39 protein-coding genes (2 of these 39 running past the window's edge) are annotated in these 57,671 nt (G+C 58.3%); 19 read left to right on the forward strand and 20 right to left on the reverse strand.

Annotated features, from left to right (window positions below):
• From HFP54_RS02995 to sucC, 3 genes are all read right to left on the reverse strand, one after another.
• Window positions 1-1,119, reverse strand: the 5' portion of a protein-coding gene (locus HFP54_RS02995; protein ID WP_168563991.1) for a GNAT family N-acetyltransferase. It extends 162 nt beyond the left edge of the window; the window shows 1,119 of its 1,281 coding nt (coding positions 1-1,119); the start codon lies at window positions 1,117-1,119; its stop codon lies off the left edge, out of view.
• A gap of 240 nt (window positions 1,120-1,359) precedes the next feature.
• A complete protein-coding gene (gene sucD, locus HFP54_RS03000) occupies window positions 1,360-2,241 on the reverse strand; it encodes a succinate--CoA ligase subunit alpha (protein WP_145300848.1) in 882 nt (293 codons plus the stop codon).
• 76 nt (window positions 2,242-2,317) lie between these two features.
• Window positions 2,318-3,502 carry an ADP-forming succinate--CoA ligase subunit beta gene (gene sucC / locus HFP54_RS03005; protein ID WP_146412435.1) on the reverse strand — a complete coding sequence of 395 codons (1,185 nt, stop codon included), beginning with the start codon at window positions 3,500-3,502 and terminating at the stop codon, window positions 2,318-2,320.
• Between the two features lie 129 nt (window positions 3,503-3,631).
• Between sucC and HFP54_RS03010 the strand changes: the two genes are divergently transcribed.
• From HFP54_RS03010 to flgK, 4 genes are all read left to right on the forward strand, one after another.
• On the forward strand, window positions 3,632-5,266 hold the full coding sequence (locus tag HFP54_RS03010) for a UxaA family hydrolase (protein WP_168563992.1): 1,635 nt from the start codon (window positions 3,632-3,634) through the stop codon (window positions 5,264-5,266).
• 354 nt (window positions 5,267-5,620) lie between these two features.
• Window positions 5,621-7,282 (forward strand): tetratricopeptide repeat protein, encoded by a 1,662-nt coding sequence (locus HFP54_RS03015; RefSeq protein WP_168563993.1) that lies wholly within the window; start codon window positions 5,621-5,623, stop codon window positions 7,280-7,282.
• Window positions 7,283-7,527: 245 nt separating this feature from the next.
• Window positions 7,528-8,553, forward strand: coding sequence for a polysaccharide biosynthesis/export family protein (locus HFP54_RS03020; protein ID WP_231604571.1), 1,026 nt, complete (start codon window positions 7,528-7,530; stop codon window positions 8,551-8,553).
• 78 nt (window positions 8,554-8,631) lie between these two features.
• Window positions 8,632-10,320 (forward strand): flagellar hook-associated protein FlgK, encoded by a 1,689-nt coding sequence (gene flgK / locus HFP54_RS03025; protein ID WP_146412444.1) that lies wholly within the window; start codon window positions 8,632-8,634, stop codon window positions 10,318-10,320.
• A 66-nt stretch (window positions 10,321-10,386) separates the two neighbouring features.
• On the opposite strand, the gene HFP54_RS03030 is transcribed toward flgK, so the two are convergent.
• Complete coding sequence (locus HFP54_RS03030; protein WP_145300832.1) at window positions 10,387-11,508, reverse strand: type IV pilus twitching motility protein PilT; 1,122 nt, start codon at window positions 11,506-11,508, stop codon at window positions 10,387-10,389.
• A gap of 404 nt (window positions 11,509-11,912) precedes the next feature.
• On the opposite strand from HFP54_RS03030, the gene HFP54_RS03035 reads away from it, so the two are divergent.
• The 8 genes from HFP54_RS03035 (at window position 11,913) to HFP54_RS03070 (ending at window position 25,331) form a co-directional block, all read left to right on the forward strand.
• On the forward strand, window positions 11,913-12,941 hold the full coding sequence (locus tag HFP54_RS03035; RefSeq protein WP_168563995.1) for an SAM-dependent methyltransferase: 1,029 nt from the start codon (window positions 11,913-11,915) through the stop codon (window positions 12,939-12,941).
• Window positions 12,942-13,154: 213 nt separating this feature from the next.
• On the forward strand, window positions 13,155-14,573 hold the full coding sequence (locus tag HFP54_RS03040) for a sulfatase family protein (protein WP_168563996.1): 1,419 nt from the start codon (window positions 13,155-13,157) through the stop codon (window positions 14,571-14,573).
• 408 nt (window positions 14,574-14,981) lie between these two features.
• On the forward strand, window positions 14,982-16,283 hold the full coding sequence (locus HFP54_RS03045) for a DUF1501 domain-containing protein (protein WP_146414249.1): 1,302 nt from the start codon (window positions 14,982-14,984) through the stop codon (window positions 16,281-16,283).
• Between the two features lie 29 nt (window positions 16,284-16,312).
• A complete protein-coding gene (locus HFP54_RS03050; protein WP_235951209.1) occupies window positions 16,313-18,802 on the forward strand; it encodes a PPC domain-containing protein in 2,490 nt (829 codons plus the stop codon).
• Window positions 18,799-21,321 carry a DUF1549 domain-containing protein gene (locus tag HFP54_RS03055; protein WP_168563997.1) on the forward strand — a complete coding sequence of 841 codons (2,523 nt, stop codon included), beginning with the start codon at window positions 18,799-18,801 and terminating at the stop codon, window positions 21,319-21,321. Before HFP54_RS03050 ends, HFP54_RS03055 begins: the two co-directional genes overlap by 4 nt.
• A 13-nt stretch (window positions 21,322-21,334) precedes the next feature.
• Window positions 21,335-23,365 (forward strand): c-type cytochrome domain-containing protein, encoded by a 2,031-nt coding sequence (locus HFP54_RS03060; protein ID WP_315853836.1) that lies wholly within the window; start codon window positions 21,335-21,337, stop codon window positions 23,363-23,365.
• 159 nt (window positions 23,366-23,524) lie between these two features.
• The gene (purE, locus tag HFP54_RS03065) at window positions 23,525-24,076 is read left to right on the forward strand and encodes a 5-(carboxyamino)imidazole ribonucleotide mutase (RefSeq protein WP_168563998.1); all 552 of its coding nucleotides are present in this window, start codon (window positions 23,525-23,527) and stop codon (window positions 24,074-24,076) included.
• A 100-nt stretch (window positions 24,077-24,176) separates the two neighbouring features.
• A complete protein-coding gene (locus HFP54_RS03070; RefSeq protein WP_235951210.1) occupies window positions 24,177-25,331 on the forward strand; it encodes a 5-(carboxyamino)imidazole ribonucleotide synthase in 1,155 nt (384 codons plus the stop codon).
• Window positions 25,332-25,368: 37 nt separating this feature from the next.
• Here HFP54_RS03070 and HFP54_RS03075 read toward each other — a convergent pair whose 3' ends face one another.
• Complete coding sequence (locus HFP54_RS03075; protein ID WP_146412452.1) at window positions 25,369-25,884, reverse strand: VanZ family protein; 516 nt, start codon at window positions 25,882-25,884, stop codon at window positions 25,369-25,371.
• Window positions 25,885-26,005: 121 nt separating this feature from the next.
• On the opposite strand from HFP54_RS03075, the gene HFP54_RS03080 reads away from it, so the two are divergent.
• The 3 genes from HFP54_RS03080 to HFP54_RS03090 all read left to right on the forward strand — a co-directional run bounded on the left by HFP54_RS03080 (window position 26,006) and on the right by HFP54_RS03090 (window position 28,923).
• Window positions 26,006-26,755 carry a 3-keto-alpha-glucoside-1,2-lyase-like domain-containing protein gene (locus tag HFP54_RS03080; protein ID WP_168563999.1) on the forward strand — a complete coding sequence of 250 codons (750 nt, stop codon included), beginning with the start codon at window positions 26,006-26,008 and terminating at the stop codon, window positions 26,753-26,755.
• A gap of 5 nt (window positions 26,756-26,760) precedes the next feature.
• Complete coding sequence (gene tadA / locus HFP54_RS03085; RefSeq protein ID WP_235951211.1) at window positions 26,761-27,297, forward strand: tRNA adenosine(34) deaminase TadA; 537 nt, start codon at window positions 26,761-26,763, stop codon at window positions 27,295-27,297.
• A 417-nt stretch (window positions 27,298-27,714) separates the two neighbouring features.
• Window positions 27,715-28,923: a hypothetical protein gene (locus HFP54_RS03090; RefSeq protein ID WP_146412456.1), complete on the forward strand. Its 1,209-nt coding sequence runs from the start codon at window positions 27,715-27,717 to the stop codon at window positions 28,921-28,923.
• 179 nt (window positions 28,924-29,102) lie between these two features.
• On the opposite strand, the gene HFP54_RS03095 is transcribed toward HFP54_RS03090, so the two are convergent.
• Together HFP54_RS03095 and HFP54_RS03100 are read right to left on the reverse strand one after the other, a co-directional pair.
• The gene (locus tag HFP54_RS03095; RefSeq protein ID WP_145305025.1) at window positions 29,103-29,288 is read right to left on the reverse strand and encodes a hypothetical protein; all 186 of its coding nucleotides are present in this window, start codon (window positions 29,286-29,288) and stop codon (window positions 29,103-29,105) included.
• A 180-nt stretch (window positions 29,289-29,468) separates the two neighbouring features.
• The gene (locus HFP54_RS03100; protein ID WP_315853837.1) at window positions 29,469-32,879 is read right to left on the reverse strand and encodes an aminotransferase class I/II-fold pyridoxal phosphate-dependent enzyme; all 3,411 of its coding nucleotides are present in this window, start codon (window positions 32,877-32,879) and stop codon (window positions 29,469-29,471) included.
• A 495-nt stretch (window positions 32,880-33,374) separates the two neighbouring features.
• On the opposite strand from HFP54_RS03100, the gene HFP54_RS03105 reads away from it, so the two are divergent.
• Window positions 33,375-34,754 carry an asparagine synthase C-terminal domain-containing protein gene (locus HFP54_RS03105; RefSeq protein ID WP_146412461.1) on the forward strand — a complete coding sequence of 460 codons (1,380 nt, stop codon included), beginning with the start codon at window positions 33,375-33,377 and terminating at the stop codon, window positions 34,752-34,754.
• A 125-nt stretch (window positions 34,755-34,879) separates the two neighbouring features.
• On the opposite strand, the gene HFP54_RS03110 is transcribed toward HFP54_RS03105, so the two are convergent.
• From HFP54_RS03110 to HFP54_RS03130, 5 genes are all read right to left on the reverse strand, one after another.
• Window positions 34,880-35,737 carry a M3 family oligoendopeptidase gene (locus tag HFP54_RS03110; RefSeq protein WP_168564001.1) on the reverse strand — a complete coding sequence of 286 codons (858 nt, stop codon included), beginning with the start codon at window positions 35,735-35,737 and terminating at the stop codon, window positions 34,880-34,882.
• A gap of 415 nt (window positions 35,738-36,152) precedes the next feature.
• Window positions 36,153-37,421, reverse strand: coding sequence for a bifunctional diaminohydroxyphosphoribosylaminopyrimidine deaminase/5-amino-6-(5-phosphoribosylamino)uracil reductase RibD (ribD, locus tag HFP54_RS03115; RefSeq protein ID WP_168564002.1), 1,269 nt, complete (start codon window positions 37,419-37,421; stop codon window positions 36,153-36,155).
• 9 nt (window positions 37,422-37,430) lie between these two features.
• A complete protein-coding gene (locus tag HFP54_RS03120) occupies window positions 37,431-39,611 on the reverse strand; it encodes a tetratricopeptide repeat protein (protein WP_168564003.1) in 2,181 nt (726 codons plus the stop codon).
• A 198-nt stretch (window positions 39,612-39,809) separates the two neighbouring features.
• The gene (locus HFP54_RS03125) at window positions 39,810-40,598 is read right to left on the reverse strand and encodes a hypothetical protein (protein WP_168564004.1); all 789 of its coding nucleotides are present in this window, start codon (window positions 40,596-40,598) and stop codon (window positions 39,810-39,812) included.
• A 1-nt stretch (window position 40,599) separates the two neighbouring features.
• Window positions 40,600-42,183, reverse strand: a complete 1,584-nt coding sequence (locus HFP54_RS03130; RefSeq protein WP_168564005.1) for an arylsulfatase — start codon at window positions 42,181-42,183, stop codon at window positions 40,600-40,602.
• A 258-nt stretch (window positions 42,184-42,441) separates the two neighbouring features.
• Between HFP54_RS03130 and HFP54_RS03135 the strand changes: the two genes are divergently transcribed.
• Both HFP54_RS03135 and HFP54_RS03140 read left to right on the forward strand, forming a co-directional pair.
• Window positions 42,442-42,801, forward strand: coding sequence for a hypothetical protein (locus HFP54_RS03135; RefSeq protein WP_168564006.1), 360 nt, complete (start codon window positions 42,442-42,444; stop codon window positions 42,799-42,801).
• A 109-nt stretch (window positions 42,802-42,910) separates the two neighbouring features.
• Window positions 42,911-45,238 carry an alkaline phosphatase D family protein gene (locus HFP54_RS03140; protein ID WP_168564007.1) on the forward strand — a complete coding sequence of 776 codons (2,328 nt, stop codon included), beginning with the start codon at window positions 42,911-42,913 and terminating at the stop codon, window positions 45,236-45,238.
• Between the two features lie 106 nt (window positions 45,239-45,344).
• Here HFP54_RS03140 and HFP54_RS26085 read toward each other — a convergent pair whose 3' ends face one another.
• The 5 genes from HFP54_RS26085 to arfB form a co-directional block, all read right to left on the reverse strand.
• Window positions 45,345-46,526 carry a DUF2786 domain-containing protein gene (locus HFP54_RS26085; protein ID WP_206035964.1) on the reverse strand — a complete coding sequence of 394 codons (1,182 nt, stop codon included), beginning with the start codon at window positions 46,524-46,526 and terminating at the stop codon, window positions 45,345-45,347.
• A gap of 114 nt (window positions 46,527-46,640) precedes the next feature.
• The gene (locus tag HFP54_RS03150) at window positions 46,641-47,297 is read right to left on the reverse strand and encodes a response regulator transcription factor (RefSeq protein WP_145300786.1); all 657 of its coding nucleotides are present in this window, start codon (window positions 47,295-47,297) and stop codon (window positions 46,641-46,643) included.
• Between the two features lie 133 nt (window positions 47,298-47,430).
• Window positions 47,431-48,843: a sensor histidine kinase gene (locus HFP54_RS03155; protein WP_146412477.1), complete on the reverse strand. Its 1,413-nt coding sequence runs from the start codon at window positions 48,841-48,843 to the stop codon at window positions 47,431-47,433.
• A gap of 154 nt (window positions 48,844-48,997) precedes the next feature.
• Window positions 48,998-49,732, reverse strand: a complete 735-nt coding sequence (locus HFP54_RS03160; RefSeq protein ID WP_146412479.1) for a UvrB/UvrC motif-containing protein — start codon at window positions 49,730-49,732, stop codon at window positions 48,998-49,000.
• A 126-nt stretch (window positions 49,733-49,858) separates the two neighbouring features.
• Entirely contained in the window at window positions 49,859-50,287 is a 429-nt protein-coding gene (gene arfB / locus HFP54_RS03165; protein ID WP_146412481.1) for an alternative ribosome rescue aminoacyl-tRNA hydrolase ArfB, read from the reverse strand.
• Between the two features lie 177 nt (window positions 50,288-50,464).
• Here arfB and HFP54_RS03170 point away from each other — a divergent pair, with 177 nt between their 5' ends.
• Window positions 50,465-52,003 (forward strand): BamB-related PQQ repeat family beta-propellar protein, encoded by a 1,539-nt coding sequence (locus HFP54_RS03170; protein WP_315853838.1) that lies wholly within the window; start codon window positions 50,465-50,467, stop codon window positions 52,001-52,003.
• A gap of 50 nt (window positions 52,004-52,053) precedes the next feature.
• On the opposite strand, the gene HFP54_RS03175 is transcribed toward HFP54_RS03170, so the two are convergent.
• From HFP54_RS03175 to secY, 3 genes are all read right to left on the reverse strand, one after another.
• A complete protein-coding gene (locus tag HFP54_RS03175) occupies window positions 52,054-56,706 on the reverse strand; it encodes a BamB-related PQQ repeat family beta-propellar protein (protein ID WP_168564009.1) in 4,653 nt (1,550 codons plus the stop codon).
• A gap of 284 nt (window positions 56,707-56,990) precedes the next feature.
• Window positions 56,991-57,596 (reverse strand): adenylate kinase, encoded by a 606-nt coding sequence (locus tag HFP54_RS03180; RefSeq protein WP_196784269.1) that lies wholly within the window; start codon window positions 57,594-57,596, stop codon window positions 56,991-56,993.
• A gap of 49 nt (window positions 57,597-57,645) precedes the next feature.
• A protein-coding gene (gene secY / locus HFP54_RS03185) for a preprotein translocase subunit SecY (RefSeq protein WP_168564193.1) crosses the window boundary here: on the reverse strand, window positions 57,646-57,671 show its end. It continues 1,372 nt past the right edge of the window; only the last 26 of its 1,398 coding nucleotides appear in the window; its start codon lies off the right edge, out of view — the gene reads right to left on this strand; it ends in the stop codon at window positions 57,646-57,648.

Raw genomic sequence — 57,671 nt, forward strand, 5'->3', positions numbered from 1 at the left:
GGTCACCGTATCCGTTTGTTTGCGTTTGTAAGGCTGTTCGCCATAGCCCATGTCGATCATCGTGATTCCGTGATCCGATGCCGCTTCGATGATGCCGCGGAACAGTGCGGTCCCCGGTGAATATCGGCCCAGTGCCGGATCGTAGGCGGGAAACCAATAGTGAAGTCGTCCGGATTCGATCATCCCGAAGTGCCCGGCTGCCGGTCGTCCGTCGACCCACAACACGCTCAACAAGCCTCGCGATGAACAGCGCCCAAGGTCTGCGGCATCCGAACCCAGGTTGCTGTGCAAGTCGCCGATCATGCGGCGGGTCCAGTCGGGTTTGAACAGGTCCAAGATATGAGTCCGCCGGTACTGGTCACGTTTCCAGGCGATGACTTGGTCCAGCACGGCGGGTTCGCGACAGTCCAATTCCCAACGCACCGTCCCGACCTCACGCTGCATCTTGCGTGTTTTTTGAGGCTGGCGTCCGATCGTTTTGTGATCGCGACCCAATCGATTCAGGTAGCCACGCGAATCGTCGCCTAGTTCGCAAGCAAACGATCGCACCGTCCGCATTCGAAAACGATCGCGGTCGCGATCGTTGACGCCCGTCATGGCGTGGGCATCAAAGGATCGCAATGACAGTTGACGCAGTAGATCGATCCAATCGACGGTTATGTCACTGGCCGTGATCAGTTGGTGTGCGTCATTGAAGAAACGACCGACCGGATAGGCGACACGGCCGCGTCGGTGAAACGGCAGTACACCGACGATTCGATTTCGTTGGCTGGCGACCGCGACCTGCACGTCGCCTCGGGCACGTTGGACGGCTTGGGCGAAACGATGGGAAAAGAACGGCGATTGAAATTCCGATCGGCCTTCCCGGAGCTGCGACCACGACTCGACGGCTTGTGAATCCAGTTCATCCAGCGACAAGCAGCGGACCGCGGTTGGCTTCGTCGTGGCCGCGGCGATCAAAGAGGTCTGGCCGTTGTCGACCGACGGTGCAGTCCAGCGACCGGCCGGCACTGTGGGTTGGTGGTTGCCGGATGGATCGCGTGATTCACCCTGTCCGCTGGGAAGGGCGTGCGATGCGGCGAAGCGCGTCGTGGAAATTTCCGAAACTGTATCGGGCATGAACGCCGTGCCGAGATCGTTGGAATCGAACCCGTGGGTGGCAGGACGGCCGTCCACGGAAACAGCATTCTAAAATAATCCAACTTTGCGGCAGCACCTGCGACAACCGGCGTCCGGCGGTATGTCGGTCGCGACGATGGTGGATCGTAGCGATCGGGCCGGTCATGCCGACCACCGCCAGTGGACCACGCCAGGGCGTGTCCGCTTGATGGACCAGGCCGGCAGCGGGGCCATGGACGATCAGCTGTGCTTTTTGATCGCTTCGGTGACCGCTTCGCCCATCGTGGCGGGGGTCGGTGCGACGACAATCCCGGCGTCTTCCAATGCCGCGACCTTTTCGGTGGCCGTTCCCTTGCCGCCGGAAATGATGGCACCGGCGTGTCCCATGCGTTTGCCGGGCGGTGCGGTTCGTCCGGCGATGAAGGCGGCGACCGGTTTGGTGACGTGTTCCTTGACGAACGCGGCCGCTTCTTCCTCCGCGGTGCCGCCGATTTCACCGATCATTAGAATGGCTTCGGTCTGGTCGTCTTCTTGGTACAGCTTGAACAGATCGATGTAATTGGTGCCGACGATCGGGTCACCACCCAGCCCGACGCAGGTGCTCTGGCCAAGCCCCAGGTTGCTGGTTTGCCAAACGGCCTCGTAAGTCAGCGTCCCACTGCGGCTCATCACCCCGACCTTGCCACGCTGGTGAATGTAGCCGGGCATGATGCCGATCTTGCATTCCTCCGGCGTGATCAAACCGGGACAGTTGGGACCGATCAGGATCGAATCACTGGCTTTAACTTTTTCATAGACTCGGACCATGTCCAGCACCGGAACGCCTTCGGTGATAGCGGCGATGACCCGGATGCCGGCGTCGACCGCTTCCAAGATGGCATCGGCGGTGAACGGTGGCGGGACAAAAATCATTGTCGCGTCGGCGCCGGTCTGGGCGACGGCTTCTTCGACGGTGTCAAAGACCGGCAGACCTTCGACGGTTTGTCCGCCTTTGCCCGGAGTGACGCCACCGACCATTTGGGTGCCGGCGTATTCTTTGCAGCCCTTGGTGTGGAAGCTGCCCGCACTGCCGGTGATGCCTTGGCAGATGACCTTGGTGTTCTTGTCGATCAGGATGGACATGAGAGAGAGCTTTGAGCGGTAATCGGTTGGCGATGAACGAGGTTGGGATTCAGGGGCGAAAGCGGCGAATGGCCGCTCAGGCGACCGCGGCAACGATTTTCTTTGCCGCGTCTGTCAGGTCCGTCGCGGTGATGACGTCGATGTCGGATTCTTCCAGCAACTTGCGGCCTTCTTCGACCTCGGTGCCTTCCAAACGAACGACCAACGGGACGCTGAACCCGACTTCTTTGCCGGCTTCGATCAACGCGCTGGCGATCGTTGTACAGCGTGCGATGCCGCCGAAGATATTGACCAAGACGCCTTTGCAATTCGGATCGCTCAACAGAATCCGGAACGCTTCGGTGACCTGTTGGGCGTTGGCCCCGCCGCCGACGTCTAAAAAGTTGGCCGGCTGGCCGCCGTGGTACTTGATGATGTCCATCGTCGACATCGCCAAACCGGCACCGTTGACCAGGCAGGCGATGTTGCCTTCCAACTTGACATAGCTCAGTCCCGCGTTGGCCGCACGGACTTCACTTTCCTCTTCTTCACTCAAGTCGCGAAGTTCCAACAGATCCTTGTGGCGGAACAAAGCGTTTTCATCGAAGGTGACTTTGGCATCCAAGGCGATCATTTCGCCGTCGCCGGTGATGACCAGCGGATTGATTTCGGCAAGCGAGCAATCGAAATCGACAAAGAACCGACAGATCGCGGTCATGAACTTGTGGGCCGCCTTGGCCGCGGCACCCTCGATCTTCAGTTTCTTGCACAGCTTGCGGACTTGGTAAGCATCCAGTCCGACGGCGGGGTCAAAGTGTTCTTTAAAGATCAGTTCCGGCGTTTCCTCCGCGACGGTTTCGATCTCCACACCGCCTTCGGTGCTGGCCATCAAGACCGGACGTGATGCGGCACGATCCAGAACGATGCCCAAGTACAATTCGCGGGCGATGTCGCAACCGGCTTCGACAAACACGCGGTTGACCGTCTGGCCCTCGGGCCCCGTTTGGATGGTCACCAGTTTGTTGCCCAGCAGGCCCGCCGCCGCTGCTTTGGCTTCGTCGGCCGACTTGACCAAGACGACGCCTTTTTGATCGGGATTGTCGATGACGTTGCCTTTGCCACGCCCGCCGGCATGGATTTGGGCTTTGACCACCGCAATCTTTCCGCCCAGCTTGTCATACGCCGCCGCAGCCTCCTCGGGCGTCGTTACCATTTGGCCTTCCAGCACCGGCACGCCGGCCTGGCGAAACAATTCTTTGCCTTGGTATTCGTGGATCTTCATGTTCGGTAGTCGGCTCGGAACCCTGGCGACGCGGAAACGAATCATTGCATACGGGTCGAAGAATATAGGCGGACCCCCGTCGCGACGGAACCACAAGATGCCCCAAGGAACCCAGCGGAATCCGAAGCCATGACGTTTGTGCCATCAAATGGCGACGCCGATCACCCATCGGGCGACTCAACCAAGCAGGCCCAAGCCCGCCTGGTTCTCTTGCACGAGGACGACAACGTGGGGATCGCAACGGAATTGCTGATGCCCGGACAGGGCGTGGCGATACCACGTCCAGCCGATCCGTCGTCTTCGACCGGGGATACGATCGTCGTTTGTCAACGTGTTCCGCCGGGACACAAGGTTGCGATCGTTCCGATCGATGCCGATGCCGATGTCCGGAAGTATGGCCAGCGGATCGGAAAAGCGACGCAGCCGATCCGCGTCGGTGATCACGTTCATGATCACAATCTGGCCGATGACCATCGCATTGCGGTCCGTGTCGACAATCGACATCCACCACAGCCCCCGCCGCCGATCCAGGCGAAGTTTCAGGGTTACCATCGACCCGGCGGCAAGGTCGGCACGCGGAACTACGTCGGACTTATTGCGACGGTCAATTGCAGCGCCAGCGTTTGCCACGCGGTGCTCGAACGTTTTGACGATGATCGACTGGCACGCTGGCCGAACGTCGATGGCGTCTTTGTTGCGACGCACACCACCGGCTGTGCCCTACGCTACGGCGGCCAGAAACACGAGATGCTGGGCCGCGTCCTGTCCGGATACGCCCGGCATCCCAACGTCGCCGGGTGCTTGATGATCGGCTTGGGTTGTGAACAAACGACCGCCGGGTACTTGGCGGAACACCATCAAATGGTGTCGTTGTACGGGCCCGATGGACGACAATTGACTCGCGACGACGGCGTGCCGATGATCGTCATGCAAACCGAAGGCGGCACTCGGGCGACGATCGAAAAAGCCGACGCATTGCTGGAACAAGTCCTGGATCGGGCCGACGCTTGCCGACGCGCTCCGGCCGACGCATCACATCTGTCGGTCGCCCTGGAATGTGGCGGCAGCGACGCCTATTCCGGCTGGACCGCTAACCCGGCCGTCGGTGCCGCGGCCGACCGCTTTGTGGCTTGCGGCGGTTCGGCGGTCATCTCGGAAACCACTGAGCTGTACGGGGCGGAGCATTTATTGGTCGACCGCAGCCGCAGCGATGACGTGGCCAAAGCACTGCTGGACAAAATCCGTTGGTGGAAAGAGCACGTGGCAATGTTCGGCGGCCAGATCGACAACAACCCTTCGGTGGGAAACAAGGCCGGGGGACTGACCACGATCACCGAAAAATCGTTGGGGGCCGTTTGCAAGAGCGGATCCACGACGCTGCAAGCGGTCTATGACTATGCCCAGCGAATCGACCGAGCCGGGTTGAGTGTCATGGATAGTCCCGGATTCGATCCAGCCAGCGTGACCGGCAAAGTCGCCGGAGGCTGCAATTTGGTGCTGTTCACCACCGGCCGAGGAAGCTGCTTTGGTTGTAAGCCGGTGCCGGTGATCAAAATCGCCAGCAACAGCGATCTGTTCCACCGCATGCGCGAAGACATGGACGTCAACGCGGGAGAGATCGCCGATGGCCACAGTGTCGACCAGGTCGGTCAGCGAATCTTTGAGTTCTCGCTGGACGTTGCCAGCGGCCGGAAAACGTGCAGCGAAGAACTGGGCATCGGCGACCACGAATTCATTCCGTGGACGGTCGGGCCCACATTGTGACGACATCCGGCGATCGACTTTGTCGGTTATTCGACCTGGTCGATGGATCACAGCGTCCGAAAAGTCGGCTGGTCGGTTTGGCCCGAAGCATTGGACGGATTCTTCCGATGGGAACCATGACGCAGAGGCAGTGTCTTGTGCGCACGCCGGTGCCCCACGGGCAACGGGGCGGTACGGCGGCGCTCGATCGAGGGGACGGCATGGAAGCCGATCATTGCCTGATTCGTCGCGTTTCACGGATGAAACCGAGCACCGATGACGTACCCAAATCGTTCCAACCGACCCACCGCGCAGAACGCTGCGGACCGACCGTCGGCTGTCCGTCGGTCACGTCGACGGCTGCGGTGGTGCTTGATGTCGGCCGTCATCCTTCCGTCGACCCTGACGGCCGCGGAAACGCCGCAAGTCAATCCTTTCGTGCAACAGATTGCTGCACCGGAGCAATCCGTCCCATCGGCCGCCGGTTCGCTGCAGGGATGGCGGTGCATACCACGCCCTGCTAAACGCGTCGAAACGACCGATGCGTCCGGCACTTTGACTGATGTACCGGCCGATGGGCCGGAAGGTCGGGGCGTTCGATCCTCGACGGCGGTTCCAACGCCGATTCCGATGGGTCTGCCGTTCAAAACGCAGTCATCGACGAACTCACTAAGCCCCGCAAAGCCGTCCGCACCGATGAAGGCCGCGCGGTTGCCCGCGGCGCAAACGAATGCGTCGGGTGCTGTTCCGCCGGCACCACCGTCGCTGTCGGAATCCGTACCGAATGCCAGGATTCAGCCAACCGATTCCTTCGCAAGCGTTGCCCAGCAAGTGGGGGCATTCGCCAGCAACGCATCGGGCAAATGGACGGTGTCGGGCTCCGGTGCAACGTCTGGTCGCATGGTGGTCGCGGCAGTGCAAGACCCGGACGTCTCCGAAACTCTACCCGCAACGTTGCCACGCCCGTGGCTGGCCAGCGGAACGTCGATTTCGCTGGACCGTGACGCATCGACGGCTTTGGCCGATGCAACCGCAGACTACGGTGTCGGGGCATGGGCCAGCGCCGAAGACAACGCCTGGTTGGCCATCCGCAAGGCGGCCCAAAGTTTGGATTGCCAGACCTCTTCTTCGCGTGACGTCCAGCAGTTGAACCAGGCGATCGACGCCATCCGCGAAGCCAAAGACTTCGTCGGACCGTACGCGGCCGACGATCCGGTTGTGTTGCGACGACTGATTCGTTCGCACCGCACCAGCGTGGCCGCACCTTGGCTGGACGCTTCGCAGGCGGCCGTGCCGTCATGTCGTCAACTAGCCGACGTCTATTTGAACCATGCGCGACGCATGCTTGGTGATTTGGCGTCGCGTCATCTGGTTGCGGCACGGTCGTTGGATCTGTTGGCCGCCGTGACACTTTCACGCAAAGATGAAACGACGTTGGCGGGGCCGGTCGCCCTTTGTCTGCGTCGTGCCGCGCTGCAGGGGCAACCGCAGAATGCCAGCTTGGCGTTGAACCTTGGCCGTCAGTTGATCGACGTCGGTCTGTATCGCGAAGCTCATTGGGCATTGCAGCAGTCGTATCAGCACCAGCCATCGGCCGAATCGGCGGAGCTGATCGCACGCCTGATGCACCAAGCCGGCGAAGTGGATGCGGCGGGTCGGTGGATGATCGCTGCACGTCAAAGCTTGCAGAATGCGGGTGCGGTGGCGACCGGATCTCCGGTTCCCGAGGTCGTCCACGTCAGCCCGGCGGAATTCGCTTCCCTGTCCGCTCGGCCCCCGGTGGTCCCCGGCACGCCGGCGATGATCGGAAACCTGACCGCCACGCCGAGCCAAGCAACCACGATGAACCCGCGTGTTGCCATGCGGCCCAGTTCCGTCGTGCAACCCTACGCCGTTTCGGGGAACGTCAACGCCTCGGCCAACCGGCAAGCCAAGCCCGGCCAACCGGTCGCGTCCGGCGTCACGCCCCCAGCACCCACCGCCCCCGAACCCGGGCCGGCAAAGCGGATGTTCAACGCGATCGGAAAGTGGTGGTGATCCTTATGGCGAATCAATCACCGAATCGTGGCTTTCGCCCGTCCGGGCGATGTTACCCCCGCGCGATTGGCGTCGTCGGTATGGCAATGATGTTGTCGATATCGATGGCGACAACGTTGTGTGCCCAGTCGTCGACGCCTTGGACACCGCCACAGACCGACAACACTGCCATTCAAAATCGTCCGTGTGCAAATGGTGGCGGCGGCGCGTGCGGTATCCAGCCCGGCAGCGGATGCCCCAACTGCATGATGGGTGTTGATTGCCAAAACTGCTGCGGCAGCGAGTCACGCTGGCAAGACATGCGGCCCATGCAATTCGCGCCCTACGGACCGGGCGGGTATGCCGGACCACCGCGGACGGCGCATTTGGCACAGTACCGTCTTCGCCCCGGCGACCAAGTCCGCTTGCTGTATCTGGTGACTCGTCGACAAGGCGGCGGATCGTATCGATTGACACCCGGCGATGAAGTGTTGATCGAGTCGCTACAAGATCCCGATTTGGTCCGCGGGACTCTGGACCGAGGTCTACAGATTCAGCCTGATGGTACGTTGACGCTTCGGTTGTTGGGCGAAGTCCAGGCCGCCGGTCTGACCGTTCGCCAATTGCGCGAGCAGCTGGAAGAGTTGTACAGGGAATACTACGAAGAACCGTCGATCGACGTCACGCCGGTCCGCACCAATACTCTGGCCGAAGACATCCGATCGGCGGTCGCCGGCCAGGGCGGATTCAATCAACAGAATCTGGATTTGGTCGTCATGCCCGACGGCAATCTTCGTTTGCCCGGCTTGGGGGCCGTCTGCGTTCAGGGATTCACGCTAAGCCAGCTGAAACGCGAAATCAATCTTCGATACAGCCGCATCGTGGTCGGTCTGGAAGTCGAGCCGATTTTGACCGGCCAGGCCCCCCATGTCGTGCACGTCTTAGGGCAAGTCGCCAATCCGTCGCGGATCCAAATCGACACGCCCACGACCGTGCTGGGGATGATTGCCGCGGCGGGCGGTCACCTGCCCGGCGGAAACATGCGACAAGTGGTGATTTTCCGCCGGGCACAGGACTGGCGTCTGATCTCCACGATGTTGGACCTCCGCGGGGCCGTGTTGGGTAAACGCCCCACACCGGCCGACGAAATCTGGGTCCAAGACGGCGACGTCATCATCGTTCCCGAAAAACCGATCCAGGTGTTCGACAACTGGGTCCAGCAAGTCTTCACCGACGGTCTGTACGGCATCATCCCTGTTGATCTGGTCACCGACGCGATCATCAACAATTGATTCGGGGCCGGTTGTAGGGATTGGATAAAGTTCGACGGCGTGCGCGTCCGAAAACCGATCAGGGGAGAAACCTGATCGATGAGCCTATTCGGAACGATCCAACAGTCCAACGGTGCACTGCAGGCGGCGCAGATCGGCCTGCAAGTGGTCGGCAATAACATTGCCAATTCCAACACCGAAGGCTACATCCGCCAGCGTCTGGAACAGACGCCCGCCGGTGCGTTTCGCCAGGGCGGGTTGATTAAGGGCCAGGGCGTTCGGCCGACCGGCATCACGCAGGTGGTCGACAAGGCGTTGGCCGAACAGATGTTCAACGCCGGCACGGCGCTGGCCGGCGCCGAATCATTGGGCCAGGCGTATTCACAGCTGGAAGAAATCGCCAGCGAACTGGACAACAACGGAATCAATTTCCAGTTGTCCGAATTCAACAACGCGTTGCATGAATTGACGACCCAGCCGGCCGATTCGGCGCTGCGGGAATTCGTCATTCTGCAAGGGCAATCCTTGGCGTCCAAGCTGAACAACACACGCGAAAAAGTGCTCGATCGCCAAGCCGGTGTGAACACCGAACTGGACGACATCAGCAACCAGATCAACCGGTTGACCAACCGCATCGCCGAGCTGAATGTCGAAATCGCCACGATCGAAGGCGGCGGTTTGATCGGCAGCGATGCAACGGGGCTGCGTGACGAACGCTACCAAGCACTCGAAGAATTGGCGACATACGTCAACATCAACTTCCAAGAACAAACCAGCGGCAACGTCAACGTTTTCGTCGGCGGCGATTACTTGGTCACCAACGGCATCGCACGCGATGTGTACACCGCCTACAGCGAAAACGAAAGTCGTCCCGAGGTTCGCATCATCGAAACCGATGCACCGCTGCAAGCGACCGGCGGAAAGTTGGGGGCCGCGCTGCAAGCCCGCGACAGTATCTTTGGCGAATTCGTCGGAGACTTGGATTCGATGGCGTCCGGTTTGATCCGGACGATCAACCAGATTCACACCCAGGGACAAGGTCGCAAAGGCTACACCGATCTGACGTCTGATTCGGCCAGCGAACCCGGCGTGCCATTGGAATCGGCCGGCCTGCCGTTCACGCCCGAAAACGGAACCTTTGACATGGCGTTGGTCGACGCCGACGGCAAAGTCATTTCCAACCACCGCATCACCGTTCGTGTGTTGGGCCAAGTCGGTGATTCGACGATGCAATCGGTGGCCCAGCAGATCGATGACATCGACGGACTTTCCGCCACGATCACCAATGAAGGTCGACTGAAGATCCGTTCCGACAATCCGCCGACCGAATTCACCTTTGGCGAAGACACCAGCGGGTTCTTGGCGGCCGCCGGTCTGAATACCTTCTTCACCGGGACTCACGCCGGTGACATCGCCGTCAACGACGTGTTGGCACAGGACGCGGACCTGTTGGCGGTCAGTTTCGGCGGCATCGGCGAAGACACCGAAGCCCTTTACGAAATGACCGATTTAGTCGACCGGCCATTGGACGTGTTGGACGGCCGCACCGTGCGCGGCGTCTATGAACACTCCATCGCGTCGTTGGGGCAAGAGGTCAGTTTGCACCAAAGCAGCACGCAAGGTCTGAGCGACTTTCACGCCACGCTGCAAAGCAAACACTTGGCGATCACCGGTGTGAACATCGATGAAGAATCAATCAAGATGATCATGTACCAACGAGCATTCCAAGCCAGTTCGCGAGTGATCTCGACCGCCAGCGAAATGTTGGACCTGTTGGTCAATCTGTAACAGATCCACCTTTTCGCCGCCCGTTTGCAGGCAGTTGGCAGCGGTGCCAGCGTGAAGCGTGGATGATCAAACCCGCGAAACCAACCCGTCGGCCGCGGTGTCGATGCCCTTCAGCAGTGACGCCAACGATTCGCGGTGCGGCGCATAGTCCATGCCGGTTTCCATCGAAATCTTTCCGCCTTGGACCAGTTCGCAAAGTGAATGCGTAAAGTCACGCATGCCTTCGTCTTTGCAAACGTTCAAGATCGCCGGGATGTCTTCGTCTTGTTCGTTCAAGATCCGCTCGCGCACGATCGGGTTGTTCAACAAGACTTCGGTGGCCGGGTATCGTTCGCCTTCGACCGCACCGGGGATCAACCGCTGGCACATGATCGCACGCAAGCTGTTCGCCAACGATGAACGAATGAAGGCGTGTTCTTCTTTGGGAAAGAATTCCAGGATGCGGCTGAATGATTGCTCCGCGTCGCTGCAGTGCATCGACGCCATCACCAAGTGACCGGTCTCGGCCGCCTGAACCGCTGCCAAAATGGTTTCTTTGTCACGCAGTTCCCCGATCAAGATGCAATCGGGGTCTTGCCGGACGACGTACCGCAAGGCATGGGAATAACTGGGGACATCGATACCGATTTCACGCTGCGAAACGATCGACTTGTTGGACGCGAATCGATATTCGATGGGGTCTTCGATCGTGATCACGTGCATGCTGCGGTGGTGATTGATCCAGTCCATCATGGCGGCCAATGTGCTGCTTTTGCCGCTGCCCGTCACACCGGTGACCAAGATCAGCCCGTCGAAACTTCGCGAGATCGTTTGTTGATACACCGGCGGCAGGTGCAGCTTTTCGAAATCCGGGATCACGCTGTTGACCCGGCGCAATGCCGCATGCATTTGGCGATCGGATCGATAAGCATTGACGCGAAACCGGTCGCCGGATTCTGACAGAAACGCAAAATCGATCCCGCCATACTTCTGGTACTCCTCTTCACGTCCCGGCGGCATCAACGCCACCATCATCGCCGTGATGTAAGTACTGTCGGGCAGCGGCGGCATGTCCAGCGGTTTCAGATGACCGCCGATTCGGACGTAGGGAGGCAAGCCGACCTTCAGATGCAAATCCGACGCCTCGGCGCGACTGACGAAGGCCAACAGTTTCAGGATTTCCTGGTCCGGCGTGTGAAGCTGACTCATGACGGGCCTCCCCGAGTCGTCTGTCGTGGTGCGGAACCATCGCCCGGCGGATCATTCGGCCAGGCGAACACCCCATCATAGACATCGGCGCACCACAAATGAGGTGCTTCCAGCCCCTCGGTCTGAATTTCAACGCCCCTGCGACACTGTGCCCATCGGTGCCGACACTGTGCCCTTCAGTGCCGACGGTTTGACCATCAAAGCCCAGCACCGAACTACTTCGACGATCCGGTCCGCCGCCGGGACCTCGACTTGCCAAGTTGCATTCGCCACGATGCGTGGTTTGACCACAGTCGACGTTTGCCCGCCGTTGACGGTCGGACGCTTGCCCCCTGCCAGCTTGGATTCATCGACACGTGCCCGAGAAACCTGACCAACCTTCGGATGTCCAAGCCGGATTCGCGATGTCGACTTGCGCGAACGGCGCTGAAGCGTGGGTCAAGGCGGACGCGACACGACAGGGCTGGCGGCTGGCGTTTTCACGGCCGGGATTTGTGACGTTGAAGCACGATGATCCCGCCGCCGATCTGCCATCGGGAATCTTCATTCGCCGTAGCTGCCATTCGATTGGTTCGGAGCGCGGGAGCGATTCCAACGCATTGATCGCCAAGCTGGCGGACGATTTTCAGACCAAGTTTTCCGATCCGGTCCCCTTTCGCACCCTGCACGTCTGGTCGCGTGACCGTTTGCCGATCGGCAAGTTCGGATTTGAACCCGAACTGGATGCGCTCAGCGATGCCGTGGGCGGACAGATCCTTGCGCACCTGCCGAAGACCTTATTGGACGCGGATAAGGTCAACGGGATTGCTGATGCCGGGGCGACCGTGATGGACGTTGTGTTAGTGGAGCCGAACCAATGGTTTTGGGGATGGCACGTTGCCCGTGATTGGCATGATCGGTGGCCCGGAGGGATTCAACCGATCCGTCCCCAGGTCGAACCCGTTTCGCGGGCCTATTTCAAAGCCGCCGAGTCGATTGCCTGGTCTGGATTTGAGTTGCGCCCCGGTGATCTGGCCGTCGACGTCGGCAGTTCGCCCGGAGGTGCCAGCGGGCTGTTGCTGGAAATGGGACTTCGCGTCCTGGGCATCGATCCAGCGGAAATGGATCCGTCGATCAACGAACATCCGAATTTTCAGCACGTTCGAGCTCGGGCGGGCGACTTGAAGCGATCGGTGTTCAGTGATGCCAAATGGATGATGGTTGATTCCAACGTCAAACCCGACCAAACCCTTTCGACCGTCGAAAATATCGTCACGCACCCGCGAGTGCCGATCGAAGGTGTTTTGCTGACCTTGAAGCTTGGCAACTACGCGATGGCCGAAAATCTTGACCGGTGGCTGGATCGCATCCGAAGCTGGGGGCCCAAAGACGTCCAAGTCCGGCAATTGACTCGCAACCGATGCGAAGTCTGCTGTGCTATTCGCATGCGGTAAACTTTCTCGTACACACCATCAATTCCGTTGGTCCTGTTCGCCGGTTCTGCTGCACAGGATGCGACAGGTTGTCTGTGCCGTGGATGCCCCGCTGCACCGCATGACGTGTTATGGTCACCGGGACAATGCCACCGGCCTGGTCATCGCCCGGGCGCGATGCCTGGTTTGGATGGCAGTGGCGACGTTTCGGTCCCTCAGCGATAGAACGAAGACATGCCCAGTGATCTCCGGTGCAATGCGTTGTTGTTTGCTTTCTCGGTGATGGGTGTGCTGGCGATTGTCTCCGGCTCATCGAAACTGACGAACGCTTCGGAACCACCCAACATCGTTTTCATTTTCGCCGATGATCTGGGTTGGGGAGATCTTAGTTGCTACGGGCAACGCCGTATCAAGACGCCGAATCTGGATCGTTTGGCCCGTCAAGGCACACTGTTCACCCAATTCTACGTTGCTGGTTCGGTGTGTTCGCCCAGTCGGACCGGCATCATGACGGGACAAAGCCCGGCGCGGCATCGCATTTTCGGTCATTTGGCCAACCGGGAAAGCAACCAGCGTCGTGGCATGCCCGATGCGCTGGATCCCGATGTGCCCACATTGACCGACGTGCTGAAAGACGCCGGCTATGTCACCGCCCATTTCGGAAAGTGGCACCTCGGCAATGTTTCGCCGGATCAGTATGGCGTTGATGCTTTCCGGACCGACAAGTTTTGCAACGTCGCGGGTAAACAGGCGATCGACATTTGGAGCGCCGAGGCGCGACCGGTCTGCACGGCCAATATCCTGGACGCAACGCTGGATTTCATTGGCGAACAGGCGGATGCACCGGAGCCTTTTTATGTCAACGCATGGTTTTCCGATCCGCATGCGACGTTGAATCCTTCGCCTGACCAATTGGATCGAGTGAAAAATCTGGCGCCGCAAGGCGTGCCGTTTCCCGGCGTTGCGCAGGTCTATTATGCCTGTGTGTTGGAGATGGATCGTCAGGTCGGGCGCTTCATGGATCGCCTGGAACAATTGGGGGTGGCGGATCGAACGTTGGTTTTGTTTTCCAGTGACAACGGTCCCGAAGATTTTCAGATCCGTAATTCGGCCCACAGCGGCGTCGGAAGTAGCGGTCCGTTTCGTGGTCGCAAACGCAGTATCTACGAAGGCGGTATTCGCACACCGTTGATCGTCCGCTGGCCGGGGCATGTTCCGGCCGGAAAGGTCAATCGGACATCAGTGATCAGCGGTTTGGATTTCTTACCTTCGCTGGCCGCAATTGCCGGTGCGTCAGCCGACGCGATCAGCGATGGGGATGGGGAAGCGATGGACGATGTTTGGCTGGGAGCGGACCGTGAACGTCGCACGCCGTGTTTTTGGGAATGGCGGTACCGTGTCTTCGGGCACCCCGCCAACAAGCCGCCGCAATTGGCTGTTCGCGACGGAGATTTCAAGCTGTTGGTCAATCCCGATGGCGGGCGAGTCGAACTGTACGACTTGGCCAGCGATCCCGGCGAACGGGACAACGTCGCGGCAAATCACCCAGTTGTCGTTCAGCGTTTGACCCGAATGGCTCTGCAGTGGAACAAAACGTTGCCCGATTCTCCGCGAGACCCCGGGGCGGGGCTGGAATCCTGGCGGTGGCCCTGAGTGGGTCTTGGCCGCCCGCATTTCCTGACATTGGTGGAGACGCCAAGTCTTGTCTGCCACCCCACTTGCGGAGCGGATGCCGAAAGCCGGTGGCCGACCGATTGTCAGGAAATTCCTGGCGTTTGGCCGTTCGGCCGAGGGAGATCGGAGTATTGCAGCATCGGACGGATGCGATGGTTTCCGAATAGGAAAGATTTGACGCACGCTTGGCGGACCAGTATCGTTGGACGGAATGTCGCATCCATTCGTGTGGCCCAGTAGGCCCGTGAAGGATGTCGCCCCACCCCCCGCCCGCGTCGCGTTTGCTTCGTGGGTCCCGCCTTTTTGCCGTCACCGTTGATCTTGCCGATGGTTTGGCGAGACCGAATCGACGGTTCATCCTTGACGACTACGCCGGAGATGACTCGCATGCGTTGTGTCGGAAACCCTTTCAGCCGCCGTGGATTTCTAGCGGTCGGATCGATCGCCGGATTCGGGTTGTCGCTTCCTGACTTGCTAATGCGTCAGGCCGCTGCGGAGATGAAGCATTACGACTTCATCAAACCCAAAGCGAAAAGCGTCATTCACGTTTTCTTGCCGGGCGGGATGGCCCAGCAGGAATCCTTTGACCCCAAGCCCTACAGTCCGCTGGAATATCGCGGGGAAATGGGCACGCTGAAGACAAATACCGGCGAAGTCTTTTCGAACACGATTCCCAAGCTGGCCAAGCGTGCTGACAAATTCAGTGTGATTCGGTCCATGACGCACGGGGAAGCCGCCCACGAACGCGGCACCCACAACATGTTCACCGGGTACAAACCCAGTCCGGCGTTGCAGTACCCCAGTTTTGGCGCCGTTGTCAGTCACGAATACGGGCCGCGAAACAACCTGCCCCCGTATATCTGTATTCCCAATGTTCCCAACGAATTCGCCGGAACGGGATATTTGCCCAGCAGTTACGGCGGATTCGCGTTGGGCAGTGATCCGGCCCGCGGCGATTTCCGGGTCCGCGATTTGAACTTGTCCGGTGGCGTGGACGAAAGCCGGTTCGTCAAACGCAAAGAAGCGTTGGAAGTCGTCAATCGTCGCTTCACGTCGATGACGTCGGCGGACAACGTTGCCGCGATGAGCACGTTTTACGAGAGAGCCTACGACCTGCTGGACACACCGGCGGCCAAAGAAGCATTCGACATCAACAAGGAAGACGACAAGCTTCGTGACCGCTACGGACGCAACCAAGCCGGTCAGCGTTTGTTGATGGCACGACGTCTGGTCGAAGCCGGTTCACGTCTGGTGACGCTGACCTACGGCGGCTGGGACATGCACCAGAGTATTACCAGCGGTTTCAATCGAACGATGCCCGCACTGGATCAGGGCTTGTCGGCCTTGATCGATGATTTGGATTCGCGCGGTTTATTGGACGAAACGCTGGTCATGGTCACCAGTGAATTCGGCCGCACACCCAAGATCAACGCGGACGCCGGACGCGATCACTGGCCAAAGGTCTTCAGCGTGATGCTGGCCGGCGGAGGCGTCAAAGGCGGCATGGTCTATGGTGCGTCCGACAGCACGGCGGCCGAACCCGATCACAGCCCCGTGTCCCCGGCGGACTTGGCCACCACGATGTATCACTTGTTGGGCATTGTGGCCGACAAGGAATTGATGGCCCCCGGAGACCGTCCGATCGAAATCGTCGATGGCGGCAACGTCATCAGCGACATTCTGGTCTGATCCATTTGCCCAGGATGAAAGCCATGAAGATGAATGCTTTTTCTGTCGGTCGCCCGAACGGTGTGACCGGCATCGGTGTCGCACGCAATCGGGCTGTGCGGACCGTCGTTGCCTGTGTCGTGTTCGTTTGCCTTCAAACGGTTGCCTCCGTCCGGGCATCTTATCCGGTCGTCGAACGGTTACAGCCAATGGGCGTCCGTGCGGGAACCGAAACCAAGCTGACCTTTCACGGTCAACGTTTGGGTGACACCTATGACGTGGTGTCCGATGACCCACGAATTGAAATCATCGACGTCAAAGCGGTCGATGGCAAGAAAGCCGACGTCACCCTGAAGGTCGCCGAGAGCGTGTCGCCGGGGCTTTACCCGTTGCGTTTGGTCACCAAAACGGGCGTCGCGAATCTGCGTTTGCTGTCGGTCGGTCATCTGCCGGTTGTCACGGAAGCAGAACCCAACAGCCGACCGGACCAAGCACAGTCGGTTCCCATCAATCACACCATCGAAGGTGTCGTTGACACCGAAGACGTCGATTTGTTCAACGTCGATGTCGCGGCCGGACAGCGTTTGACGGTGGAGGTCGAGGGCATTCGATTGGCGTTTTCGCTTCGCAACCAGAACATTTTGGATCCGTACGTCGCGATCCTGGACAGTGAAGGTATCGAAGTGGCATCCAGCGATGATTCGGCTCTGCTACAGCAAGACGGTTTGTGCACGTACACGCCTGACCAGGCGGGCACCTACACCGTCATGATCCGCGACAGTTCATTCCGCGGCAGCCGAGTTTCGGGCTACCGTTTGCACATCGGTGATTTTCCACGTCCGATGGCAATCTTTCCGGCCGGTGGGCAACCGGGCTCCGTCCTACAGGCCCAATGGATTGACGTCGATGGATCCGTTCACGAAGACCAGTTTCAGTTGCCCAGCTTGACGGACGATCACCACCGTTTGTGGGTCAAGACGGACAAGGGCATCAGCCCGTCGCCCAACACCGTTCGGGTGAACGACTTGCCGGTTCATGTCGAAACGGAACCGAACGATGATATTCGCAAAGCACCCGAGTTCACTTTGCCCGCGGCTTTCTGCGGCATTGTCGATAAAGAAAATGACTTCGATTGCTTCAGCTTCCAGTGCAAAAAGGGCCGGCGGTATCGTGTGGAGGTGTTCGCCCGCCATGCATTGCGAAGCAGCCTAGACGCCGTGCTGAACGTCTTCGGGCCCGACAACCGAACGATCCAGTCGTCCGATGATGTGGCCGGTCGCATGGACCCTTCGTTGGAATTTGCCGCCAAAGAAGATGGCAAGCACACGATTCGGATCTATGACCATCTGCGATTGGGAACTCCCACGCACCAATACCGTGTCGAGGTGGTGGAAGCGACAGCGGAGGTCAACCTGACGCTGAAGGAGCTTCGACGTGACGAAGCCACACCCGCGTTGGTTCCCGCCGGTGGGCACGGGGCCATCATGGTGACCGCTGCGCGTACCAATTACGGCGGTCCCATCGGTATCGACATTCCCTCGTTGCCCGACGGTGTCACGGCAACCACGTTTGACGTCCCCGCCGGACGCGGCGAAATACCTGTTCTGCTTTCGGCGAAGGCCGGTACCGATCCGATTTGCCAGCCGATATCGCTGACCGGCATCGCCAAAGATCCGAAAGCCTTGAACGTCGGCAGCCGATTCGTTCAAACGCACAAACTGGTGTTGGGACAGAACCGACGTCACATGTGGGCCACCGACACGCCACATGCGTTGAGTGCCGTCGTCGAACCGACCCCCTTTGAGATCGAGTTGGTCCAACCGAAAACGCCGATCGTTCGCCAAGGCAGTGCGAATTTGGTCGTCCGGGTCAAACGAAACGACGGCTTCAAGGAACAGATTGCCCTGCGAACGCTTTACAACCCACCAGGCGTCGGCGTGAACAACAGCCGCCGGATTGCCGGGGATAAGTCCGAAGCGTTGATTCCGATCACCGCCAACAGCCGCGCCGCGACCGGCCAGTGGCCGATGATCTTGATGGCAACCTTCACCGCACCGGGCGGCAGCCAAGTGACCGCCACCAACGCGATCGATTTGCAGGTTGAAAACGAATACTTCAAGTACGCGTTTCCCAAAGCGGCAACCGAACAAGGCAAATCGATGACATATGCGGTGAACGTCGAAGTGTTGCGTGAGTTCGATGATGAAGCCGAAATCGAATTGGTCGGCTTGCCAAACGGTGTCACCAGTCCCAAAGCGGTTCAGCCGCTGACCAAAGACAGCACCGTGGTCAACTTTCCGTTGGAAATCGCTGCCGATGCGAAAGTCGGCAAGCACCGGACGTTGGTCTGTGTCGCACGGCTTAAACGCAGCGGCGAAGTGATCACGCAGACCACCGGGACGGGCGAACTGCGGATCGACAAGCCGATGGTGGCCGCACCCGCGAAGAAACCAGAAAAACCGGCGGCCAAAAAAGCCGCCGAGCCCAAACCGCTCAGCCGCCTGGAACAATTGCGTCAAAAACGCCAGGAGATGAAATGAGTTCTAGAACTTTTCTAGGCCAACCGATTCGCACTTGGGCCAATCGATGTGTCGCAATGGCCGCATTGATCGTCACCTGGGCTTCGGTTGCCGCTTATGCCGTGACGCCGGACCCGGATCCCAGCGCCAGTCGCCCAGCCAAACCGCCACGCCCTGCCCTGGAGGTTTATCCGCCGAACGTGCAACTGGATTCGGCGCGTGACTATCAATCCTTCGTCGCCGTGCTTCGGCGCCCCGATGGAATCACCGTTGATGTGACCGATCAAGTCCGATGGTCCGTCGGTGACGATGCGGTGGCCCGCGTCGACGGCGTGCGCGTTGTTCCGATCGCCGATGGCAAGACGGAACTGGTCGGGCGTTTCAGCGGGCACAACTTTAAGGTTCCGGTGAATGTGAAGGATGCCACCGTCAAGCCGGCGATCAGCTTTGCCAAAGACGTCATGCCCGTCCTGACGCGGTCGGGATGCAACACCGGGTCCTGCCACGGGGCTGCACGTGGTAAAGACGGTTTCCGGCTAAGCCTGTTCGGTTTCGATCCCGACGGCGACTATCACCGCATCACCCGCGAAATGGGAGTCCGGCGTGTCAACTTGGCGGTTCCCGATGAAAGCCTGATGTTGCGAAAAGCCATCGGCGCCGTGCCGCACACCGGTGGCAAGCTGTTCGATGTCGACAGCCCGTACTACGCGACCATGTTGGAATGGTTGCAAGATGGTGCACCGGAGGATCCGTCCGATGCGAAACCACCGGCGGTTGAATCTTTGGCCGTTTATCCGCAACAAGCGGTGATCGAAGGCACCGGCACCAAGCAACGATTCGTTGCCGTCGCGACCTACGAAGACGGAACGACTCGTGATGTCACGAATCTTTCGGCGTTCAGCAGCAATAATTCGGGCAGCGCCGACATCGATGGCACCGGGACGGTCACCGCCGGGTCCCGTGGCGAAGCATTCGTCATGGCACGATTCGACACCAAGACCGTTGGTAGCCAAGTGCTAACGCTGCCCGAGGGTCTGGTCTATGAAACGCCACAGCAGCCGGCACGCGGCGAAGACCAGTACATCGATCAGTTGGTCGATAAGAAACTGCATCAACTGCGGATCACACCCAGCGGACAATGCAGCGATGAAGAATTCATTCGCCGCGTGACGATCGACGTGATCGGTTTGTTACCGACCGAAGACGAATTCCATCAATTCGTGAATGACCCGTCGGAAAACAAAAGAGCCGAGTTGATCGACCGCCTGTTGGCACGCAAAGAGTTCAGCGAAATCTGGGCGATGAAGTTCGCTCAATTGCTGATGATCAAAAGCACCAACCAGGTCAGCTACAAGTCCGCGTTCCTGTATTCCAAATGGCTGACCGAGCAGTTCCAAAACAGGGTTCCGGTGGACCAAATGGTCCACGAACTGTTGACCAGCACCGGCGGCACGTTTTCACAGCCGGCGACGAATTTCTACGAGATCGAACGCGATCGCCTGAAGACATCGGAAAACGTGGCTCAGGTCTTCCTGGGGATTCGGACGCAGTGTGCCCAGTGTCACAACCATCCGTTCGACCGCTGGACGATGGATGATTACTACGGGTTTGCGGCGTTCTTTTCGCAAATCGGTCGCAAACAGGCCGAAGACTATCGCGAAAAGATCATCTACAACCGTGGCTCGGGGACAACCAAGCATCCGGTGTCCGGTGCGACGGTTGAACCCAAGTTCCTTGGCGGCGAAGCCCCCGAAACACGCGGCAAGGACCGACGCAAAGTCTTGGCCGATTGGTTGACGGCACCGGAAAACCCGTACTTCGCCAAGTCCATCGCCAATCGCGTGTGGGCCCACTTCATGGGCGTCGGCTTGGTCGACGAAGTGGACGATATCCGGGTCAGTAACCCACCCAGCAATCCGGAATTGTTTGACACACTGGGCGAAAAACTGGTCGCCTACGATTTCGATTTCCGCGCGTTGGTGCGTGATATCTGCAACAGCGACGCTTATCAACGAAGCTGTCAAACCAATGATTCCAATCAGCACGACAACCGCAACTATGCCCACGCGGTGATCCGTCGGATTCCTGCCGAAAGCATGTTGGATTGTCTCAGCCAGGTGACCGACAGCCCGGACAAATTCCGTGGTCTGCCGCTGGGGGCACGCGCGGTCCAAATCGCCGATGGGACAACATCGAACTATTTCTTGACGACGTTCGGTCGGTCGCCACGAGCGACTGTTTGCGAATGCGAAGCGTCCACCGACCCATCGCTTTCACAGGCCTTGCACTTACTGAACGGCAATTCCGTTCAAGGCAAGATCGCCAGTGGAAAGTTGATTCGGACGTGGTTGAAAGAGGAGAAGCTTTCGCCCGAGCAAATCTTGGATCGCTTGTATGTTCGCTCGCTCAGTCGGATGCCGACGAAAGAAGAGCGTGACGATTTGTTGGCCATGGTCAACGAACAAAGTAATGCCGAAGCGGTGCTGCAGGATGTTGCTTGGGCGATTTTGAACAGCCGTGAATTTGCCTTTAACCACTGATTGAGACGACACCGTGCTGAGACGACAAAGGGCATTCCGTTCGACCATTGCACTGGCCGCATCGCTGACATCCGTCGCGATTTCCAGTTTGGCACTCGCCGAACAATCAACGCCGGACTCTGCTGCAAAAAAGGTGACGTTTGAAGAACACGTCAAACCAATTTTTCGACAGCATTGTTTGACCTGTCACAACTTGGGCGAAAAGAAGGGCGGCTTGGCTCTGGATTCGTACCAAGCGGTGTTGGAAGGCGGCGGCAGCGGTGAAGTCGTTTATGACGATGGGGATTACGACGGCAGCCGACTGTGGCAATTGGTGTCGCACGAAGACACGCCGATCATGCCGCCGGGCCAAGACAAGATTCCGGCCGAGCAATTGGCGGTTCTTCAGGCTTGGATCGAAGGCGGCATCCTGGAAAACAGTGGTTCCAAAGCCAAAGCGAAAAAGAAGAACCCACTGGAGTTCGTCGCCGCCAGTCGCGGCAAGCCTGATGGGCCGGCTGCCATGCCGGAAACAGTGCCGATGGGCGTCCCCGTAGTGACGGAGCGGCCGGCGGCGGTCACCGCGATCGCCTGCAGCCCCTGGGCGCCCCTGGTCGCCGTCGGTGGTCAGCGTCAGGTCGTCCTGTATCACGGCGACAGCGGTGAATTGCTGGGCGTATTGCCATTCGCCGAAGGCGTCCCGCAGTCGATCCGGTTCAGTTCCGACGGTGGATATTTGTTTGTCGCCGGCGGCGAACACGCAGTGCTGGGACTGGTGGCCATTTACGATGTTCGGACCGGCGAGCGTATTGCAACGGTTGGTGATGAACTGGACATCGTGTTTGATGGCGACGCCAATTCCGACATGACCCGCGTTGCGATGGGCGGACCGAAGCGGATGTTGCGTATTTACGACGTCACCGACGGGTCGCTGAAGTTTGATCTAAAGAAACACACCGACTGGATTTTGGCGGTCGCTTTCAGCCCTGACGATGTCTTGATTGCTTCGGGCGATCGCTCGGCCGGCCTGGTGGTTTGGGAAGCCGATACCGGACAGCCCTACCTGGACTTGGCCGGTCACAAAGGCGCCGTGACGGCAGTGTCTTGGCGTGACGATGGCAACGTTTTGGCCAGCGGCAGCGAAGACGGTACGGTCAAGCTGTGGGACATGCACACGGGAAACCAAATCAAAAGCATCAACGTCGGTGGTCCTGTCCAAGACGTCGCGTTTGATCATCAGGGTCGATTGATCACCGCATCCGGGAATCGCAAAGCCACCGTCTGGGATGCCGGCGGATCAAAAGTTAGGGATCTTCCCGCGATGAAGGAAGCGGTTTTGGAAGCCGCCCTGTCACACGATGGAAAGCGAGCGGTGTATGGCGATTGGAGTGGGCAAATCTTCAACGTTGCCACCGATGATCCCAAGCAAACCCTGACTTTGGCGTCCAATCCACCGGATGAAAGGGAATTGCTGGCGGCTGCTTCGCAGAAATTGAAAGCGGCTCAGGCGGAACTGAAAAAGGCGACGGATGATCTGCAGCCGATCCAGTCCAAGGTCCAAACGATGAAGGACGCGGTCGATGCCGCAAAGCAGGATTTAGCGTCGAAGCGAGATCGGTTGGAGGAATTGAAGTCGACGCTGGCCGACCTGAACAAAAAGGAACAGTCCGCCGAGGAGACGATTCGGAAAGCCGCCGAGGCCGCCGATGTCAGCCACGACGAAATGATCGCGGCCAAGGTTGGGTTGAAACGTGGCGACATCGACGACCAACAGTTAGCGTTGGCAGAACAGCAAGTCGCCGATGCGTTTGCTGCTTTGGCCGAATCACGACGCGGGTTGTTGGCGACGCGGGAACAGATCGTTTCGCTCACCACGCAACGGAAACAGATCCAGGCAACGATTCCGACTTTGGAAAAGGTGGTTAGCGACGCAGACGGTCGCTTGCAAGCGGCCCAATCCGAACTCGAACCGGTGGATCAAACCCGCCGACAGGCCGATGCGGTGGTCCAGAAATTGTTGGATCGCGTCAGACGCATTGAAGAAGCGATCGAAGCATCAATCTGACTTTCAAAAATCATCCCCGGCCGGTGCCCGTATGTTCGCCGGCCTGGATGTCGCGCTCAGAAAACCGCTGACCCGCTGGGGTGTTGCTTGGACATTCGTTAAAACTGTCACGACGACCTACCACGGTTTGTGGTCCCAGGCTAGCGACAGAGACTGCGAATGACTTCGGAAAGCGAATCCACCGCCAGCAGCCCTTCATCGAACGAGTTCCCCGACACCGGGGCTCGTGTCGGCATCATCATGGGCAGCCGAAACGACTGGGAAACAATGCAACCGGCCGCGGCAATGTTGAAGCAGTTGGGCGTGCCGCATGAGTGTTTTGTGGTCAGTGCCCACCGGACGCCACAACGTATGTTTGCCTACGCACAATCGGCCGCCGGTCGTGGCGTTCAGGTCATTATTGCGGGTGCCGGTGGCGCGGCCCATTTGCCGGGAATGGTCGCATCGGAAACCCATTTGCCGGTCATCGGTGTCCCCGTCCAAAGTCGCGCGCTGCAGGGACTGGATTCGCTGTTGTCGATCGTCCAGATGCCCGGCGGCATTCCGGTGGCCACCATGTCGATTGGAAAGTCCGGTGCAAAGAACGCGGGCATTTTTGCGGCACGCGTCTTGGCATTGTCCGACAGCGAACTGCGCGAAAGGCTTTGCGACTTCGTTCGTCAACAAAAGGACGATGTGCTGAAGTCGGCCGACCTGAACGATGTCTCTTGATTCGATTGACGCGAAAGTTTCGACCACGATGCGTCCCCAGTCCCCCGACGCACTGCCGAGCACTGCGGCGGGCCCCCGAACCTCCGAGCCTTTGTCCGCTATGAAGAAGACGCTAATGCCAGGCGCCACCTTGGGGATGGTCGGGGGCGGTCAATTGGGACGCATGTTCGCCATCGCCGCCGCACAGATGGGTTATCGGGTTGTCGTGTTATGCGATTCGGATGATGCGCCCGCGGCACAAGTGGCGACCCAAATCGTTGTCGGCGCGATCGACGATCCGGACGTGGTGAAACGATTCGCCCAGCAATGCGACGTGATCACGCTTGAATTCGAAAACATTCCGGCCGATACGATCGCTGGCTGTGCCGATTTTGCACCGACTTACCCATCAGCCGACGTGTTGCGTGTCGCCCAAGACCGTTGGCTGGAAAAGTCCAGTTTGCGTGATTTGGGATTGCCCGTCACTCCGTTTGATCAAGTCAGCGATGCGGATTCCGTCCGGCGATTTGCGGAACACCATGGCTACCCGGTGATCGTGAAGACGGCACGCAGTGGTTACGACGGCAAAGGCCAATACCGCGTGGAATCATCCCAGCAAGCGGACGATGTCCCCTGGGGTTCGGCCGACCAGTGGATCGCCGAACAATGCATTCGATTTGATAAGGAAGTTTCGATCTTGGTGGCTCGAAACGTTCACGGTCAAACGTCGACATTCCCGCTGTTCGAAAATGATCACGTCAATCACATCTTGGATCAAACGACCTGTCCCGCATCGGTCGATCCGGCCATCGAATCATCGGCGCGTGAAATTGCGATGGCGGTGGCCGATGGATTGGATTTGATCGGATTGATCTGCATCGAGTTTTTTCTGATGGGCGATTCGTTGATGATCAATGAAATCGCACCTCGGCCACACAACTCTGGTCACCTTTCGATCGAAGCGTGTGGTATCAGCCAGTTCGAACAACAGGTCCGTGCCGTCTGTGGGCTTCCGCTTGGAAATACCCGTTTGGTTTCCGGCGGCGCCGCGATGGTGAATCTTCTCGGCGACTTGTGGCAGGATGGCGATCCGGCTTGGGATCGCGTATTTGGATTGGAAGACTCGCTGGCCGCTTCGGGGATTCGCTTGCACCTGTATGGAAAAGCGGGTGCCAAGGTGGGACGCAAAATGGGGCACCTGACCGCGGTGGCGGACGATGTCGTCGCAGCGGCAAACGCGGTTCGCGAAGCTCGGGAACGACTGCGATCGTCTTAGGCGTGGGGACCGTTGCGTCTGTGCAAGGTCCGAGAGTTCAAACCGACGGCGACGTGGATGCGCCGGCCGACTTGGTCATCGGTGTCGACCAATCGGATGACTGACCACGAATCTTTCGTATCAGCCCACGAATCTGGTGTCCGAACAGGAACTTCGCGACCAGGTACATCGCCATCGCGGCCAGCATGCCCGCCGCATCGGCCAGGAAATCGTACCGGTCGGGAGTTCGCCCGGGCACAAAGCCCTGTGACCACTCGTCGAACGCCGCGTAGGCAAGCACAATGGCGGCCACCCGCGAAAACCGAGTGATGACGCGACGGCCGCCGGTCACATAGCACAGTAGAAACGCGAGGCCGAAGAAGCCCACGAAGTGCTTGACCTTGTCGCCGACGTGCAGCTGAACAAAATCGACACGCGGCAAGTGGGTGCCGGTGAACATCGCCAGCCAGTACAGCGCCAGCAACACAATCGCCAACCGGATTCGAAAAATGCGGATCTTGGTGACCGGCTGCATCAACGGGGCTCGCGTCGGATAAGCTTGGAACAGAGTCATACGGAATTGCACCGAGGTGAGCGTTCGGACGAATACTCCTGCCGAACGCTTCCTAAGGAATACGGCCCGGACTGCACTAGGTCAAATTATCGCTCACGTAATTCACAACGAAGCCGGTTTCATGAAATCATCACGAGATAGACAGCTGAAGTTCGCTACGGTTCTTTTTGTCGCGTTATCCGTCGTTTACGCGTCTGCCCCGGTACCCTTCGCGGGGCAGGCGGCGGCCGACGACACGCCCGCCGCAGAGGGGAAGGACGCGACCAAAGACGTCGATAAAACAGCCGATGATGCCGGCTGGACGCCTTTGAAAGGCAAATGGGACTTTTCACGCTACGGCGGCGAAGGACCCGTGGAAATCACCGACGAAGGTATCGAAATGGGGTTCGGGGACCCACTGACCGGGGTCCGCTGGACCGGCGATTATCCCAAAGATAACTACGAAATTCGCTTGGAAGCTCAGCGAACCGACGCCCACGATTTCTTTGTGGCGGTCACGTTTCCGGTGGGCGATCAACACTGCAGCCTTGTCCTGGGGGGCTGGGGCGGTGGTGTCACGGGAATCAGCAACATCGACGGGAACGATGCGTCCAGCAACGACACCACGCTGTACCGCATGTACGAAAACGACCAGTGGTACAAAATTCACATTCGCGTCGTTCCCAAAGAAATCGTTTGCAAGGTCGACGGCGAAATCGTCGTCCAGGTCGAACGCGAAGGTGTCGAATTTGATATCCGTGACGAAATGGACCCCGCATTACCGCTGGGGTTGGCCAACTATCAGTGCGTTTCGGAAATCCGAAACATCGCGATTCGCACGTTGGACAAGGCAAAGCCGGATGCCACTTCGCAGCCGAAAAGCGACAAGTAGCGTTGATGTTCCCACCCGATGAATCGTCGCCGGGGATTCCCCTGCAAGGTCTGGACGAGGTTGATCGCCACTGGATGCGTCGTGCGCTGGAAATGGCGTCTGAGGCGGTGACCGCGGGCGAAGTTCCCGTCGGTGCCATCATTGTGAAGGACCACACGGTGATCGCGGCGGCGCGAAATGAGAAAGAAACGCTACGCGACCCCACCGCCCACGCCGAGATGATCGCGATCACGCAGGCCGCTGCCGCCATGGAAGATTGGCGTTTGGAGGGAACCACGCTGTATGTCACGCTGGAACCCTGCGTGATGTGTGCCGGCGCCATCATCCAGGCTCGTGTGCCGCGTGTCGTGTTCGGGGCGACCGACCCCAAAGCCGGTGCGGTTTGCAGCCTTTACGAAGTCTTGAATGACAGCCGGCTGAATCATCGATGCGATGTGACCGGCGGCGTGATGGCGGAAAATTGCGGGCGGATTCTGACGGATTTTTTTGCCGACAAGCGTGCCGCGGCGCGGCTGCGAAAAACGTTGCCCAACGGCGGATAGGACTGCGACGGATTGGTCGCAGGCGGTTGGGCCAGGCACACCACAGTACGCGTCGTATTCGCAGCGGACATTGGTTATTGGGGGCCACGCCGCCAGTGTCGGCTCCACAGTCCTGGGGCACTGGGGTGAATCGCCATGCTTCGTGAAACACGATGGCGTGGGTCTGTAACGATTGGCAAAGCGTTGTCGTTTGCTACTTTTCTGATGCTTTTGCCGCTTCTGGGGTCAAAGAAACTAAGCCTCTGCGCCGTACCGCGCCGATACTACCGGCACAACCCGAATCGGATGCGCACCGCAATGGTGTGGATGCGATGTCGCGATAGCGAGCCCGGACTTCTCGGGATCGGGGAAGCAGACACGGTCTCGGGCAAACCGGGATCAGCGTCCCTCACTACATGCAAGACGGTGGAACAAGCGATGTCGGTAAGGAAGCTGACGGCAAGAATCATCGCGGTCGTGATCATGATGACCGCGGCGGGAACGACGTACGCCCAGAATCACGATGTGCCGCCGGTCGATCCGCTCGCGTTCGATCCGGACTTTCGATGGTTTGAGCCAATTTACGAAGCAGACCTGTTGGATATGAAGCCCAAGAAGCGGGCCAACACGGGCTGGTTTGCAACGTACGACAAACTGTTGTTGTACGGCACACGTCCAGAGACGTTCATCAACGGCGATGCCGAGACCAAACTGGACAACGGATCGGGGCACCGGTACGAAATCGGTTACATGCTGCCCGACAAAGACACAGGGTGGCTGTTCAATTGGACCGAGAACGATGTGTTCCGGGCCGATGTGGTTCGTCAAGAACGCATCAACCGGTACAGTTTGGACGATCTGGAAGGCACCGCCGACGACAGTCCGGCCGGTCCGCCTTTCGGGTTCATCGTTCCGCAGGAAGACCGCAACAATCTGGGGTACAACACACGTTTTTACGACGTGCAGAATTCTCAGAACATGATCAAGTTTGACAGCTACGAGCTGAACAAGACTTGGCGTCTGGAACCGTATCACTACGGCGGAATTCTGGAGCCAATGGTTGGCGTCCGCTGGATGCGTGCGGAAGACATCAATCTGCGTCAGACGTATCAAAGCACGCAAGACAACATCACCGGGAACGTTTTGCTGCCGTTGCCCAACCCGATCTTGGCAGGCGTTGAATTCAGTGCCGCCGAACAGATCACCAGCATCGCACAGATCACTGACAACGAGATGCTGACCGCACAACTGGGCTTCCGGTACTTCAAGCACAAAGGCCGATTCATGTACAGCAGCGACTTCCGGGTCTTTGCTGGGAACAACTGGCAGTGCAGCGAAGCCTACACTGAAAGCGAACTGACGATCTATGCCTTTGGGCAAACCAACGAACAGCCGACCGTCGGCGAACCTCCGATCACGATCCAGCGTGATCGCACCACGCCGACCTTCATTCGCAACGAAGAGTTCCTGGTCGGGTTTGATGTCCGCGGCGAACTGGGATATCAGCTGACCAAAGCGATCAGTGTTCGAGCCGGTTTTCAAGTCATTGACATCGGTCGTGGCCTGTGGCGATACGGAACCGAAGGCGACTGGGACCAAGACTATCAAATGTTCGGCGGAACTTTGGGTCTGACCTTGAACCGCTAAGGACGACCACACAGGTCTAGAAGGTGAACATCGGGCCGACCATTTTCACCGTCATGGTCTCGGCCCCATCAAAAGACAAAGCCCGCTTGAGAGATTTCTCAGGCGGGCTTTGTCGTTTTGTTTTGTAGGTGTCACCGGCCGGGCGATTCGTTAAAGCGACGGGGCCGATGGCGATGGCATCAAGACTTGGCGTTGTTTGCTTCTCGCAGCTCTTCCAATTCGACGCTTAAGCGGTGGCGAAGCGGGCTTTCGGGGCGAAGCTCCTCTTCCAGAAGCTCCTCCGCCTTGTCGAAGGCGTCTTCGGTTCGGTTTGGATCGCTGACCAAACCGCGAAATTTTTTCTCGACAGTGGCTTCGGTTAGCAAGTGTGTTTCTCCCTTTTTGATTGGCCTGCGTCGCGACCGTCGTTTTGTCCGTGTTGCAGCCGCATCAACACTCCGATCAAGACAGGACGACTTCGCGACAAACTCAGATTTTAAAGCAGCGGTCGCCGTTGGCAAGTCACTGTAGCGGAACGCGGCTTCGGTGCGACGCCGCGGACAAGGTCATCCGGCGACCGAAGCCGTTTGAAATCCCAGTTCCGCCAAATGGTGTGCGGTGCGGTCGACGGTGAACCGAATTTGGTCTTCGCTGTGCTCGCAAGTAATGAAAAACCGCAATCGAGCCGCTGATTCGTCGACGGCCGGGTACAGAATCGGCTGGACATTGATTCCATCCGCCTTCAGCCGGTGTGACAGCCGTAATGCCACCATCGAATTGCCCGTGATGACCGGAACCACCGGTGTTTGACCACTGTCGCCCGTGTCCAGCCCACGATCCCGACACAGCGATAGAAACAATTCGCTGTTCTCACGCAGTTTTTGAACCCGTTCGGGTTCCGCGTCCAGCGTCTGCAACGACGCGATCGCGGCGGCGACCTGGGCCGGCGGCATGCCGACACTGAAAACGAAACCGGGGGCGGTGTAACGCAGCAATTCGATCAATTCCTTGCTGCCGGCGATGTAACCGCCACAGGATGCGGCCGACTTGCTAAGGGTGCCCATCCAGATATCCACGTCGCGGGCGTCCATCGCGAAATGCTCCGCGATCCCGTGCCCCATTTCTCCCATCGTGCCGAAACTGTGGGCTTCGTCCACCATCAGCATCGCTTGGTGCCGTTTCTTGACTTTGACGAACTCCGGCACATCGGCAAAATCGCCATCCATGCTGTAAACGCCCTCGATCACGATCAGCACGCGGCGGTACTGGGATCGGCAATCCGAAAGCACGCGATCAAGCGTCTCGTAATCGTTGTGCGGGAAAGGCCGGCGTTTCGCACCGGACAACAACGCACCCTGGACGATGCTGTTGTGGGCAAGCGCATCGTGAATGATCAGGTCACCGTGACCGACCAAGTGACCAATCGTCGTTTCGTTGGTCGCATGACCACCGACCATGGTGATCGAAGCGTCCACACCCACCCAATCAGCGATCAATTGTTCAAGTTGCCCGTGGATCGGTTTTTCGCCGGAGACCAAACGGCTGGCCGAAACACTGGTCCCGTACTTCTTCACTGCTTCGGCCGCCGCAGCCGTCACCGCCGGATGCCCGCTCATGCCCAAGTAGTTGTAACTGGCAAAACTGATCAGTTCACGACCGTCGATCCGCGTCCGGTCGTTGACAACTTGTTCGTGAACCGTGAAGTAGGGATTGGGGACCCCCGTCATGGCCATTTGCTGCATGGTCGCTTTCAGCCGCCGGTATTCGGCAAACTGGCTGATGTCAAACTCCGGTTCAACAACTTGTCGGGGCGCGGCGGGCGTTTCCGAGTCTGCGTCAACGGGCTGATCTGACGCTTGGTCCAGCAACGTCTTCGCCCTGCCCTCACCGCCGGGCGGAAGGTAGCGTTCGATAGCCGAAGCGGTCTGGGCGACCGTTTCAATTTCATCCAGTACCTGTTCCGGGAATCGTCCGCCGAAGGTGCGTTCCAAATTCTGGGCGATTTCCAGTCGCTCCAGACTGTCCAGCCCCAGGTCCAAGACGATGTTGGTGTCCAGGTGAAGCGATGTGGCGCGATCACCGGCAACCCGGCGAATATGATGCAGCACGGCATCAACAATCGCTGGATTTAAATCACGGTTTGCTGCTTGGTCCGGATCGGAACCGGTCGCCGCGGCGGCACGCATCATGGGAACCGCATCGCCATCGGCCGTCACCGAGGTGCCGTCTTCTTCCCAACGCACCCATTTGGCAATCAGTTTCAAATTGCCATCGCGAACCGCATGTAGACAAGCATGACGCTGGATCTTGCCACTGCTGGTCTTGGGAACGCTGCTGTTGCGAACGATGTAGACCGCATCGGGCGGCAATTCATGTTCTTCGGTTACCGCCCGGCGGATACGCTGCAGTTCCATATCCCAGTCGTGGTCACGACGCCGAACCGCTTCGGCGACGATCACCAATTGTTCGCGGTCGTCGTGGTTCATGGCAAACGCCGCGACGGAACCCGCTTGGATGACATCGCTGGCGCGTTCCACGGTCGCTTCGATGTCTTGCGGGTATCGATTCACGCCCCGCACGATGATCATGTCTTTTAGGCGACCGGAAACGTACAACTGGCCTTCGTACAAAAAGCCCAAGTCGCCGGTTCGCAAGTACGGGCCATCGCCGTCAGCGGTGAACGCGTTGAAGGTCCGTTCGGATTCCTCGGTACGACGCCAGTATCCCTGTCCCACACAATCGCTTTGCACCCAAATTTCACCGATCGCATCGGGCGCATTCACTTGGCAGGTTTCCGGATCGACGACCAATACCGATTCGTCGTCCAGAACGCGGCCACAGGCGACCAATTGCCGCGCGCCTTGCTGATCTTCGCTGGCCGGACGGACGGCCTTTTCATCCAACGCACCGCCGTCAAACCAGCTCATCACGGGACGGGGGTTGGCCGGACCACCGGTCACCAACAGCGTGGTTTCTGCCATTCCATAACAAGGCAGGTGGGACCGATGGTCAAACCCGTACTTTTCAAATCGCCGTGTGAATGCATCCAGTGTTGAAGCCCGGATCGGCTCGGCACCGTTGAACGCGATCTTGAAGGTCGAAAGATCCACGCCTTCCAGTTCGCTGTCGTCGATTTTGTCGACACACAACTGATAGGCAAAGTTGGGGCCGCCGCTGACGGTCACGCCGTACTTTGAAATGCTTTGGAACCAGCGCGACGGACGTTGCAAGAACGTCATCGGGCTCATCAAGACATTCGGGACGCCGACAAACATCGGCATCAAAACCCCACCGACCAAACCCATGTCGTGGTACGTCGGCAGCCAGGTCATCGCCACCGTGTCCGCGGGCGGGTCAAAGGCCTGCTTGATGAACTTCGTGTTGGTGACCAGATTCCGCTGGGTCAGCATCACGCCTTTGGGCGAACCGGTTGAACCCGACGTGTACTGCAGCACTGCCAACGAATCGCCGTCCAGCTTTGGCCGGCGCCAGCGGTCCGGCTTTCGTGTCGACGGATCATCGGTGCCCAGCATTTGGACGCCAAGCAGATCCTCATGAAATTGGTCGCCGGTCAACTGTTCGACGACCGAACGCGTCGACAACGCCCACCGTGCGTCGGCATCGACAACGATCGATCGAATCCGCGATGCTTTGCGGTTGCGACGTGGGGGAAACGCCGGCACGGCGATCGCACCGGCGGCGTGACAGGCGTAAAAGCCGATCACGAAATCCAGGCCCGGCGGATAGATCAACAGGACTCGGTCGCCCGGCCGAATGCCACACCGGCTTTGCAGATACCCCGCCAAGCCGCGGACTTCGTCCCACAGTTCGCGATAGGTCAGCTTTTCTTCCAGGGTCTCGGCGTCGGTAAAGTAATACGCCGGTTGGTCGCCACGCAGCATCGCCCAGTGGCTCAGGATTCCCGGAAAGTTATCCTGGGGAGGTAACTGATCATCACCATAGAAGGACAGGTCCACGGGCGAAGTCGCTGATAATTCGGGAGTGAAATCGGTTTGCCAAAATCGAGCCGCTTCCGTGTCAGTCGCCGAAGGAAGGTTTCGGCACAGGCGAGCGACCCGCACGTCGAAAAAATCGTCGTGTCGGCGGCGTCGGCACGCGTCCATTCTTACTAGGTCGCCCATTGTGTCCGAAATCGGGTTCGATTGCAGCGCCTAGACTGCCTGTCCGGATCAACCGTCATGTTGGTTAAGCCTTCACGCCGAATGTGGTCCACCAGAAAAATCGTTGCAATCGAACCGAACCAGCGGCGACCCCGGACGGACGTCGAACAAGGTCGGATTGCCCTATTCCGCGCCGCGATTGTCGCCGGAAAACGACCGCCACCGCCGGTCAGCCGTATATTGACGGGACGCTTTTGGGACCCGATCTTCGCATTAATGGCCCGGACCACCGCCCCCCCTGAGTGAAACGATGCGAGTTCGTTTCGAAACACCCCATTTGGCAAAGGCTCGATGAATCCATCACGAACTTTTCAAGACCAGCCGTCCGCCCTGATCGACCGCGTCGTCGACCTGATGGATCCTGCCGGAAACATTTTGCTGTCGGGAACCTTTGACCAAGCCGTCGAAGCGGTTGCCAGCGGCGACGCATCTCGAGTGGCACAGATTCAAGGTCAATTTGCGATCTGTGCAAAGTCGGGAAAGACCATCCGCATGGCCCGGTCGATCGGACGCCCCATGCGGTATTTTTTGGCCAAGCGGGCCGAGGGACCGGCGTTGATTATTGCCGAGCGGATTGACGAGATCCGTCAACAACTGATGCGTGAAGGTTTGGGAGATCAATTCCGCGCGGCGTACACACGGATGGTTCCGGCACATCATCTATTGGAATTGCAATTGGTCGGTTGCCCCGACCCGAACCCCGCGCTGACACGTTTCTTTGCGCCGCCGCGAAACCGGTTGCCCGGCAATGTCCAAGCGATCGGCCAAGCCTACATCGGACGCTTGGCGGAAATTTGCGATCAGTGGCTGGAATCCCTCCCCGCCGATGCGCCGATTGGTGTCATGTTCAGCGGCGGTATCGACAGCACGTCGATCGTCGTGTTGATGGACTTTTTACTTCGCCGTCGCGGCCAGTCACCAGCCAGGTTGAAGGCGTTCACGCTGAATGTCGGTGACGAAGATTCAACCGATGCCCGCCAAGCGTTGGCGTGTTTGGAATCGATGAACTTGCAGATGTTGTGGGAGCCCGTGAAAGTCGAACCCAACGCGGTCGACTGGCGCGAAGCGGTGCAAGTCATCGAAGACTACAAGCCCTTGGACGTCCAGGCGGCCGCCATGGGAATCGCCCTGCTGCGCGAAGTCCGACGTCGCTATCCCACTTGGAAATACTTGATCGATGGCGATGGCGGCGATGAAAACTTGAAGGACTATCCGATCGAAGAGAATCCCGAGCTAACCATTCGCAGCGTGCTGGGGAATCGAATGCTTTACCAGGAGGGTTGGGGCGTCGACGCGGTCAAACATTCGCTGACCTACAGCGGCGGCCAAAGTCGTGGTCACGTACGTACCGCGGCACCGGCAAAGAAATTCGATTTCGAAGGATTCAGCCCCTATGCCACCACGGCGGTGATCGAAATGGCCGAAGCGATTCCCTTTGTGGATTTGACCGACTGGGACCATCAGCGCCTTTACGAGTTGAAAGGACAAATCGTGGCGTCAGGTATCCAGCAGATTTGCGGTGTAACGATGCCCGTGTTCCCCAAGAGTCGATTTCAGCACGGTGCGGTGGGGGCGATCGACCAGGGGCCGTTGTTCCCGGAAAACGAACAGGCCTACCGCGATGCGTTCACGTCGATCCAGCATGGGACCGCAGACGTCCAGGTTCACTAGTCAGCAACAAGCCATCGATGATTCCTGGTTCAGTGGCCGTCATTGCTTGTCGTCGCCGCGTCAGGGTTCACTGACGCAGTGCACCAAATCAAATCGTCGGCACCAATAGGTCGATCCGGTTCGATTCACTCCGATGACGTCGCCACATGAACCAAGCTTTCGGTCGAACCGACGATGGGCTCCATGCCCAATGATTCCAGGTGTCGGTTGACGATCAGTTGTTGGTCGATCGGTAAATCACCGGCGATGGTCGCAAAATATTGTCGGTCCATGGCCAAACGGTGGGCCCACGACGCGACGGAATCTTCCATGGTTGGTGTCAAGCGTCGGCGGATCTGTTTGATGCGATACCGTTGTTCCGCATCCAAGTGTTCGCTTGGGATGGAATCCAGCATCTGCAGGACGGGGGTGCCCACACGCAACAGTTGGTTTTGTGCGGTTTGACGTTTACCGATCTGATCGGCCGACAATGCTTCGATCCACTGTTGAATCTGCTCCTGACGCGGCAGCGCCGTGTCGGTGGACGAAACCAAGTGGATCAGCTTGCGGTCGACATTGCGGCTGAACGCGTGCAACGATTGGCCACGCAACAGATGGGCGACAATTTCACCAAACGTCTTATCAAAAGACTGTGGGTTTTGCCTTCTCAGGTGCAACAGGCTGTCGGCTTCGATGACGTCATCGGTGATCCAGCGGACGGGCTTGCCTTCGTATTGTTCCAGCACATCACGACGTTGTGTCTCGGTGACGAACAATTCCATCCGGATCGACTTGGCGTCCTGGACGTTCAATGACAAGTGACACTCGGACGATTGAAACGTGTACTGCAGTGTCGGCAGACCCGCGTGCGATTGGACGGAAATACTTTCAAAGACACCGCCACGATCGCGGGTTTCGCGGCCCTTTCGATGCTGCAGCGGGTGAAGCTGCAATCGGCCGCCGACCAAGATGAAACGGGCCATCCCGTGGTCGTCAAAAGACATGTCGCTTGTCAGCGACGATGGGGTCGGGGAAAGACGCTCAGCCTCCGGGCGACCTTGAGCAAAAGTCGCCACGTCCGTCATGGACAAGCCGAGTATCACGGCAAGCAAACAACGCCATCTCATCCCGGAACCCTCTTCGCCTTTCAGCGTGTATTAAGAGGGCCCGCCAAAGGACCAACACCAAACACCAATCCATTTTGCGGTGCGTATGTAGGCAAGTCAGTCTCTCGGTGGCAAACCCTCTCTGGGAGCGAATCGATATGGACGCATCAGCCGGCCCTCTTGTCGGGGCCAGCCCGACGAGTCCGTTTCCCCGGTTATCGTCAAAATTAGGAGAAGAAATAAAGAGCGCGGTTGCGACGAAATGCCTAGGGTCGGCAGAAAAAGCGTTTCACGCGATCACGGTGCAAGATTCTCACTTCCGCCGATAAATAATTTTGACGTCTTCGCCGATGGCTCTGGATTCGACCAATTCCAAGGCGGGGCTCTCACCGATGGCCGAAATCCCAGCTCCGCCCACCGGACCAGGGGCCGTGTGACCGCCAAAGACCTTCGCGCCGACATAGATGTGAAACTCGTCGGGAAGGTTTTCGGAAAGAAAACTGGCCATTAAACGTCCACCGCATTCCAACAAGACGTTGGTTGCGCCTTCATGGCTCAACGTTCGCATGACCCGGCGAAGTGGCTGTTCCATCTCCGCCGGCCCACAATCGTTCGATCGAGCTACCTGATCACAGGGTGGTTCTGCGGTCGGCCGCAGAAAACGTACGCCCAGGTCGGCCAGACGCTTTTGTGATTCTGGGTTCAGGTCTTCGGGGACGACGCAGGTGGTCGGAATCTGATCCGCCGTCTGCACCAATCGCGATGTCGCGCCGGGCAGCGACGTTCGACAAAATATCAGACGCTGGGCGACCCTGGCCCCCGGCGGTCGAGCGGTTAGCAGCGGATCATCAGCCGACACCGTCCCCATTCCCACAACGATCGCATCGACGCGTCCGCGGGTTTGATGGACATCGGCCCGGCTATCCGAACCGGTGATCCATTGACTCTGGCCCGCAACGGTCGCGATTCTGCCGTCGGCGGTCATCGCCCATTTGGCGATCATCCATGGGATTCCCGTTTTGATGCGTTTCAGATAGGGGGCCAGGATAAACCGTGCCTCCGATTCTAAAACGCCCACGTCGACGCGAATTCCTGCGTCGGTCAATTGCCGAATGCCACCGTGGTCGACTTGCTTGAACGGGTCGGCGACTGCAATGACGACGCGATGAACCTGTGCGTCGATCAGGGCTCCGGTGCAAGGAGGTGTTTTGCCGTGATGGCAGCAAGGCTCCAACGTAACATAGGCCGTGCAGCCGGCCGTCGTCTGACCATTCGCCAAGCAGTCCCGGATCGCTTCGACTTCCGCATGGGGCCCGCCAAATTTTCGATGATACCCTTGGCCGATCAAACGGCCGTCGCGAACCAGCACGCAGCCGACCATAGGGTTCGGTTCAACGTGACCCTGTCCCGCCGTTGCCAAACGCAATGCATCTTGCATCCATCGCTGGTCGGCTTCGGCGGCATCCGCGGGCTTCGCAAATCGGGCGGGGGCCACTTCGCCGCGGCGTGGCGGCGGCGTCGAGATCGGACGGGGCTGGTCGGGGCCCGGCGGTTCGTTGGCGGGCGTGCTGTCGTCAGGCATTCGCTGAAATCAGTCCATGCCGGGGACCCAAAGCTTGCCGCCGCCACCACTTTCTGGGGCCGAAGCGGGCGGACCCGATGCGGCGGGGGGCGCCGCCGCGGGGCTACCAGAATCCGGAGTCCATAAGCCTGATTCCGCCTGCGGGGAAGCCGGTGGGGCGGCAGCCGGACCGGCGTTACGCGGTGATCCGTCCGGGCGAATCAGTCCCCATGACATCAGCATTTGTTGCAGCTGCGCCATGACTTCTGGGTTGTTGCCATAGGTTTCCGACACCTCTCGCAGTGATTGCTGGAAACCTTCGCCGTCGCGTGCTTGCAATCGCAGTTCCAATTCCAGGAACAACATCCGTGGCGTGACCCGATCGTTCGCCTTGGCGTACGCTTTGGCTTCGTCCAGCAGGGCAAGCTTGGACTTGAAGTTCGCCGAACTGCCCACCAAAGCAAAGTAGGCCATGATGGTCACATCCGGGTTTTCGTTGCGGATGTCGGAATCCAGGATGGATTGGGCGACGCGACGCAGCAGTGGCGTCGCGGACACCTGTTGTGCGCGGTTCATCAAGTAGATCCGCGACTCGTTGTTCAGCCCCGCCACATCGATCCGGTTCAGATCAACATTAGCGACGTCTTCGATATCGTCATCGCTGATGGTCAGTGCGGGCAACGCATCCACGTTGGCGGCGGATCGAATCTTGGCGGACAGATCTTCGTCCAACGACGTTAGCAGGTCATAGGACTCCATGATCGTGACGGCGACCGAACAGTCGAACTTCGCATCCGAATCCTGGGCCGCGTCGACCAGCGAGCGATCACCCAACATGGGCAACGCGATCTTTGTCAAACGGTCGGCGACCTCGCTGCGCTGGATCGATACGATGGTTTCGTCCACGGCCAGCGGATCGGCTTCGAACTGGACCAAGGCCAGTTGCGGGCGTGCCGCGACCAAGAAAGGCAACTGACGATCCTGGGTCGACTGCAGTTCAACTCCGGGCAACAGTTCGGACAGTTTGGACTGAACCGTTTCCGCGTCGGCCGATTGCATGTCCAATGCGATCAATTTGGCATCACGATCGGTCTGCTTGCCATACAACAGGACGATGGCAAGGGATCGCGGGAAATTGTCGACGCTTGGGGCGTCGGTCGATTCGGGACGGTCGCGATCCAAAATTTGGAACGCAATCCGAGGGGCAACCTCTTCATCCTCCTGCCGCAGGCTCTGTGCCGCTTCGGCAGGCAACTTCAACACGCGTGAATCGGCCAGGAACGCCATCTCGATCTCATCCAGATCGCCAATGGTTGCTTCCAAGCGAGTCAACGAAACCGAGATTCCCTTCAGGTCGGGATGAACCAGTTCGGCCATCGCCGCGAAACGGACACGTTGCTGCTGGTCCAGCGATTCGCACTGGGACAACTGACGCAACAAGTCGGATTGACGTTCCAAATTGCCACGCCAAATGGCACAGTGCAGCAGGCCCGACAAAATGGCCGGTTCCATCGATGCGACTCGCTGCAATGATTGCAGCTTCGTTTCAGCCAACACGACCTTGTTGCTGCGAAGCAAACCTTGGGCTTCGTCAAAACGCTCGCCCCAATCAACCGACGATGGACGCGAAATCGGTTCGGGCAACGATTTCAACAGCATTGGAATCGTCGGGGCGTGATTCAGTTGCCCCAAGACATCCATGGCCGCGTTTTGGCCTTCAAAGCCCTCGGCCATCACCGCCAGCGTCGCATAGGCGCGGGCGGTCAGGAAAGCGCCGGTTTGCAAAAGCGTGTAGGACAACACCGATGCGACGCTGATGACGAAGCTGTCGACGTCGCGACCGCTTTCGGTCAAAGCGTCCAACATTGATCCGGTGGCCGATTCGACGTCACCGCTGAACAACTTTGCCGCCGCACGCTGGGTCAACGCCAACGGGTTGCTGGGCTGCAATCGCATGAACCGTTCGGCATTTTCGGCCAACGTGTCGTATTCACGCAAATCAATTAACAGTCGGCCGCGGATCGCCAATGCCCATGCGGCGTCGGGGTGTTCGTCCAGGATCGCCGCCAGCCGATCAAGTGCCGGGACCACCTGGCCGCCTTCGACCATTTTGATCACGCGATCCATGTCGTGGATCGAGTCCTTGCACTTGCAGAATTTGATCTTCTTGCCGTTGCCGCAAGGGCAGATCGAATAGGTGTCCACCGACATTTTGGGTCGCCGATTGGGGGAAAAAGCGGGTCTTGGTCTATCAATCGGGCAACTTACCACGCTTCGCGCCATCGTCCCAACCCCTACACACTGATCCCGTCTGAAATGATCGATGCGATGGGGGCCGATTGTCACGCGATCATGATGCCTGCGTTGCCAAAGCCGCCGAATTCCATCCTGAATGCCCGCGACGCCGTTTCAGTCTTCGGTCGATGCCCTGCCCGGTTCACCCAACCATTGTCGAACCTGGCTGTCCGCTGGTATCGGTCGCCGTCCGTGGGCTGTTTGCCGATCCAAATCGTCATAGCGGATCTGGATCAGTTCATTCATTTGATGAAACCGATGCTGGACGTGTTCGCGAACGACTTGGTCCACCCATGCCTGAGTCACACGTTGGCCGGACGGCAATTCCCGCACAATCGGTGATGCGGCTTTCAAGTCATCCGCCAAGTGTTTTGAATTTGCAACGAGCGTAGAGATTCGAACGTGATCGAATTCGTGTTGCACCAAGGCGGAATCCCAAAAATGGTCCTTCGGCGGGATCCGTTTCAAATGAATGTGATGTGCCAAGGTCACACGAAGCCGCGTCAATCGATAGTCGATGCGGATGACTTGCCGGTTCTGTTCTCGCTGCTTTCGCCATCGACATTGGCTGCGAAAATTCAGATCCGTCTTGAAAATGGTCTCACCGTCAAACGAGGTGCCACCACGATAAAAACTCACGTTGCCCGACCGGATCCAAGTACGCAGTGACTCGGGCGGTTCCGGATAATCCGAGATGTCGATCCGAGATGAAGCATCCCGAGCGTCCTTTGCCGGTGATGGTCGACCATCACTGCGGTCGGCCATCGCTTCCTGTGCAGATGCCTTTGGAAGTGCGGCGATCATGGGGGCGTTTGAAACCGCCAGGCAAGCACCGATCAAGATGCCGGCACAGGTCGCAACGATGCGGCGGCATTTGATTCTGGTGGCACCGCTGTGAAGCATCCTAGTTGCTTCCTTTTGCACCGGAGGATTCTTTGGCTGCCGTTTTCGCGTCATACAATGGGTTGGGAAAGTCCGGCTCAATCGTGCGGTTGTCCAAGAACACTTGCTCCATCGCTTGGACTCGTTCGGGGAACTCGGCGGACAAATCGTTCGTTTCCGCCGGATCGCTGGACAGGTCGTACAGTTCCCAAGGTTTAGGATTTTTGCGGACGACATCCCTACGGATCGCTTTCCACCTGCCGTCGCGAACCACGACGTAGCCACCGTAGCCGGTGAATTCCCAAATCATCGGGCTTTGCCGCTGAGCATCTTTGCCGCGCAACGCGTCAATCAGAACCGTCCCGTCGGAAAGTTCTGCGATGCTTTGATCCTGATACCCGTCGGCGCCCGCCAAGGATGACAACGTTGCAAACCAGTCAGGGAAATAGGAAGGAAAGTCACAAACGGTTCCGGCAGGAATCACGCCGGGGTAACGGACCAAGCAGGGCACCCGAATGCCGCCTTCATCTGCACTGCCCTTGTACCCCTTCAGGCCACCGGTCGAGTCAAAGAACTTGCAGGCGGCTCCGCCGATGTGAAAGTTTGGATCGCGGCCTTCGTGCGTTGGGCCATTGTCCGAGGTGAAAACGACGATTGTGTTTTCAGTCAGGCCGAATTCGTCCAACGTTTGCAACACCTGACCGACGTGTTCATCCAAATCGCTGATCATCGCGGCGTATGCTGCTCGAGGACGCGGATGAGGCAGGTATCCGTTTTGGCCACGATAAGCACCGTGGCCTTCGAACGGGTCGCCCGGTTGGTCCCACTGGGATGGGTAGTGATCGATCCAACTTTGCGGCGGCTGCATCGCGACGTGTGGCTCGGTAAACGGCAGATATGCAAAGAACGTCTTGTCTTTGTTCGCTTTGATGAATCCGATCGCTTCCTTCAGGATCAAATCCGGGGCGTAGTTTTCGGCGCGATAGTCATCCGCGTCGACGGTGCCTTCGGGTTTGCGATCGTGACCGGGAATTGGATACTTGTTGATTCGTACTTCGCGTTCATTCGAATCCAAAAAAGCGGGATAGAAACTGTGAGCGTTTCGTTGGCCGTTGTAACCATAAAAGCGGTCAAATCCCTGGCGAATGGGTGAACCGCTGGTTCGCGACGGTCCCAGACCCCACTTTCCAAACGCCCCGGTGACGTATCCCTTGGATTTCAAGACTTCGGCGATCGTGACGGCTTCGTCCGTCAAAGGGAACTGTCCCGGAAAGATGCGGCCGTTGCCGGAATCCCGGTTGTTTCGCACCTCGGCTTTGGCCAAGTGACGGCCGGTCATCAGCACGCATCGCGATGGGGCACACACGGGCGCCCCGCAGTAATGTTGTGTTAACCGGACGCCCTGTTTCGCCAACGCATCCAGGTTGGGCGTCTCGATCTTCTGCTGTCCGTAACAGCCCAGTTCGCCATATCCCAGATCATCCGCCATGATGAACACGATGTTCGGAGGACGATCTTGGGCTTCGGCCAAACACTGATCGTCCTGACTGACGACGAACAGACTGACGACAAACACTGCGAAAAAGGATCGTGCGATCACTGCCATGGCCGGACACTCTTTGGCGGTCAACAAGGAAGGGGCGTGCAGCCAGTCTATCCGAATCATCCCGGAGTATCGAAAGCCTCGGTTGATTGTTGCACGAATGTGAAGCATGAGAGTCGGATCCGCAGCTGGTCCGATCGGCCAGCGGGCGACCCACCTGGTCGGCGATTAGGATGGAGGCCGAGTTCAATGGATGTCGTTTTCCGATCCTCTTTTACAACCGGCTGTCATCACATGAATCGGCGTCATTCTTTTTGTTGCATGTTGATTGCCCTGCTTCTTTGCCTGGGACCTGTGGCGTCAGCCGCATCCCCCACCGGACGCTGGAGTGGTACGTGGCGAAGCGAATCGACGGGGCATCAGGGACCGCTGCGGGCGAAGATCCGGCAAGTGGATTCACAGACCTACCGTGCTTGGTTTGCCGGCCGCTTTGCCAAAGTCGTGCCGTTCGCGTATCCGGCGACGTTGACACGTGTCCCGGGAACATCGTCGATGTACCAATCACAGACTCGGCTGCCGTTGCTGGGAACGTACCGGATGAATGCCGTTGTGACGCCGCATTCGTTCAATGCCAGTTTTACCGGAAGACGCGATGCGGGGATTTTCCAGATGAGTCGATAATCCAAAGCGACATCGCGTTGCGGCGGTCCATCCGTTCTGCGGCGGAACGTTACAATTCGACGAACCATTCGCTTTGTCTCATGTTTTCATCGGATCCAACGCCTCAACCATGTCATCGTTTCAACGTCGTGATGTCCTGAAGATCTTCGGTGCCGGTACCGCCACGGCCGGCGCAACGCGTTCGTTCGCCCAGCAGGCATCCAACACATTGGACCTGCGGGTCACCCACCAGTCCGGCTGGAATGAGTGTTTTGATCGAGTGTTTCTGGGCGGGGACTATTGGGCCAACCCAATGGAAGATTGGCGAATCGTCGATGGCATGGCGGAATGTCAGTCATCGGCCGGCAATCGAAACATCCATTTGCTGACCCATCAATTGACCAAGGCCGACCAGCCCTTTGCCGTGTCAGTGAATGTGCGACGGGTCGAGAGCGGAAAGAGCGATGCCGGCGTCGGGATTCGAATCGGAATCCGCAGCGAATTGAATGATTATCGAAGCAACCTGTTTGCGCGCAGCGGCATCAACGTTGGAATCGTCGGCGATCAATTGCAGATCGGCCGCAAGTCAGTCCCCGTCCAGTCCGATCTGGATGCCGGTAACGTCACGTTGCACCTGAGCGGAGTTCCCGATGACCATCAAGTGCGTTTGACTCTGACCGCAACCGATACCAATGACAAAGTGCTGGCAAAAGTAACGTCGAAGGTGGCTGCCGATGCTGTGCAAGGCAACGTGGCCCTTGTCAATAATTTCAAAGCTCAAGTGAAGTCGGGACAAGGCGGGAGGTATCGATTCGGCGATTGGACCGTCGCCGGCGACGCCTTCACAGTCACCCCCGAAAATCAGTTTGGTCCCATTCTGTGGACGATGTATTCGCTTAGTGATTCTCGCGGCGACGAGGGTTTTGTGTTGAAGCTTTCCGCATTGACCGGACCGCTGGGCAAAGAAGATTCGGATCAAATTCAGTTGCGGGTCCGACGCAACGGCGAAGCCTGGGAATCGATGGGCACGGCCACCTTGGATCACGATGCGTGGACCGCAACCTTCCGGCTTCCCAATTGGGATCAGAAACGGCCGGCCGACTATGAGGTGGTGTATCAGGAAAGACAAAAGAGCGGATCGCCCGTGACGCATCGCTGGAGCGGCAAGATCAAGCAAAATCCAACAGGCCGACCTCTGCGGATGGCGGGCCTGACCTGCCAAAACGACTACGCGTTTCCTTATGCACCGGTCTGTGAAAACCTGATGAGGTTGGACCCGGATTTGCTGTATTTCTCTGGCGATCAGCTCTACGAAGGTCACGGTGGATACGGTTTGATTCGCGAACCTGCCGAGCCTGCCATCTTGAACTACTTGCGTAAGTTCTATCAGCACGGACTGGCATTTCGTCACGCGATGAAAGATCGCCCAACGTTGTGTATCCCGGACGATCACGACGTGTTCCAGGGCAATATCTGGGGCGAAGGTGGCAAACCGATGGACATCGATGCCGGTGGAACGTCGTCCAATGGTGGCTACCGCGAACCGGCTCGGATGGTCAACGTGGTTCATCGAACGAATGCGTCGCATCATCCCGATTTCTATGACCCCACACCCGTCTTGCAAGACATTAGTGTGTATTACGGGGACATGGTTTACGGCGACGTTAGTTTTGCGGTGGTGGCCGACCGGCAATGGAAAAGCGGTCCTCAGAATGTGGATACCGGCAGCGGACGCGCCGATCACTTGGCTGATCGCTCGGTGGATCCGAAAACCTTGGACAAGCCGGGCTTGATCTTCCTGGGACAGCGACAAGAGGACTTTTTGCGGCAGTGGACCAAGGACTGGCGTGGTCATGCGATGAAGGTGTTGCTGACCCAAACCGTGTTTGCCGGTGTGGCAACCCACCACGGTGGATACGACGGATATCTGGTCGCCGACTTGGACTGTGGTGGTTGGCCGCAAACGCCTCGTGACCGTGCAATTGAAATTGCACGCGAAGGCATGCCGTTGCACGTCAACGGTGACCAGCACCTGACGACATTGGTTCAGTACGGTGTTGAAAAGCAACGCGACAGTTTCTGGTCGTTCTGTACGCCGGCGATTGCGGCGAGCTATCCGCGTTGGTGGCGTCCGGATGAAATGGGAATGCCTCACCAAAATCGACCACAACACGGCCGGGAAAACACCGGTGAGTACGTCGATGGTCTGGGCAATAAAGCTTATGTGTATGCCGTCGGAAATCCGGAAGTCGGCACGAAGAAGAATCGCTACGAAAAAGCGCATCAAAAGGGCAGCGGTTTCGGCATGATCACGATCGATACGAAGGCCAAAACCTATACCTTGGAATCGTTTCGGTTCATGGTCGATGCGACCGATGGGAATCCGGATAACCAGTTTCCTGGTTGGCCCGTGACCATCCATCAATCTGAAAATGCCGGGGACAACCGCCTGGGCTGATGGGTGACATCGCGTCTGGATGCCGGCCGTGCCTTTGCCGGCCGGCAATCGCGGCGGTGCTGGTCACGGCGGTGGACCTTGCAAGGGGGTGGCGGCGATCGTGGATTTAGTTACCGATCCGCTTCCGTCCGTTTTCGCCGCGAACATCGTGCTGGGAACCATGCACTTCACCACGACGGGCCGCATCAGGGTCGTGGTCGAATCGGCCGCTGCTGCGTGTCGTGACCAGCCGAATGCCGCATTCGACGTTTAGCCATTCTTCCGCCAAACGCTGGGTGGATAGAACGCGGGCCTGGATCAGCGACCGATCATTCGCCTCGGTCTGATTGGATTTGAAATCGGTCTCTGCGGTCGGCAGGCCCAACACGTAGCCCTCGCAATACGAAGCACCGCTGCCGCGACTGTGGCCGCCGTAGCGAATGCGTGCCGATGTCGCGATGGTCAGCAGCAATTCACGAAACAACTGGATGCAGTGTTCGACGTCATCCAGCGGACCATAAAACCAGAACAGCGTGCGGTGTCCCTTCGTGTTGACGTACCAAAGGACCATGGGAAAGACCTGCTCGGTCAAATAGTGTGCCAAGTCCTTTTCCCACCGACAGGCTCTTCGGCCGTTGACCGGGCACGCCATGCGGGTCAAAGCCAAGTTGTCGGTGTCATCCCGGATGGTCAGGTCTTCGCGAGAAAGGTTGTGACGCAGCATCAAGTTCTGCATCATCCGCAATGCATTGCGTTTTTCACCCTCGGTGCTGGCGTCGTTACTGGCGGTGTTGTCCAACGCTCGGATGCGATTCAGGATTTTGTCAAACTCATCCTGGTGGGCGCGGGCGTGTTGGGTTCGTCGCCGGTTTCGCGACACCGCGGGCATCGTCGCATCATGTGAATCCGACGGTGGCGGCGTCCAGAATGCAAGGATCTGGTATTCGTCGTCGACGGGATTCCAGGTGTCGTAGACGGTGTGGTCGATCACCGTTGTCCAGTGTCTTCCTTTGCCGGTTCTGCGATTCTGAGAGTCCACAATGACCACGCCTTGCGGCAGTTCATCCCACGGGACGTCATGGGCAAGCAGGCGTTTCCAACCGGCTCTTTTCAGATAGGGTTCCGCCAAATAGATCGGGACGCCATCACGCGGCGATGATTGGTTGGCATCGAACAGTTCGCGATAGACGCGGCCATAGGACCAACCGGTCGCGATGGCGATCGACCGCGTGACACAGTCGCCCGCGATTCCGACGAAGCCGCTGGACGCGCGGCCACCGTCGTCCCAGATCCACTGCACGTCATGCATCCTTTTCGAAAGCGAGGCACTGATCGGTTGGAACGACAAATCGCCGATGCGGTTTCGAACGCCCCGGCGATGTTCAGTGGACTGTCAAAGGATTGGTTGGCTGGAAACCGCGGACTATTCCACTGCTTCTTCGCCGGCGATTGCATCGTCGGCGTCCAACATGTCTTCTGCATCGGGGACCGAGGGATCCTCCGGTGCACGCTTGCGCAACTTTCGCTGTAGCGACCGGCGGTGGATTCCCAGACGTCGTGCCGCTTCGCTGATGTTGCCATCGCAGTCGGCCAAGACCCGATGGATGTGTTCCCATTCGTTTCGCGCAAGCGAGGGCGCAGGAAACGCAACGGCACCGTCGGGAACCGTTTGTTCGTCACCACGCAGGAATGCGGCAAGAATGTCGTCGGCGTCCGCGGGCTTGCTAAGGAAATTCACCGCACCGGAGCGAATGGCGTCGATCGATGCCGGAATGCTGCCGAAACCGGACAAGATGATGATCCGCGTGTCTTCCTTGAATTCCAGCAACTTGCGTAGCAATTCCAGACCGTTGCGGCCCGGCATTCGCAAGTCCAAGACCGCAAGGTCAGTGGGACGTTGCTTAAAAACTTCGACGGCCTCGTCGTAGTTCCCGGCCGTTTCGACACGGAAACCACGCTGTTGCATCGCCATTGCCAAGCGGTCCCGCAGCACGAACGTGTCGTCGACCAGCAAAATACTTTCGGCTTGAACGTCGCTGGTGGTGTAGATGGGGCCCGGTTCTGAATCTCGATCGTTCATCGTTCCTTTCCTGGTACTGCGAGACATGCGACCAAGTCTCAAGTGTAACCCGATTGTGACATTTTGTTTGCATCCCGTCGCCCCGTTTCGCCACAGTTGGGCACGATTTAAAGGGCACCTGTGACAATATGGGTCAGTTCGCCGGTGGGCGGATGGGCAAAATGATCCGTGCCGTCGTTCCGACACCGGGCGTCGAGTCCATTTTCAGTTGACCACCTAGCTTTTTCACAACGTTTCGCGTCAAAAAAATGCCCAGTCCGATCCCGCGACCCGGATCTTTGGTGGTGTAGAAAGGATTACCGATCCGTTCTAAAACGTCTTCGCTCATGCCGCATCCGGAATCGGTCACGATCAGTTGCAACACGCCATCGTCGACACGGGTCTCCAAGACAACGTTTTTGTCGCGGTCACTTGCGTCCAAACCGTTGTGGATCAAGTTTCGAATCGCTTGAGCCACCGCTTCCTGAGGCACCCACAGCGGTCGGTCTTCGATTTCCGGTGCGGCGTCGATCACATCCACGCGATGCGGTTGGCGGACGCCATCAAGGGCGACGTCAATCAATTCGCCGACGGTGGTTTCGTCCCAACGACCTGTCGTTGAATCACCCGATGCAGCACGCATTCGCTGCAGAATTTGTCGGCAGTGTTCCAGCTGTCCGTCGATCAGCTGCAAGTCTTCTTCCACTGATGCGGGCTTCTCGATTCCATCCAAGTGGCGGAACAATTCACGAACGATGACATCAATGGTGGATAACGGCGTGGCCAGTTCGTGTGCCGCGCCGGCGGCCAACGTCGTCAAACCTTCCAGTTGTCGATTGGCTGCTTCGGTGGCTTGTGCTTCCAACAACTGCGTTTCACGCATTCGCAGTTCGCCGGAGGTGCGGGTGACGAAGTACGTGATGACGGCCGAACACGCGGTGAAAGCGATCATCTGGCCCAGTCGATGAATGTTGCTTGCCGCGTCGATGTTGGTGTCAAGCAGTTCCGGCAGCGCGGTGGAAAACACCAACAGAAACGCGAAACCGACCACCGCGACGACCGTCAATGTCCATGCGCGATACGGCCGCAGCATCACGCCACCGACCGACAAGTTGACCAAGTAGAAAAAGCAAAACGGATTCTGAGTGCCACCGGTCAGGTGCAACATGGCAGTCAACGTCACGAGGTCCAGCAGCATCAACACCCAAGCGATCCATCCCGCGGACTTGCTGGCATCGTCGTCGATGTCCACAAGTAAAGACGACGGGTCGTCGGTCGAATTCGCCAGCCGGCCGACAGGTCCCTTCATGCCAATGGCTTCGGGGCGACTTAATTCATCCGATGGCTCAACCGTCGCGGCGGGTTTCTTGCGTGTCAGCCACAACGCATAAATGACGTTCGTCGTGGCGGTCAATGCGACCAGGCCCAACAGCGGCAGGTACGCCACATCAAGGTCGGCCAAGACCCAAACGGCAAAGATCGTCACCAGCTGGCCGACCACCGCCGCCGAACGCAACAGCAACAACCATGTGGATGAACCCAAACGGGCACGTTGCATCAACGGCATAGCGGCATTCCCGCGGCTACAAGAGGATCAAACAAGGCTTCGGTGATTCGCGACGAACTGATTCGATCGCCATGGACGACGAACTTGTTCGCGATCGGCCACCGCCAGTCGGTTTCGGCAGGTCGACCAAAGTCACCGAGATGCGGTGATTGAATCAGCGGGATTGGCGTCGTGCAAGCTCATCACGCAGACGGGCCGCCAATTCATACTCTTCCTGTTGAATGGCGGCATCCAGGCGTTCGCTAAGCGTTTGGCCGACTTCGTACTCGTTTCGCAACGATTCGCGTAGTTCGGTCAAGCGGACGACCAGCTCGTCTTCTTCAAAATGTTCTTCGGCATCGTGCTGAATAAAAAACTGACGCATCGTTTCCAAGCCGCGATTGATCGCTTGCACGGCTTCTTCGGCGCTGTTTTCTTCCAATTCACCCAGCGCTTCGGCCTGGGTCCGGTGGAACAAAACGAATGGTCGGTACTGTTCGTGCGATCCCGTCCATTCTTCATCCGGGCTCATCACCGACGACAGGTCCATCAGCCGCAAGGTGTGATTCGCGTCCATGACCGCGCGGTGGTAATACTGCAGCCGCAACCAGCACAAACGCCGATGATAAAACTGCATGAATTCACGGTCGACTTCGGCGCATTCATCATCCGTCAGCACACGGTCCGGGGCTTCCAGATGTTCCAGTTGCAAATGGTCCAGATAGGTGTCGGATCCTTCAACCTTTGAACCATCCGGACGGCCGGCGGTTTCCAGTTGCAGAATGCCCATGTCCAGCCGCATTTGAATCACGTCGCGGCCGTCTTTGCCTTTAACCAATCGGACGTTCAGATTCGACGGATCATAGGCCCACTTGGACAACAGGTCGTCGATATGCATTGAACGTTTCATCGATTCCATCGGTCTGGCTGGACGAGAGAAACCGGCCGCTGCGCCCCGGCCGATCGATCGGCCCTCGGCCTGAGCTCTACTATAGCAGCGACAATTTTGACGAGAAGCATTGAATCCGATTCCGCATCAGTCGCGCGGGATGGGCGACCGGCGAAGCTGTTTTTTTTGGCTGTGCTGTTTTTTCTTTTTCAATCGTTTTTTGTTGCTTGAACGACTGGGGCGGGTCGCCTTGCGTGGTTTCGGCGGCCACTGGCATTCCAGCAACAGATCGACCAAGCGTTGCCGGACGTCCGCTAGATTACTGGGCTGATCGCGAAAACGGTCACTATGCAGCACCAAATCACCGTCACGGGTGATACGGTTACTTTGACGGGCCATGAACCGGCGTTTCCAATCCTCCGGCATCGCATCGCATTGCCCGGGAGACCACCGCAATGTGACCCGGGAATTGACTTTGTTGACGTTCTGCCCGCCAGGGCCACTGCTTCGCGAATGCGAAATCTGGATCGATTCCGCCGGCAACGTTAAACGTCGATTGACGACCAAATCGCTCACTGACACTCTCCCACCGATTCGATCGGCGACACCATGAACCAAAAAAAATTTCCAGCGTTCTTGTTTGCTTCGCCGCCCCGACGATGCCGGTCGTCGGTAGGGGGACGCTTCCTACCATCGGCCGAATCAACGGTCCACGCAAGCCTTATGCCGAAACATTGCTTCGCGAATCATCGCGTGTCCAAAGAACGTGTGCGCGGCGGCCTTCGGCTGACCTTCACGCCGCCCGGCCGACGGCGACACCTGCCGGAAACCGCCAACTCGAGTGCGCCCGCGGTGCAACAGTGCTGCCTGGTCGCCCCAAAGGTGATTGCACATTGGATGATCGCCCTGGCACTGGTCGTCGTGACGGCCGGTCGGTCGGCGGCAGATTGGCCGCGGTTTCTGGGGCCGCACTTCGATGGCACCGTCCACGACGCGGATTTGATCCAAACCGCCGATCGAGTCGACTGGAACGGCAAGCCTTCGGTCACCTGGTCGTTGCCGGTTGGCGAAGGCTACGGCATCGGTGTCACCGCGGCCGATCGATACTATCACTTTGATGCGGCACCCGATTCCAACGACCCCCGCGCCTTTGGACGCCGGTCATCGATCACGGAACGACTGCGATGTGTCGATCTAGTATCGGGACAGGTCATCTGGACCCAACAAAACGAATGTCGATACCAAGACTTGTACGGGTACGAAGCCGGACCGCGATCGAGTCCCACCGTGCACCAAGACAGTGTCTATACACTTGGGGTTCGCGGTCGCCTGACTTGTCGATCGCTACGCGACGGCACTGAACGATGGGCGGTGGAAACCGTTGATCAATTCGCTGTGGTCCAGAATTTTTTCGGCGTCGGATCGGCTCCTCTGGTCATCGGTGATTTGGTCATCGTCATGGTGGGCGGCAGCCCCGACGAAGACCAAGAAGTTCCACCGGGACAGTTGAACCGCGTCAGCCCGAATGGCACCGGCTTGGTTGCTTTCGATCGAAACACAGGTCAAGTGCAGTGGCAAACCGTTGACGATCTGGCCAGCTACAGCAGTCCACGTCCGATTCAGATCGACGACAAAGCGTGTGTCTTGTTGTTGGCCCGCGATCACTTGTGGTGTGTCGACGCAAAGGCCGGGACGACCCTTTGGAAGTTCCATCACCGGTCGGACTTGCTGGAAAGCGTCAATGCCATGACTCCCGTGGTCGACGGATCAAAGGTGTTCATCAGCGAGTGCTATGAAGTGGGAAGTGTGTTGCTGGATGTGGATTCATCCGAATTACCAACCGTCGTTTGGCAAGACCCGCGTCGCGATCGTCGACGTATGGCGATGCGCAGCCACTGGGCGACGCCGGTTTTGGTCAATGGTTACCTTTACGGCTGTAGTGGCCGAAACGCCCCGGACAGCGATTTTCGTTGTGTGGACCTGATGACGGGTACCGTCAAATGGACTGGATTGGAACGCCGACGCAGCAGCGTGACCGCGGTGGGGGACCATTTGTTGATTTTGGAGGAACGCGGCACACTTCACATCGCAAAGGCCGAACCCGAAGCACTGTCGATTCAGGCTTCGCATGATCTGTCCACTGAAGAAGCCTTTGCGAACGGCGACGCAAAGTCAGCACTTCGGTACCCCTGTTGGTCCGCGCCCCTGTGGGTGTCCGTCCCCGATCGTACGCCGCAAATACTGGTCCGTGGCGATCAAACGGTCCTGTGTTTGCAATTCCCGATGAAGTGATAACGGGACCGATGAGGCATTGTCCAAGTTGGCCCAGCGGACCCGGAGTCCTAGGGTTGCTCCGGCGCCGCGTCGTCAATCGCATCGCCTGAACTCGATGCATCGCCAGGATCCTGTTTACCAGTTGGATTGACTGGGGATTCGAACAGAAACTGAAAGTCGATCGTCAGGGTATCGATACGTGCTTTGATACTGTTGTGTGGCATCAACGTTTGTTCGGTATCGCGGAACGTGAACTTGGATCCGACGTCGTTTCGCAATTGCTGCGCGACCAGTTTGCCGTTTCGAACATCGATGGCTTGGAAATCCAATGACTGCTCACGCTTTCCTTGCGTCGAATAGGCACTGCGCAAACGTGTGAACAGCAACAGCGGTGAAGCCGCGGGTTGGTCCAAGGTAACGCCCCAAGGAAGTTCGAAATCTTGCCGCCATTTCAATTCGCCGGTGACGCTATCAAATGCCAACGCGGCTCCCGCTTCCTTTTGATTGTCTGTCGTGCGGCCGTCCAGTTTTTCCGATTCGATGTCATTGCTTGCCGGCAAACTTACTTGAGGCAGAATGACCAAACCACCGCGCATTTGAACGCTTGATAACCCGTGATGTGCCTGCGACATGTCGATTGATTCGCGGGCAAGTTCCTTTCCGGTTTGCAGATCCCAGACTGCAAGCTTGCCTTCATGATTCAGAACCGTGACCCAACGACCGTTCAACAGGTCCCCGAACGAATCTTCGGTGGACTGGCTGGAACGGGACACGATGCAGTCGTCGGATTCGATCATCACGCCACCGTCGTCAGCGAATGGATCGATCATGATCACGCGTCGACGCAGTGAATCGTCTTGGTCATCTTCACCGTCGGCCTGAATCGCGACAACAAAGCGATCGCTGCGGCCCCACAGATTGCCATGATTCCAAGGCTTTTGACTGGTCAGTGTCCCGTCATACAGATCGTAAACTCGAATCTCATTCGTTTCGTCGGAGACAAGGGCCACACGCGATCCGTCGACGACCAACACGCCGGTTCGTGGTGCGTCGGTGGTTCGCCATCGTGTGTCGCCCGTGATCGCATCCAGGCACATCAATTCGCCGTTTCGAAACACGAAGAAGCGATCGCCCAGGATCGGTCCCACACTGATTTCCGGCAGCATTCCGTTGATCATCGTTCCACTGCTGATTCGGTTGCGATAAATGACATCGCCCAAATCGTTTTCGGTACGCACGGATGAAACGCCCGATTCGCGACTGACCAATTCACGTCGCCAGATCATCGGTGGTTGCATCGCGTCATTGACTTTGGTCATGTCCAACGCGATCAGCTCCGTTCCCACACTTAACAGTGCCAGGCTTCCGCTGATCGCATATTCCCGCATGCCGTTGCGATTGGGGTGCGGGGACAGCGCGATCGGTCGTGCGCGTCCCAACGCATCACGCACTTGCAGCGACTGGCTGCTGTTGGTGCCGATTTCCCATCCGGCAAACGTTCGTCCCGATTCCGACGATAAACGTAAAGTGGCAAAGCGGCGCTGCAACGCTTGGAAATTGGACATGGCCATGGTCGGACTGGCTCGCGTTAACAGGTCCAAGCTGACGTCGACGCGATCGGGCCACAGATCCAGCGGCGCGGTTCGCTGGCCAAGCAAATCGGGTAACGGGCCGGCCCAATCCGCTTCGGCCAACCGATCAATCGCCGTTCGGTTTGCCAGTTCGGCGATGACCGCGGATGCGTCTTCCGGCATCTCGGACTTTGCGTAGGCATACGCCAACATGTAAAGACGATCGTCGGAAAGCTCTTTCCAACGTCGATGTGGCAGTGTGCCCAGTGCCATCCGTTCGATTAAATGATATTGACGTTTCGTTTTCAAACGATCGAACAACACGTGGCCGATCTGGTCGGCGAATCCTGTCGGTGACCATTGCCGCATCAATTCTTGCAGCTGCGCGGTCGGGCGGGCCAACTGTTCCGACAACGTGCGGCTGACCAAATCGTCCAGCTTCTCCTCAGACACCGAAACGTTGTTGGTTTGGTCTTCGGTGATTCGATAGCAACGTGCCACGCGGCCGGCGATCCATTCATGCACCGAAAGCGTTTGCGAACCGGTAACCACCGTGCCGTCGCTTTCGGGGGCATCCAACACCAAGCTGGACAATGCCAACAGTTCACGCAGTGATTGTTCCGGTTGGCCTTGACGCAGAAAACCATCCACCTTCAGGCGTTGGAATTCCAGCAACTGTTCCGGCTGATCGATTCTGGGTTCCAGCTTGGCAATCAGATCGGTATCGATGCTTTCCGATTCACGTAACTGTTCCAGCATCGCCGACACCAGCAGTTGATCAATTTCATCGTTGTCGCTATCCAACGCTTCGGCTTTGTGCAGCACATCGACGGCTTGGTCGCGTTGACCGTTTTCCAGCAACAGTTGCGCTTGGTCGATCAGTGCCATCACATCGTCGGGGTTTTGGTCCAGACGAAGACGCACTTCTGGTTGCAAACTACTCATCCCCGATGCCATGACGACTTCGGTCGCAGTTTGACTGAATAGTTCGCCACCGGATGCCACTAGATTGCCCAACGGATAGTCGACCTTTTTGCGACCCGTGATCGACCCATCAGCGGTCGAAATCCGAATCAGTTCGTGTTGCGTTGTGGGGACGTAATAGTCGCCATCGCCGAATGCTCCACGACCCGCCACTTCTTGATCGCCGGCAAACACAGAATCATCGACGGCCCAAACTTTCGTTCCCGATTCCAGGTCATACGCGGCAACCTGACGGCGGCCGACCAAGATGTAATTGCCGTCGCGAATTCCGGCGACGTACAGTTCACCGTTTCTGGGTTTCGCACGAAAACTGGGTTGCCCCGTCGCCGCATTCAGAACGATCAATTGGTCGCTTTCGATGGGGGTGATCACCACATGACCGTCGCCGGCGATTGCGACGCCGTCGGCCCAACGACGCTGGGTGGATTCACGATCATTTCGCTCGGGATCAAAAAAACTGTTGTTGGCGGCGGAACGAGGCCGTGGGTAACGATGGGCCCAGCGGAACGTCCGGTCCGCTAAATCAATCGCGACCACCAATCCGTTTCCGGTCGCACAAATCAATAGCCCTTGATAATAGGTTGGCATCGCGCCGGCCAATCTTCGCTGTGCATCGAATCGCACCGGCAAGCCATCAATCGAACCCAAAGTTTGTCGCCAAATTTCTTGGCCGGTCGCGGGATCCAGGCAATACAGTCCCAGATCGCCGCTGACTTCCGCCATCACATACAACCGGCCATCGATGGGCAGTGGTGGCCCCAAAAAGAAAGCATCGCCCAAGGTGCTGGCTTCATCTTCATCAGCCCCGATTCGCCACAGCAGCTTGCCCTGTGTCTTCAGTTCCAAAGCGACCAGGGTGTTGGCCGCTTCCCGACGTGATCGCAATCCCATCGCGCTATTGCCCATGCGAAACGATTCCAGGTCATCCAATCCGTCCAGTAAGAACAACCGTTGGCCGTCGCTGGAAAGCTGGCCATAGGGAAGGTCGTGCCAAACCCGCTGGACCAATTGTGCGACCTCCTGTTCCTCGCTCAGCGATGGATGCGGCGTTTCGAAATCATCCAACGCATCCTGGGCGGAATACCAAGGAAAGGTCCAAACCATCTTGCCAGTGGATTGATCGATTCCGGTCAGCCATTTGGTCGTCCGGACCATCACTTGGCCGTCGATCGCAAGCGGTTGCGCGCTGGGAGGCAGCAGAACACCTTGGCTGCGGAAACGTTCGGCTTGGTCGGCCAGCAATTCGGATTCCCGGGGCGATGCGGTCGATTCGACCACCCATTCCGGCCGAGTCAGCGGCATTTGCCCTGACGCACCTCCGTTACGGTCCGGCGTCGTTCCCATCAAACCAAAGTTCTGCCTCAATCGAGCCGACGCCAAATCGGCGATCGTCGCCGCATCGTCACACCATTGACGCAATGATTCGCCCGAACGGCTTTCGCCCGCGGCGATTGCCTCGGCATCGCCGATCGCGGGAACCGGCCCGGAAAGTTCCAGCTCCGGTTCAAGTTTTAGTTCCGATTGCCGGGCCGCGACCGCGAACAATGCAACAACCGATGCGTCGATGTGCGGTGAAGCGTCGGCTTGCGGAATGATGTCTTTCAACAGCATGGCACAATGCAAGGCTTCGCCACGCTGCCACGCGCGACGTGCCAGGACGATCGAAGACAGATACCCGGCCTGGGTGTGGAAGTACCGGCGTCGGACTTCGGCCAAGGCAAGCCAATCACGTTGCTGGGTCGCCTGGTCGAAAATTCGTCGTGCCGACGGGCCGTACAGTAATTCATACGTCTCGCGTGCGTCGGCCGGCAAATCGCCGATCATCTGGCGGGCTTGGCGGATCAAGCTTTGTGACAACGTGGCGTTGGGATCCTGGTCGACCGAGTCCAGGAAATAGTCTTGGGTCAGCGCCAGGTCGGCTGCTTCGCTGGTCTCTTGCTGCAGGAAATCGCCTAAGCCGGCAACGGCATCGCTCCATTGCTGTTGATCGATTGCTCGCTGGGCGTCGCTCAAGATCTGTCGCACTGCGCGGGGTGGCGTGATCAAGCCCGCGGATGATTCGGCGCGATTTTGAAAGGGCAGGCCTTGGGCCGACACGGTGCCGCAAAGCATCGCCAGCCAGCCCAGGTAAACCAACAAAAACCGAAAGCGGAAAGACAAGGTCATCGTTTGATCCGATGTGATGATGGCGTATGAATCGATTCGCCGATTGCAGAATACGGTGCTTTCAACCGAGTCCATTGTAAAACCCGTTCACCCCAGCGATACACCGATCAATCGTGCGATCTGCCGTTGATGCCCCCTACAGGGGAATCCAACACTCGCGTCTTCGCGGGCGATGACAAAGGACCGACGTATCGCCGTGCGGTCATCACCGAATCTAGCCGACGCTGAATCTGGTCAGACTTCGCCCGATCGATCGATTCGGTCCAGACCGCCAGCGGGCCCGATTAGACAACGCATGCCAGCAGACGCTGCGAAACCTCGTCCATCGTTCCGGTGCCATCAACGTCGGTCAGGATGCCGGACTGGCGGTAATAGTCCAGAACGGGCCGAGTTTGCGATTCAAAGATTTCCAGGCGGACCCGGATGGTTTCGTCGGTGTCGTCATCGCGGTCTTCGGTTTCCGCACGACGTGCCAAACGTTCGATCAAGATTTCCTGGGGGACGCACAGCGAAATGACATGGGTCAGCTGTTCGTCTTGGCTGCTCAAGTAATCGTCCATCAGCCGCGCCTGTTGGACATTCCGCGGAAAACCATCCAGCAGGTAGCCCGATGAACAATCCGCCTTTTCCAAACGACGGGTCAGGATCTTCATCACCAAATCGTCGGGGGCTAAGCGGCCGCCGTCGATATAGCTGGCCACCAATTCGCCGACCTCCGATCCGTCCTTGGTCGCACGCAGCATTTCGCCGGTCGACAAATGCGGGATCGACAAACGTTCGGACAGACGCCGGCACTGGGTGCCCTTGCCTGCCCCGGGCGGACCAATGAAGACGATCCGGAACACGGGGGCGTCGTTGTGATCGACGCCACGTCGGTTGGATGCGTTCAAAGATTCACCGAGTCAGAAGCGAAACGAAACGGTCGGGCGACGGCCACGCTCAGACGACGGGTGACGTTCCGCCAC

It is taken from the genome of Crateriforma spongiae (genome assembly GCF_012290005.1).
Classification (GTDB): Bacteria; Planctomycetota; Planctomycetia; order Pirellulales; family Pirellulaceae; genus Crateriforma; species Crateriforma spongiae.

Excerpts from the sequence above, each read along its gene's own strand:
- purE (WP_168563998.1), top strand. The coding sequence starts at position 23,525 with ATGACTTCGGAAAGCGAATCCACCGCCAGCAGCCCTTCATCGAACGAG.
- HFP54_RS03030 (WP_145300832.1), bottom strand. The coding sequence starts at position 11,508 with ATGAGTCAGCTTCACACGCCGGACCAGGAAATCCTGAAACTGTTGGCC.
- HFP54_RS03080 (WP_168563999.1), top strand. The coding sequence starts at position 26,006 with ATGAAATCATCACGAGATAGACAGCTGAAGTTCGCTACGGTTCTTTTT.
- HFP54_RS03015 (WP_168563993.1), top strand. The coding sequence starts at position 5,621 with ATGTCGGCCGTCATCCTTCCGTCGACCCTGACGGCCGCGGAAACGCCG.
- HFP54_RS03120 (WP_168564003.1), bottom strand. The coding sequence starts at position 39,611 with ATGTCGGTGGACACCTATTCGATCTGCCCTTGCGGCAACGGCAAGAAG.
- sucD (WP_145300848.1), bottom strand. The coding sequence starts at position 2,241 with ATGTCCATCCTGATCGACAAGAACACCAAGGTCATCTGCCAAGGCATC.
- flgK (WP_146412444.1), top strand. The coding sequence starts at position 8,632 with ATGAGCCTATTCGGAACGATCCAACAGTCCAACGGTGCACTGCAGGCG.
- HFP54_RS03175 (WP_168564009.1), bottom strand. The coding sequence starts at position 56,706 with ATGACCTTGTCTTTCCGCTTTCGGTTTTTGTTGGTTTACCTGGGCTGG.
- HFP54_RS03155 (WP_146412477.1), bottom strand. The coding sequence starts at position 48,843 with ATGCCGTTGATGCAACGTGCCCGTTTGGGTTCATCCACATGGTTGTTG.
- HFP54_RS03020 (WP_231604571.1), top strand. The coding sequence starts at position 7,528 with ATGATGGGTGTTGATTGCCAAAACTGCTGCGGCAGCGAGTCACGCTGG.
- HFP54_RS03105 (WP_146412461.1), top strand. The coding sequence starts at position 33,375 with ATGAATCCATCACGAACTTTTCAAGACCAGCCGTCCGCCCTGATCGAC.
- HFP54_RS03130 (WP_168564005.1), bottom strand. The coding sequence starts at position 42,183 with ATGGCAGTGATCGCACGATCCTTTTTCGCAGTGTTTGTCGTCAGTCTG.
- HFP54_RS03045 (WP_146414249.1), top strand. The coding sequence starts at position 14,982 with ATGCGTTGTGTCGGAAACCCTTTCAGCCGCCGTGGATTTCTAGCGGTC.
- HFP54_RS03150 (WP_145300786.1), bottom strand. The coding sequence starts at position 47,297 with ATGAACGATCGAGATTCAGAACCGGGCCCCATCTACACCACCAGCGAC.
- HFP54_RS03125 (WP_168564004.1), bottom strand. The coding sequence starts at position 40,598 with ATGCTTCACAGCGGTGCCACCAGAATCAAATGCCGCCGCATCGTTGCG.
- tadA (WP_235951211.1), top strand. The coding sequence starts at position 26,761 with ATGTTCCCACCCGATGAATCGTCGCCGGGGATTCCCCTGCAAGGTCTG.
- HFP54_RS03050 (WP_235951209.1), top strand. The coding sequence starts at position 16,313 with ATGAATGCTTTTTCTGTCGGTCGCCCGAACGGTGTGACCGGCATCGGT.
- HFP54_RS03075 (WP_146412452.1), bottom strand. The coding sequence starts at position 25,884 with ATGACTCTGTTCCAAGCTTATCCGACGCGAGCCCCGTTGATGCAGCCG.
- HFP54_RS03055 (WP_168563997.1), top strand. The coding sequence starts at position 18,799 with ATGAGTTCTAGAACTTTTCTAGGCCAACCGATTCGCACTTGGGCCAAT.
- HFP54_RS03070 (WP_235951210.1), top strand. The coding sequence starts at position 24,177 with ATGAAGAAGACGCTAATGCCAGGCGCCACCTTGGGGATGGTCGGGGGC.
- HFP54_RS03110 (WP_168564001.1), bottom strand. The coding sequence starts at position 35,737 with ATGTCTTTTGACGACCACGGGATGGCCCGTTTCATCTTGGTCGGCGGC.
- sucC (WP_146412435.1), bottom strand. The coding sequence starts at position 3,502 with ATGAAGATCCACGAATACCAAGGCAAAGAATTGTTTCGCCAGGCCGGC.
- HFP54_RS26085 (WP_206035964.1), bottom strand. The coding sequence starts at position 46,526 with ATGCATGACGTGCAGTGGATCTGGGACGACGGTGGCCGCGCGTCCAGC.
- ribD (WP_168564002.1), bottom strand. The coding sequence starts at position 37,421 with ATGCCTGACGACAGCACGCCCGCCAACGAACCGCCGGGCCCCGACCAG.
- HFP54_RS03135 (WP_168564006.1), top strand. The coding sequence starts at position 42,442 with ATGTTGATTGCCCTGCTTCTTTGCCTGGGACCTGTGGCGTCAGCCGCA.
- HFP54_RS03160 (WP_146412479.1), bottom strand. The coding sequence starts at position 49,732 with ATGAAACGTTCAATGCATATCGACGACCTGTTGTCCAAGTGGGCCTAT.
- HFP54_RS03035 (WP_168563995.1), top strand. The coding sequence starts at position 11,913 with ATGTCGACTTGCGCGAACGGCGCTGAAGCGTGGGTCAAGGCGGACGCG.
- HFP54_RS03140 (WP_168564007.1), top strand. The coding sequence starts at position 42,911 with ATGTCATCGTTTCAACGTCGTGATGTCCTGAAGATCTTCGGTGCCGGT.
- HFP54_RS03010 (WP_168563992.1), top strand. The coding sequence starts at position 3,632 with ATGACGTTTGTGCCATCAAATGGCGACGCCGATCACCCATCGGGCGAC.
- HFP54_RS03040 (WP_168563996.1), top strand. The coding sequence starts at position 13,155 with ATGCCCAGTGATCTCCGGTGCAATGCGTTGTTGTTTGCTTTCTCGGTG.
- HFP54_RS03090 (WP_146412456.1), top strand. The coding sequence starts at position 27,715 with ATGTCGGTAAGGAAGCTGACGGCAAGAATCATCGCGGTCGTGATCATG.